At 66.0% G+C, this 57326-nt stretch carries 52 protein-coding genes (1 of these 52 only partly in view); 32 read left to right on the forward strand and 20 right to left on the reverse strand.

The window, feature by feature from the left end:
* Together DBO33_RS21120 and DBO33_RS21125 are read left to right on the forward strand one after the other, a co-directional pair.
* Positions 1 to 164 carry the final stretch of a helix-turn-helix transcriptional regulator gene (locus DBO33_RS21120; protein ID WP_107656582.1) on the forward strand. The gene continues 493 nt to the left of window position 1, outside the view, so the window shows 164 of its 657 coding nt (coding positions 494-657); the start codon falls outside the window, past its left edge; it ends in the stop codon at positions 162 to 164.
* A 15-nt stretch (positions 165 to 179) separates the two neighbouring features.
* Complete coding sequence (locus DBO33_RS21125; protein WP_107656583.1) at positions 180 to 572, forward strand: RidA family protein; 393 nt, start codon at positions 180 to 182, stop codon at positions 570 to 572.
* Positions 573 to 598: 26 nt separating this feature from the next.
* On the opposite strand, the gene DBO33_RS21130 is transcribed toward DBO33_RS21125, so the two are convergent.
* On the reverse strand, positions 599 to 1561 hold the full coding sequence (locus DBO33_RS21130) for a threonine ammonia-lyase (protein WP_107656584.1): 963 nt from the start codon (positions 1559 to 1561) through the stop codon (positions 599 to 601).
* 181 nt (positions 1562 to 1742) lie between these two features.
* On the opposite strand from DBO33_RS21130, the gene DBO33_RS21135 reads away from it, so the two are divergent.
* Entirely contained in the window at positions 1743 to 2576 is an 834-nt protein-coding gene (locus tag DBO33_RS21135; RefSeq protein WP_107656585.1) for an acyl-CoA thioesterase family protein, read from the forward strand.
* On the opposite strand, the gene DBO33_RS21140 is transcribed toward DBO33_RS21135, so the two are convergent.
* From DBO33_RS21140 to DBO33_RS21150, 3 genes are all read right to left on the reverse strand, one after another.
* The gene (locus DBO33_RS21140) at positions 2562 to 3536 is read right to left on the reverse strand and encodes a helix-turn-helix domain-containing protein (RefSeq protein ID WP_107656586.1); all 975 of its coding nucleotides are present in this window, start codon (positions 3534 to 3536) and stop codon (positions 2562 to 2564) included. The genes DBO33_RS21135 and DBO33_RS21140 overlap by 15 nt on opposite strands.
* 106 nt (positions 3537 to 3642) lie before the next feature.
* Entirely contained in the window at positions 3643 to 5196 is a 1554-nt protein-coding gene (locus tag DBO33_RS21145; protein WP_107660470.1) for an acyl-CoA carboxylase subunit beta, read from the reverse strand.
* A gap of 212 nt (positions 5197 to 5408) precedes the next feature.
* Positions 5409 to 6032 (reverse strand): hemerythrin domain-containing protein, encoded by a 624-nt coding sequence (locus DBO33_RS21150; protein WP_107656587.1) that lies wholly within the window; start codon positions 6030 to 6032, stop codon positions 5409 to 5411.
* Between the two features lie 555 nt (positions 6033 to 6587).
* Here DBO33_RS21150 and DBO33_RS21155 point away from each other — a divergent pair.
* The 6 genes from DBO33_RS21155 (at position 6588) to DBO33_RS21180 (ending at position 12107) form a co-directional block, all read left to right on the forward strand.
* On the forward strand, positions 6588 to 7322 hold the full coding sequence (locus DBO33_RS21155; protein WP_107660471.1) for a hypothetical protein: 735 nt from the start codon (positions 6588 to 6590) through the stop codon (positions 7320 to 7322).
* Between the two features lie 271 nt (positions 7323 to 7593).
* Complete coding sequence (locus DBO33_RS21160; protein ID WP_234390957.1) at positions 7594 to 8160, forward strand: ABC transporter permease; 567 nt, start codon at positions 7594 to 7596, stop codon at positions 8158 to 8160.
* Between the two features lie 92 nt (positions 8161 to 8252).
* On the forward strand, positions 8253 to 9140 hold the full coding sequence (locus DBO33_RS21165) for an LLM class flavin-dependent oxidoreductase (RefSeq protein ID WP_234390958.1): 888 nt from the start codon (positions 8253 to 8255) through the stop codon (positions 9138 to 9140).
* A gap of 222 nt (positions 9141 to 9362) precedes the next feature.
* A complete protein-coding gene (locus DBO33_RS21170; RefSeq protein WP_107656589.1) occupies positions 9363 to 10211 on the forward strand; it encodes an NAD-dependent epimerase/dehydratase family protein in 849 nt (282 codons plus the stop codon).
* A gap of 229 nt (positions 10212 to 10440) precedes the next feature.
* The gene (locus DBO33_RS21175; RefSeq protein WP_107656590.1) at positions 10441 to 11289 is read left to right on the forward strand and encodes an alpha/beta fold hydrolase; all 849 of its coding nucleotides are present in this window, start codon (positions 10441 to 10443) and stop codon (positions 11287 to 11289) included.
* Entirely contained in the window at positions 11289 to 12107 is an 819-nt protein-coding gene (locus DBO33_RS21180; RefSeq protein WP_107656591.1) for an LLM class flavin-dependent oxidoreductase, read from the forward strand. The genes DBO33_RS21175 and DBO33_RS21180 overlap by 1 nt, the downstream gene beginning before the upstream one ends.
* 45 nt (positions 12108 to 12152) lie before the next feature.
* On the opposite strand, the gene sigJ is transcribed toward DBO33_RS21180, so the two are convergent.
* The gene (gene sigJ / locus DBO33_RS21185; RefSeq protein ID WP_107656592.1) at positions 12153 to 13079 is read right to left on the reverse strand and encodes an RNA polymerase sigma factor SigJ; all 927 of its coding nucleotides are present in this window, start codon (positions 13077 to 13079) and stop codon (positions 12153 to 12155) included.
* 283 nt (positions 13080 to 13362) lie between these two features.
* Between sigJ and DBO33_RS21190 the strand changes: the two genes are divergently transcribed.
* Positions 13363 to 13803, forward strand: coding sequence for a YybH family protein (locus tag DBO33_RS21190; protein ID WP_107656593.1), 441 nt, complete (start codon positions 13363 to 13365; stop codon positions 13801 to 13803).
* 333 nt (positions 13804 to 14136) lie between these two features.
* Here the strand turns inward: DBO33_RS21190 and DBO33_RS21195 are convergent, their stop codons facing one another.
* The 3 genes from DBO33_RS21195 to DBO33_RS21205 form a co-directional block, all read right to left on the reverse strand.
* Complete coding sequence (locus DBO33_RS21195) at positions 14137 to 14703, reverse strand: isochorismatase family protein (RefSeq protein WP_107656594.1); 567 nt, start codon at positions 14701 to 14703, stop codon at positions 14137 to 14139.
* Positions 14704 to 14941: 238 nt separating this feature from the next.
* Positions 14942 to 15850: an aldo/keto reductase gene (locus tag DBO33_RS21200; protein ID WP_107660473.1), complete on the reverse strand. Its 909-nt coding sequence runs from the start codon at positions 15848 to 15850 to the stop codon at positions 14942 to 14944.
* Between the two features lie 347 nt (positions 15851 to 16197).
* Entirely contained in the window at positions 16198 to 17187 is a 990-nt protein-coding gene (locus DBO33_RS21205; protein ID WP_199856712.1) for a BtrH N-terminal domain-containing protein, read from the reverse strand.
* A gap of 140 nt (positions 17188 to 17327) precedes the next feature.
* Here DBO33_RS21205 and DBO33_RS44445 point away from each other — a divergent pair, with 140 nt between their 5' ends.
* Positions 17328 to 17450 (forward strand): hypothetical protein, encoded by a 123-nt coding sequence (locus DBO33_RS44445; protein WP_267897889.1) that lies wholly within the window; start codon positions 17328 to 17330, stop codon positions 17448 to 17450.
* Here DBO33_RS44445 and DBO33_RS21210 read toward each other — a convergent pair.
* On the reverse strand, positions 17447 to 18187 hold the full coding sequence (locus DBO33_RS21210) for an NAD(P)H-dependent oxidoreductase (RefSeq protein WP_234390959.1): 741 nt from the start codon (positions 18185 to 18187) through the stop codon (positions 17447 to 17449). The two genes, DBO33_RS44445 and DBO33_RS21210, sit on opposite strands and share 4 nt — an antisense overlap.
* A gap of 124 nt (positions 18188 to 18311) precedes the next feature.
* Between DBO33_RS21210 and DBO33_RS21215 the strand changes: the two genes are divergently transcribed.
* A complete protein-coding gene (locus DBO33_RS21215) occupies positions 18312 to 19376 on the forward strand; it encodes an AraC family transcriptional regulator (RefSeq protein ID WP_107656595.1) in 1065 nt (354 codons plus the stop codon).
* Positions 19377 to 19482: 106 nt separating this feature from the next.
* Here the strand turns inward: DBO33_RS21215 and ligD are convergent, their stop codons facing one another.
* Complete coding sequence (gene ligD, locus DBO33_RS21220; protein ID WP_107656596.1) at positions 19483 to 20430, reverse strand: non-homologous end-joining DNA ligase; 948 nt, start codon at positions 20428 to 20430, stop codon at positions 19483 to 19485.
* 73 nt (positions 20431 to 20503) lie between these two features.
* Complete coding sequence (gene helR / locus DBO33_RS21225) at positions 20504 to 22702, reverse strand: RNA polymerase recycling motor ATPase HelR (protein ID WP_199856713.1); 2199 nt, start codon at positions 22700 to 22702, stop codon at positions 20504 to 20506.
* Between the two features lie 607 nt (positions 22703 to 23309).
* On the opposite strand from helR, the gene DBO33_RS21230 reads away from it, so the two are divergent.
* Positions 23310 to 24224 carry an RpnC/YadD family protein gene (locus DBO33_RS21230; RefSeq protein ID WP_234390960.1) on the forward strand — a complete coding sequence of 305 codons (915 nt, stop codon included), beginning with the start codon at positions 23310 to 23312 and terminating at the stop codon, positions 24222 to 24224.
* Positions 24225 to 24603: 379 nt separating this feature from the next.
* Here DBO33_RS21230 and DBO33_RS21240 read toward each other — a convergent pair whose 3' ends face one another.
* Both DBO33_RS21240 and DBO33_RS21245 read right to left on the reverse strand, forming a co-directional pair.
* On the reverse strand, positions 24604 to 25809 hold the full coding sequence (locus DBO33_RS21240; protein WP_107656599.1) for a site-specific integrase: 1206 nt from the start codon (positions 25807 to 25809) through the stop codon (positions 24604 to 24606).
* Between the two features lie 100 nt (positions 25810 to 25909).
* Positions 25910 to 27409 carry a carboxylesterase/lipase family protein gene (locus DBO33_RS21245; RefSeq protein ID WP_107656600.1) on the reverse strand — a complete coding sequence of 500 codons (1500 nt, stop codon included), beginning with the start codon at positions 27407 to 27409 and terminating at the stop codon, positions 25910 to 25912.
* A 260-nt stretch (positions 27410 to 27669) separates the two neighbouring features.
* Between DBO33_RS21245 and DBO33_RS21250 the strand changes: the two genes are divergently transcribed.
* From DBO33_RS21250 to DBO33_RS21295, 11 genes are all read left to right on the forward strand, one after another.
* A complete protein-coding gene (locus tag DBO33_RS21250) occupies positions 27670 to 28110 on the forward strand; it encodes a hypothetical protein (protein WP_159080389.1) in 441 nt (146 codons plus the stop codon).
* A gap of 139 nt (positions 28111 to 28249) precedes the next feature.
* Complete coding sequence (locus tag DBO33_RS21255; protein WP_107656602.1) at positions 28250 to 28705, forward strand: SgcJ/EcaC family oxidoreductase; 456 nt, start codon at positions 28250 to 28252, stop codon at positions 28703 to 28705.
* Between the two features lie 734 nt (positions 28706 to 29439).
* The gene (locus DBO33_RS21260) at positions 29440 to 30393 is read left to right on the forward strand and encodes a coiled-coil domain-containing protein (protein WP_107656603.1); all 954 of its coding nucleotides are present in this window, start codon (positions 29440 to 29442) and stop codon (positions 30391 to 30393) included.
* Positions 30394 to 30723: 330 nt separating this feature from the next.
* Positions 30724 to 31221 carry a pyridoxamine 5'-phosphate oxidase family protein gene (locus DBO33_RS21265; protein ID WP_107656604.1) on the forward strand — a complete coding sequence of 166 codons (498 nt, stop codon included), beginning with the start codon at positions 30724 to 30726 and terminating at the stop codon, positions 31219 to 31221.
* Positions 31222 to 31319: 98 nt separating this feature from the next.
* Complete coding sequence (locus DBO33_RS21270) at positions 31320 to 31724, forward strand: YciI family protein (protein ID WP_107660477.1); 405 nt, start codon at positions 31320 to 31322, stop codon at positions 31722 to 31724.
* A gap of 6 nt (positions 31725 to 31730) precedes the next feature.
* Positions 31731 to 32876, forward strand: a complete 1146-nt coding sequence (locus DBO33_RS21275; RefSeq protein WP_107656605.1) for an RNA polymerase sigma factor — start codon at positions 31731 to 31733, stop codon at positions 32874 to 32876.
* A gap of 126 nt (positions 32877 to 33002) precedes the next feature.
* Complete coding sequence (locus DBO33_RS21280) at positions 33003 to 33674, forward strand: maltokinase N-terminal cap-like domain-containing protein (protein WP_107656606.1); 672 nt, start codon at positions 33003 to 33005, stop codon at positions 33672 to 33674.
* 191 nt (positions 33675 to 33865) lie between these two features.
* Positions 33866 to 35803 carry a M3 family metallopeptidase gene (locus DBO33_RS21285; RefSeq protein WP_107656607.1) on the forward strand — a complete coding sequence of 646 codons (1938 nt, stop codon included), beginning with the start codon at positions 33866 to 33868 and terminating at the stop codon, positions 35801 to 35803.
* Between the two features lie 226 nt (positions 35804 to 36029).
* Complete coding sequence (locus DBO33_RS21290; protein ID WP_107656608.1) at positions 36030 to 36632, forward strand: DUF308 domain-containing protein; 603 nt, start codon at positions 36030 to 36032, stop codon at positions 36630 to 36632.
* 71 nt (positions 36633 to 36703) lie between these two features.
* Positions 36704 to 36937, forward strand: a complete 234-nt coding sequence (locus tag DBO33_RS42895; protein WP_159080390.1) for a hypothetical protein — start codon at positions 36704 to 36706, stop codon at positions 36935 to 36937.
* A gap of 922 nt (positions 36938 to 37859) precedes the next feature.
* The gene (locus DBO33_RS21295) at positions 37860 to 39281 is read left to right on the forward strand and encodes a S8 family serine peptidase (RefSeq protein ID WP_107656609.1); all 1422 of its coding nucleotides are present in this window, start codon (positions 37860 to 37862) and stop codon (positions 39279 to 39281) included.
* 17 nt (positions 39282 to 39298) lie between these two features.
* Here the strand turns inward: DBO33_RS21295 and DBO33_RS21300 are convergent, their stop codons facing one another.
* Positions 39299 to 40204, reverse strand: coding sequence for a TolB family protein (locus DBO33_RS21300; protein WP_159080391.1), 906 nt, complete (start codon positions 40202 to 40204; stop codon positions 39299 to 39301).
* 475 nt (positions 40205 to 40679) lie between these two features.
* Here DBO33_RS21300 and DBO33_RS21305 point away from each other — a divergent pair, with 475 nt between their 5' ends.
* From DBO33_RS21305 to DBO33_RS21330, 6 genes are all read left to right on the forward strand, one after another.
* Positions 40680 to 41444, forward strand: a complete 765-nt coding sequence (locus DBO33_RS21305; protein WP_159080392.1) for a hypothetical protein — start codon at positions 40680 to 40682, stop codon at positions 41442 to 41444.
* Between the two features lie 119 nt (positions 41445 to 41563).
* A complete protein-coding gene (locus DBO33_RS21310; RefSeq protein ID WP_107656612.1) occupies positions 41564 to 42778 on the forward strand; it encodes a DUF418 domain-containing protein in 1215 nt (404 codons plus the stop codon).
* A gap of 190 nt (positions 42779 to 42968) precedes the next feature.
* Positions 42969 to 43298 carry a WXG100 family type VII secretion target gene (locus tag DBO33_RS21315; protein ID WP_107656613.1) on the forward strand — a complete coding sequence of 110 codons (330 nt, stop codon included), beginning with the start codon at positions 42969 to 42971 and terminating at the stop codon, positions 43296 to 43298.
* A gap of 43 nt (positions 43299 to 43341) precedes the next feature.
* The gene (locus DBO33_RS21320) at positions 43342 to 43653 is read left to right on the forward strand and encodes a WXG100 family type VII secretion target (RefSeq protein ID WP_107656614.1); all 312 of its coding nucleotides are present in this window, start codon (positions 43342 to 43344) and stop codon (positions 43651 to 43653) included.
* A complete protein-coding gene (locus DBO33_RS21325; RefSeq protein ID WP_107656615.1) occupies positions 43650 to 45158 on the forward strand; it encodes an ADP-ribosyltransferase in 1509 nt (502 codons plus the stop codon). Before DBO33_RS21320 ends, DBO33_RS21325 begins: the two co-directional genes overlap by 4 nt.
* 8 nt (positions 45159 to 45166) lie before the next feature.
* Positions 45167 to 45418, forward strand: a complete 252-nt coding sequence (locus tag DBO33_RS21330; RefSeq protein ID WP_107656616.1) for a hypothetical protein — start codon at positions 45167 to 45169, stop codon at positions 45416 to 45418.
* Positions 45419 to 45605: 187 nt separating this feature from the next.
* Here the strand turns inward: DBO33_RS21330 and DBO33_RS21335 are convergent, their stop codons facing one another.
* The 3 genes from DBO33_RS21335 to DBO33_RS21345 all read right to left on the reverse strand — a co-directional run bounded on the left by DBO33_RS21335 (position 45606) and on the right by DBO33_RS21345 (position 48052).
* A complete protein-coding gene (locus tag DBO33_RS21335; RefSeq protein ID WP_107656617.1) occupies positions 45606 to 46511 on the reverse strand; it encodes an alpha/beta fold hydrolase in 906 nt (301 codons plus the stop codon).
* A gap of 114 nt (positions 46512 to 46625) precedes the next feature.
* Positions 46626 to 47465, reverse strand: coding sequence for an alpha/beta fold hydrolase (locus DBO33_RS21340; protein ID WP_107656618.1), 840 nt, complete (start codon positions 47463 to 47465; stop codon positions 46626 to 46628).
* The gene (locus tag DBO33_RS21345) at positions 47462 to 48052 is read right to left on the reverse strand and encodes a TetR/AcrR family transcriptional regulator (RefSeq protein ID WP_325050729.1); all 591 of its coding nucleotides are present in this window, start codon (positions 48050 to 48052) and stop codon (positions 47462 to 47464) included. Before DBO33_RS21345 ends, DBO33_RS21340 begins: the two co-directional genes overlap by 4 nt.
* A gap of 400 nt (positions 48053 to 48452) precedes the next feature.
* Here DBO33_RS21345 and DBO33_RS21350 point away from each other — a divergent pair, with 400 nt between their 5' ends.
* Positions 48453 to 49268, forward strand: coding sequence for an alpha/beta fold hydrolase (locus DBO33_RS21350; RefSeq protein ID WP_107656619.1), 816 nt, complete (start codon positions 48453 to 48455; stop codon positions 49266 to 49268).
* A 91-nt stretch (positions 49269 to 49359) separates the two neighbouring features.
* On the opposite strand, the gene DBO33_RS21355 is transcribed toward DBO33_RS21350, so the two are convergent.
* From DBO33_RS21355 to DBO33_RS21365, 3 genes are all read right to left on the reverse strand, one after another.
* Positions 49360 to 51192, reverse strand: a complete 1833-nt coding sequence (locus DBO33_RS21355) for a hypothetical protein (protein ID WP_234390961.1) — start codon at positions 51190 to 51192, stop codon at positions 49360 to 49362.
* A 647-nt stretch (positions 51193 to 51839) separates the two neighbouring features.
* Positions 51840 to 53603 carry an ABC transporter ATP-binding protein gene (locus DBO33_RS21360; protein ID WP_199856714.1) on the reverse strand — a complete coding sequence of 588 codons (1764 nt, stop codon included), beginning with the start codon at positions 53601 to 53603 and terminating at the stop codon, positions 51840 to 51842.
* Positions 53600 to 55306, reverse strand: coding sequence for an ABC transporter ATP-binding protein (locus tag DBO33_RS21365; RefSeq protein WP_107656621.1), 1707 nt, complete (start codon positions 55304 to 55306; stop codon positions 53600 to 53602). The genes DBO33_RS21360 and DBO33_RS21365 overlap by 4 nt, the downstream gene beginning before the upstream one ends.
* A 554-nt stretch (positions 55307 to 55860) precedes the next feature.
* Here DBO33_RS21365 and DBO33_RS21370 point away from each other — a divergent pair.
* On the forward strand, positions 55861 to 57297 hold the full coding sequence (locus DBO33_RS21370) for an alpha-amylase (RefSeq protein WP_107656622.1): 1437 nt from the start codon (positions 55861 to 55863) through the stop codon (positions 57295 to 57297).
* Positions 57298 to 57326 lie beyond the last annotated feature (29 nt).

Consider the following 57326-nt stretch of genomic DNA (forward strand, 5'->3'; position numbering starts at 1 on the left):
CCGCGGCCCGCGCACACACCCCGCGGAGTCTGCCCGCCGACGCCAAACGCGAACTGGCCAAACAACTTCGCCGCGACGGCTACTTCGAATCCAGCGGCTCCGCGCAAACCATCGCCGACCTGCTCGGCGTCTCCCGCGCCAGCGTCTACAACTACTCCAAGTAAAGGACCGCACCGGACATGACCACCGCCGGCATCCAGCTACGCAACAGTCCCGATCTGCGACCACCAGCCGGGCACTACTCGCACATCGCCATACACGGCGGGCTCGCCTACATCTCCGGGCAGCTACCGGTCGATGAAGCCGGAAACAGCTCGGCCGGACAACCTTTCGACGTCCAGGCCCGGCAAGTCCTCGACAACCTCGACCGATGCCTGGCTGCCGCCGGTACCGACCGGACCCGGCTGGTGTCGGTCTCGGTGCACGTCACCGACCTCGCGGCTTGGCCCGCCTTCGACACGATCTATGCCGCGTGGCTCGGGCCGCACCGCCCGGCTCGGATCGTGGTGGGCGCCAGCGCATTGCACTACGACTCGGCCATCGAGATCCACGCCATCGCCGCCCTCCCGTAATGGCAAGGCGAGCAAGGAAATTCGAATCACGCTGATATCCACCCGCGATAAGCATCCAGATCGACATTGCCACCACAGATGACGGTGACGACATGACGCCCGGCGAAACGGCCCGGATCTTCGAGGACGGCGGCGACACCGAGCGCGGCGGAGGGTTCGACCACCAAACCCGTTTGCTCCCACAGCATTCGAACGCCCGCGACGATCGATGACTCCCGAACCAGCACAGCGTCGTCCGCCACCGCGAGGAGGTCGTCCAAGACAGCCGGGATAGGATACCGACCGGCCACCCCGTCGGCGATGGTGGCATACGACTCGGTGGTGATCACCCGCCGCGCATGCCACGAGCGGGTCATCGCCGGTGCACCGGCTGGCTGCACACAAATCACCTCGACACCGGGTGTCAGCGACTTCATGACGTAACCGATGCCGGTGGCCATCGCCCCGCCACCCAGCGCGATCAGCACCGCATCGAACGGGTCCTTCGTACTCGCCAACTCGAGCCCGATCGTCGCGGCGCCCTCACAGGTCTCCAGGTCCAGACTGTCCTCGACCAGCCGAATCCCGCGTGCCTGCGCGATACGCACCGCCTGCTCGCGGGCCATCTCGAAATCGCCGTCCACCACCATCAATTCGGCACCCAGCGCACGGATCCGATCGAGCTTGGCCGCAGGCGCCCGCCGCGACGCCACCACGGTCACCCGCAGTCCACGACTGCGACCGGACCACGCCAGCGCCTGCCCGAGGTTGCCCGCGCTGGCCCACACCACCGCCGTCCGGTCCTGCTCGGTCAACAGACTGGAGACGAGCTCGGTCCCGCGAGCCTTGAAGCTGCGCACCGGATTCGCCGTCTCCAGCTTGATGCTCACCGTGCAGCCGAGCCGACGCCCCAGCGCATCGCATCGGTACATCGGCGTATTCAGAAAGATCGGATCGATCACGCGGCGGGCCGCACGAATCCGGTCCAGATCAAGCCGCGTCTCGAGCACAGCACGACGATACCCAGCGGCATGCACCCACAACGTTTCCAACGGCGGATTGCACGGGAGACAGAGGCGCCTGGCTTGCGGATGGGCCAGTTTGAACGCCCGCGTCAACCCATGGAACATCCACGCCAGAAGCGGGCTTACCAATGTCCCGGTTCGTGCATTCCTCCTAGCGTCCTCGTTCATGAAAACCATCAGTGACTACGCGTTTCCGATCCGATCCGACATCCGAGTGCGGCAAGGCGATCTGGGTCGGGACGGCACCGTGAGCACGGTAGGGATGGCCCGCTGGCTGGAGGACGCCCGGATACGACTGGAACTGCCGCAATTCGAACGGCTCGTCACGGCCGGTGAATTCGGCCCCTACCAAATCATTTTCGTCGGCCAAAGCGTCGAACGGCTCGCCCCCGCCCGCCGCACGGACACCGATATCGAAGTGCACACCGATATCCGTCGCATCGGGCGGTCCTCGTTCACCTACGGACATGCGGTGTTCGCCGGCGGCAACAGGGTGGGCAGCGGTAGCGCTACGGTCGTGCTGTTCGGCACCGCGGGACCACTCGCCCTTCCCGACGAATTGATCGCCGATCTCACCGCTCTGGCCGGCCCGGATTCCAGCGACACGGTCGCAGACCGTCCGAAGTCCGAACGCCGGCAGCGCAACCACTACCCGTATTCCGCTCCGCTGCGTGCCCGGATCAGCGACGTCGACATCAATCAGCACGTCAATTTCATCGCACTGGCCACCTGGTACGACGAGGCGGTCGCGGCATTCACGGCCGCGGCACTCGACCTCGACGGACTGGTGCCCGACCTGTCACCGTCGTCCTATCGCATCGACTACGTCGGCGAGGTCACCTATCCCGGAGAATACGAAATCGGCGTCCTGGTCACCGCTTTCGATGCCGACTCCGTCCATTACGAGCTCGGCATCTTTCTCGGCAGCACCTGTCTGGGCGTAGCCGAGGCGATCGGCCCGCGCGGCGAACTGCGCGCCAAGTCGTTAGGTCCTCGCTGAGCGGGCGTACTCGGCGGGTGTCTGGCCGTAGCGTTTCTTGAACGCTCGGATGAAATGGCTGCTGTCGGCAAATTGCCAGTACGCGGCGAGCTCCGCGACTGTCGGGCGGTGCGACGGGGCGGAAAGGGCGCGCCGCGCCTGTGCCAGCCTGCGGTCGCGGATGTAGCCGGTCACCGGTTCACCCGCCAGGGTGAACGCTCGTTGCAGAGTACGCACGGAGACATGGAGTTCCCGGGCCAGCATCGCCGGAGACAGCTCGGGATCAGCGAGCCGACCATCCGCCAAGACTTTCGCCGCCTGGACGAGCGCGGGCCGCAACCCCGGCTCTTTGTCGTCGAACCGACCCGTCGTCACCGCCCTGGCCAGTTCGAGCATGGCACTGTGCGCGGCGTGCACACCGCTCGGGCCGAGGTCGGCCACGGTGGCGTGCACCATGTTCGTATGCGCCATCAGCAGGCGCATCTCCGCCGAGTCCGCCGCCTCGGTGACGCTCCGGTTCCGCAGTCGCGGCGCGAGCACTGCGGAAGGGAGCGTGAGAATCCTGACCGTGGTCTCCGGCGCCGCCCCGAAATGCAACGGCGGGCCGTGCCGCAGCAGGAACTGCCCGGCCGCGACGGTGTATTCGTCGCGATCGGCCGACGCACCCAAAGTCCAAGTGCCACGGCGCACTATATAAATCCGCACCTGGTCGTCGTAGCCGTACGGTGTACCTGCCGTGCGGATGACGGACGCGCTGTCGAGATCGGTGACAGCCACGTCGCGCAGTTTCGCGACGCGGCTTCTGACCCGGAAATCGCCGGTGGTCACCGGACTGAAAGTCGGCAGCGGAAAGCCGTCACCGACCTGTGTCTGCCACCCGTGCCGGAAGGCCTCGAAACCGTGCGATACGGCACCCGGGCCGGTCGAATCCACGACGAAAACCCCACGCGAGGCGGCGAAGTCCGCTCCAGTACTGTCCATCGCCGGCCGATCCACTCCGCGTTCGTTCTCGGACCCCCGCCGCGCCCATATTTTCCCGCGGCAGGGGCCGAGTCAAACTACCTTTATGGCGCCGCTTCCAGCGCAATCACATCGGATAGACCGAATGCTTACGCGGATTGAACTCCGGCTTGACCGGCGGCTTGTCCCGCAACAAGCGCAACGCGTGCCGGATCTCCAGCCGGGTGCGCGCCGGCTCGATGACGGCGTCGATGTAACCGCGTTCGGCGGCGATCCACGGGGTGGCGATGGTCTCGTTGTAATGGTTGACCATGAAGTCGCGCGCGGCCGCCCGCTGCTCGGCAGGCACCGCCGCCAATTGCCGCTTACCGATGAGGTCGACCGCGCTCTCGGCGCCGATCACCGCGATCCGGGCCGTCGGCCAGGCGAAACTGATATCGGCGCCCACCTGCCGGGCCGCCATCATGCCGTAGGCGCCGCCATAGGACTTGCGCACCACCAGGTTGATGATCGGCACCGTGGCCTCGATGATCGCGCGCGGCACCCGGCCACCGCGAATGATCACGCCGTTGGCTTCCTGATCGAGACCCGGCAGCACGCCCGGGGTATCGACGACGAACACCAGCGGAATGTTGAACGCGTCGCAGAGCCGGATGAAATAGGTCGACTTGTCCGAGCAGGCCGCGTCGATGGAGCCACCGAGCACCAACGGTTGATTGGCGATCACACCGACCGGAAAACCGTCGACCCTGGCGAATCCGGTGATCAGGTTCGGCGCGAATTCCGCACGCACCTCGTGGAATTCACCGTCGTCGAAGATCCGCAGCAGAATCTCGTGCATGTCGTACCCGGTGCGATCGGAATCCGGGATGATCTTGTCGAGTTCCCGATCGGTCGCGGTGATCTCCGGCTCCAGACCGGGATTCACGATCGGCGGCTGCTCGAGGCAGCTCGTCGGGAAATAGCTCAGATACTGACGGGCCCAGTCATAGGCCTCTTGCTCGGTGGCCGCCACGTGATGCAGGGTGCCGCGCTTGGCCTGCACCTCCGCACCACCGAGGTCCTCGGCCGAGATGTCCTCACCGTTGACGGCTTTGATCACCTCGGGCCCGGTCACGAACATGTAGGAATCCTTGGTGCCGATCAGCACGTCGGTATTGATCGGCCCGTACACCGAACCCGCAGCGCACTTGCCGAGAATGATCGACACCTGCGGCACATAGCCGGACAGCTTCTCCAACACTCGGGAAATGTCACCGAACGACGCGATCGAGCCCACCGCGTCCTGGATCCGCGCGCCACCGGAGTCGTTGATCGTCACCACCGGGCAGGCGTTGTCGAACGCGAACTGCAACGCGCGCATGAACTTTCGGGCCGACGTGATACCGACCGACCCGCCGTACACGGTCTGGTCGTGCGCGATCACGACCACCGGACGGCCCCCGATCAACCCACGACCGGTGACCAGTCCATCGCCGTAGAGAGCGTCGGGTTGGTCGGGCTGGCGCGCCAGCGCACTGGTCTCGAGGAACGTCCCGGGGTCGAGCAGCATCTGTATCCGCTGCCGGACGCTCGGAATACCCTTCTTCTCCCGCTTGGCAATACCGCCCTCACCTGCGGGTTCCGCAGCGATCGCCAGGATCTTGACCAGTTCATCTAGCTTCGCCTGGGTATCAACCACGCTCGCCGCCACCTTCCCTACCAACTGTTGTGCCTTGGCGACGTTAAGCGGTGTGGACACAAGAACGCGATAACAGTCCCCATATGCGGGACAGGTCACAGTTCGGGCCCGATTGGTATGGCATTCCGAACAGCTCGAAACCGGGCCCGGAGCGGGTCGACTGTACCGCGTGCGGTATGAGGTGACGTGGTGGTTGGTGAGCGCTGCGGGGGTCAGTTCCGCTTCAGGCTGCCGACACTCAGCGAGCCGTTCGAAGGCGTCGGTTTGTTCTCGATGGCCGGTGGCTGGTCGTCGGTCGGCGGCGCGCTCTCGGTCGGCAGTCTGTTCTCGACCTCGCGGATATAGCCAGCGGGATCCTCGTCGACGGCCTCGACACCGGCGTAGTTTCGCGCCTCGTAGGCGGCGAAGGCGACCGCCAGCCGATGGCGGCGCGACAACCCGGCCAGCCTGCGGAAATCGGTGAGGCCCTCGCGTTCTTCCTCGGCCATGTGATCGCTGTTGGCCAGGTTCGCGGCCGCGACCGCCGCGAACCAGTCGTCGGTGCCCACCTGATGCTGTGCGACCTCGGCGACCGCGTCCCTGATCTCGTTGTGGTCGTGGATCGCGTCGAGCGTCTCGTCCTCCACCCGATCCGCGCGCCGGGCCGCGATACCCACCTGCAGCAGCTCCGGATAGAAGATCTCTTCCTCGGCCTTCGCGTGCAGCTCGAGGAATGCCGCGAGCCGGTTCCAGATCGCGGAGAGCACGTCGGTTTCGGCGCGGTCGATCTGCTCCAGAATCGCGAACAGCCGCCGCTGCTCACGGTGGTCGTCGAGAATCAGCTCGGTAATGTCCACAATTCCTCCCTGACAACGCGTTTCAGGTCAGCACTGGACGCCAGGCGAATTAGCTCTCGGGGCAGCTGGCAGGTCCCTGTGATCGACAATAACGCACCCGGACAGTGATCCTCTGGAACGCCTGGTACGGGGGACGGTCGAGACCAGATCCTGTCCCACCCCTGGCACCGTGCCGTCGAGGCGCTGGGCAGGAGTCGGCGCCGCGTTCGTCAGCGGAAGCGACCCATCGGACATTATTGCGGGCGCCCATCGGACATTGGGGGCGCTCGTCGGACATTGGGGGTGCTCGTCGGACATTGGGGGTGCTCGATCGAGGGGCGGCTGGTCGCGCGCCAGGTGGCCAGCCGCAGGCGGGACCGGCCAGCCGCAGGCGGGGCCGGCCAGGGGCTTCGGTGCGTCGATCTCAGTCTGCTGGTGCAGCGAGGTCGGTGAAATGCTCCGGGCCGGTCAGCGGGAACTGGGCCAGTCCGCCTCGCCCGCACCGGGTGCCGTCGATACGCGATGTCGCACCGGCCGCCTATGCTGGCACCCGAAACGCGGATCAGGAGAACAATTTTGGCGAAGCTACACCGCCCGGGGCGCCCCGACGACCTGCCGGACGCGCGACTGCTGTGGACGCGGTGGGCGGCCGTCGCGGTGGCGACCTACAACCGGGACCAGGAGCGCGAGCCCGCGCAGCATCGCTACGGATACTGGATCGACGACGACGGCCTGCACTGGGACGACTGCGGCTGCACCTGGTGGGTGTTCAAGTGGTTCGGCGACGGCCGCGCGGTACTCGTCGGCGAAGACGAATCGAGCAAGGTCAAAACGCACGAGCCCGCGATCGATCTGCTGGCCGGTGCCCCGGAATGGCTGCCGCGCCAATACCTGCAAGGCCTGATCGATGACTACATGGTCGGCTGTGTCTACTGGTTCGACGAGGGTGCCTGGCAGCGGGCGCCCTACCCGGACGACCTGGCCGACGACGGACTCGACTGCGGCATCTCATCGTTGACCACCCGGGAGGGTGCGGTCGGCGAGATCGCTGAGCGGCTCGAGTTCGACGCCACCGACGCCGGCCTGCCCGAACTGTGCGACCAGCTGCTCGACGCCGCCGAGCGCGGCACTGTCACGGAGAACGTGCTCCGGTCCTTCGCCGAGTCGATGACGCGGTTGATGGAGCAGCACTACCCCGGCGACGATTCCCGGCCACGCACCGACGACGACATCGCCGCCATGTTCGCATTGGCCCGTCGCGCCGGTCTGGACACTGCCGCGTGGACCGGCACCCTCGGCGTCCGAAGCTGAACGGGCGGGATTAGATCCCACCCGTGCGATCTGCGCCGACAAGCGACGCTGAAGCTGCGCATCGGTACCGCGAGACGACCGATATCTGGTCGCGAAAGATTCGCTGGAACACCTGAAGTCCGGCCGACGGTAAGGAACGCCAACTAACGAGACGCTGGGCTATGTGTTCGAGACTCTCGCTCATGGAGTGTCTCGGCGGGGCGGGTTCTACTTTCTATGTCCACATAGGAGGACCGCCATGTCCCATCACAATCCACGCTCAGTGGCCACAATGAGTGCCGTTCCGAACAACAGACCCTCGTATCTGACTTTCGGTCTCGCCTGGCTGCTCGGGTATGCCGCTTTCGCCCTGACCTACGGTGACGATCCCAATCTGCCGATACCTTCCGCCGTCGCGCCCGTTCTGCTACTCGGCGGACTGCTGGCGGGCTTGATCGTGACCGGGGTGTTCGCCGTCCGAGCACAGCGCGGCACCCACGGTCGCGAGGCTGTTGTCGGCATCTTGCTGGCCGCGTCCTGGTTGATCGGCTTCAGCGCGCTGTATCTGATCATCACGGCCCTGGAGACGGCGCTGCACGACGTGCAGGTGCAGACGCTGTTGTGGCCGACCGGGTCCGGCCTCGTCGTCGGAATGATCTATCTCGCAGGCGGAGCCGCATATCGTGATCTCGTCCAGTACACGCTCGGCGCCTGGCTTGCGGTGACGTCGTCGGCCGCGCTACTGCTCGACGGAGCAAGCCTGTACTGGGTCTTGGCTATCGCCGGAGGCGGCGGCTACCTCGTCGCCGCACTGTGCCAGATCCGCGAACCTGACCCGGATCTCCCGGGCCGATCGTGACCCGGTGAGGCACGCGCCACCTCGCCACGATTCCGTGTGACGGGCTGCTACGGCGCAAGACTGACGGCTGAGCGGGCTGGCATGATCGCACTGTGAATTTGCGATTCGGTATTCAGTGGGCGCCGACCGTGACCGAGCTCCCGCAGTTGCGTGCGATGGCGAAGGTGGCGGACCGGGAAGGCCTGGATCTGCTCGGCATCCAGGACCATCCGTACTCGGGCGGACTGGCCGACACGTTCGCGGTGATCGCCACCATCCTGGCGGAAACCGAACGGCTGCGGGTGTTTCCGGATGTGGCGAGCCTGCCGTTGCGCGGGCCCGCGATGCTCGGAAAACAAGCCGCGACTTTGGATCTACTCAGCGGCGGCCGCTTCGAACTGGCCCTGGGCGCGGGCGCGTTCTGGCCCGCGATCGGCGCCATGGGCGGCCCGGTGCGATCGAATCCCGAAGCGCTGCAAGCACTCGAGGAAGCCACCGCGATCATCCGCGCCATGTGGCTGCCGGGGACGAAGGCGAAAGTCCATGGCACGCACTACACCGTGCACGGCGTGCAGTCCGGACCCGCACCCGCACATCCGGTCGGCATCTGGTTCGGCAGCGTCGGCCCGAAGGCCAACGCCCTCACCGGACGGATCGCCGACGGATGGGCCGCACCGATCCCGCACTACCTGCCGTACGAGAAATGGCAAGCGGCACAAGACATCATCTCCGCCACCGCGACCGAGGCCGGACGTAACCCCGCCGACATCACCCGAATGGCCCAACTCGTCGGCACGATCACCGACACCCCAGGACAGGTCACCCTTCGCGGCGAAGCATCGATCCGCACCGACGCCGCAGGCTGGGCCCGCATCCTCGCCGATCTCGCCACTGAAACCGGCTTCGACACTTTCGTCTACTGGCCCGAATCCGCCGACGACACCCAACTCCGCCGCTGGATCGGCGACGTCATCCCCGTCACCCGCGCCTTGTGCGCCTGAACTCCCAGCCGCTGACGGTGCGGGGGCCATCAGCTTCGACAGGGCTCGCTCCGGGTCGATGAGGTACGCATGATCGTCGTGCATTGGCCGACGCAGCGAGGAAAGCGTGACCGTGAATGCGTTCGTGCGTTTCACCGGACGGCGAACATGTCCTCGGCCTAGGACCGCGCACTCGATATGGTGTGGTCAGCAGGTATGACGGGGAGTGCGACCACGCGGGTAATGTCGGGGTCCGTGGAGTCGGCAGTAGTTTTGATAACTGGTTCGTCCGGTGTGGTGGGAGCTGCCGTCGCGCAGGAAATGCACGCGGCGGGTTGGCAGGTGCGGGGCTGGGACGTTCTTCCCGGCAAGTGGACCACCCATCGTGGCGATCTGCGCGACCCGCAACTTCGAGCACGCGCCGTCAACGGGGCCGAGGTTGTCGTGCACACGGCTGCGTTGCACGCTCCGCATGTCGGGCGGGTCGGCGACGACGAGTTCCGCGCCGTCAACGTGGACGCCACCGCCGCCCTGCTCGAGCAGGCGTCCGAATGTGGTGTCCGGCGAATGGTTTACACCAGCAGCACCTCGGTATACGGGCACGCATTGGTGCCCACCGATCGTGCGGTCTGGGTCGACGAAACGCTGGAACCGCGGCCGCGTGACATCTATGACGAAACCAAACTCGGCGCGGAAGCTCTTCTCGCCGAGAGTGATCGAACACTGACCACGGTCGTGCTGCGCATCGCCCGTTGCTTCCCGGAGGAGCCTGCCATCCAGGCTGCCCACCGGCTATACCGCGGCGTCGACGTCCGCGATGTAGCCCGTGCTCACCGACTGGCCGCTGAACACCCTGAGGTAACCGGAGCATTCAACATCGCCGGACCAATGGTGTTCCGCCCCAACGACACCCAGCAGTTGTGGCACGACCCGAGACCAGTGCTCGAACAACGAGCTCCCGACATCGTCACCTTGTTCCAGCGTCGAGGCTGGCCACTGCCGTCCACCATCGACCGCGTCTACGACTCCGCCAAAGCCCGCCGAGAGCTCGGCTACCAGCCGACCTACGACGCCGCAGCGCTCGCCGGCTAGTCGCTGGCGGGTCACGGCTGAACCGTTCGGCCTGCTCGGCAGGCGTGCACGGCTCGCGATCGCCCGACCGAACGAGCCCACGCCGGCCCCGGGGCGGCCGAGCGCGGTGAGAAGCCGCAGTTCCACGTCGGACGTGAAGTCACACTGGCGAGTTGCACTCCTGATCGCGATCGATACGATCGAAAACTGACGCTGTTGGCAACGGACCGTGCGGTCTAGCGTTGCCTCCATGACCGACTCCCTTTCGCACGGCGAGCAACTCGTCGAGCTCAACGAGGCCGAGCTGTGCTTCGAGACCTTCGGCAACCCCGCCGACCCGGCGATCCTGCTCATCGATGGCGCGGCCGCCTCGATGCTGTGGTGGGAAACCGAACTGTGCGAACAGATCTCGCGCGGCGACCGGTTCGTGATCCGCTACGACAACCGGGACACCGGCAGATCGACCAGCTACCCGAAGGGGCAGCCGGGCTACGCGTACACCGACCTGGCCGCGGACGCACTCGGCCTCCTCGACGCCCTGCACATCGAACGCGCACACATCGTCTGCCGATCGATGTCCGGCGGCATCGGACTCATCCTCGGCGTAGACCACCCCGACCGGGTGGCGTCACTGACATTCGTCTCCACTTCCACCGGCGCCGAAGGACTTCCGCCGTCGTCGGAGGAGCTCAGCACCCCCGCCGACCCGGACCCCACTGATTCCCGCGCGGTAGTGGATTATGTTGTCGCCTCGGCGAAGGCGTACTCGGGCGGCTCACCCTACTTCGACGAAACCGCCACCCGCGCACTGGTCGAACGGGACGTAGCCCGCACTCGCGACATCGGCTCCACCCTCGTCAACCACTACGCGATGAGCTTCGACGGCGCGTCCCGCGATTTCGCCGCGATCACAGCGCCGACTCTCGTGGTGCACGGCGACCACGACCCGGCTTTCCCGCTCCCACATGCATATTCGCTCCGCGACACGATTCCCGGCGCGACGCTGCTGATCCTGGAAGGCGCCGGGCACGACCTACCGAAGCCACTATGGGATGTGTTCGTCCCCGCCCTGCTTCAGCACACCAAAGGCGGTCTCTGATGACCACGTTGCAGTCGGCACTCTGGCTGCCGATATTCGATGAGCTCGCCGACCCGATCGCGATCGCACGACTGGCCGCCGAGGCGGAGGAGGCAGGCTGGCACGGCATATTCGTCTGGGACCACGTGCGTTGGCGGGAGCCGGTCCAGCAGGTCGCCGACCCGTGGATCACGCTGGCCGCGATCGCCACCGCCACCGAAAACCTCCGGTTCGGCCCCATGGTCACACCCCTTGCCCGCCGCCGACCCACCAAGGTCGCCAGGGAGACCGCAACACTCGACCGCCTCAGCGGCGGCCGCCTCACCCTCGGCGTCGGCCTCGGCAGCAATCGCTTCGCCGAAGAACTATCGGCCACCGGCGAGGAACTCGACGACCGGCGGCGCGGTCAAATGCTCGACGAATCACTACAGATCCTCACCGCTGCCTGGTCCGGTGAGCCGGTGCACCACCACAGCGAGCACTACACCGTCGACGGAATCTCCTTCCTGCCCACCCCGATTCAACGCCCCGGCGTGCCGGTATGGGCCGCGGGATTCCCCGGCAACCTCCGCCCGCTACGCCGCGCCGCCCGCCACGACGGTTTCTTCCCCGTCAACCTCGAACACCCCGACCAGCTCGCCGAGATCGCCTCCACTCTCACCGCCCTCCGGCAGCACAGCACCACCCCATTCGACATCGCCGTCCCCCTCCCGGCCAACGCCGACCCCGCCCCCTACGTCAAGGCGGGCGCCACCTGGTGGCTGGCAGAGTTCGAGCCGGACACCGTGACGCTGGACCAGGTGCGAGGTGTCCTCCGTGACGGGCCGGTCGAAAGGTGATGGTGCGATTCGGCAGTTCGCGTGTGCGGCAACACCGGGCAGCCATTATCGAATGAGCTGAGCGGTCGTCCATTGGCGGAGCTTGTCGGGATTGCGGACGGCCCAGACATGTCGGATTCGATTGTCCGAGATATCGAAGGCCAGCACCGCCGTGACGGTTCCGTTCATCTGCGTCACCAAACCGGGCTGGCCGTTGACCGTGCACTCCAAGATCGTCACACCGCGTACCCGGCCTGAGACGTCGACGAGGTAGCGGGCGATCTGCTCGCCACCCTCGATCGGCCGCGGCGCGGCGTCGACCTGACCGCCGCCGTCGGCGATCGCCGTGGCAGCAGGGTCGAGGAACCCGATGAGGGCGTTGATATCCCGGGCTTCCCACGCCTGCTTGAACCCTCGCACGACGCGCGCCTGCTCGGCGGTAGGCGCCGCGGCGGGCTGCGCGGCATCGATGCGCCTGCGCGCTGAGGTGGCGAGCTGACGGCACGCCGCCGGACTGCGACCGACGATCTCGGCCACTTCCGCGAACGGGTAGCGGAAGACGTCGTGCAGGATGAACGCCACGCGCTCGGCGGGGGTCATCGATTCGAGCACGACAAGAAATGCCATATTGATCGACTCGTCGAGAGTGACCCGGTCGGCAGGATCGGTGCCTGCGCTCCACTCACCACGGTCCGGCAGCGGTTCAGGAACCCACTCACCGACATAGCGCTCCCGCCTGACGCGCGCCGAGCCGAGCAGATCCAAGCAGATGCGGCCCGCGACCCTCGTCAACCACGCACCCGGGGCGGCGATGTCCTGCTGCTGGCTCCGGGACATGGCATACCAGCGCGCATAGGTCTCCTGCACGACGTCCTCGGCATCGGCAAGAGAACCGAGGAGCCGATACGCGAGATTGATCAGCTGCCGACGCTCGCTCATGATCGCGTCCAGGCTCGGATCGAGCCGGCCGCCCGGCCCGGGTTCGGTGGTCATCGCGTCGCCGATCTTCCGCTGTTGCTTCCACTCACATCGTTACGACGAAACAGCCGTCCGGAATGTGATGTTGCCAGAGCGACCGCGCGGGAGCGGTCGTCGGCACCGGGACATTCGCCGCCCACGACCCGCGGTGTCGGCGACCTCTTTGGATGGGTGTTGCGCCGCCCGGCCCAGCCGCAGCGCGCCTCACATTCCGGACCGCGGCGTCGTCGGAGTAGCGGAACCACCACGACCGCGCCAGGCGAACGGGTGCCGGTCCGAATCTCGAACAGAGGATGCGATGACTACCAACGATTCCGAACTCGAAACGTTCTTCGCCACCCGTGCCGAGGCGCAGCAGTCGAAGAACATCGATCGACTCATGGAGCACTACGACCCCGACATCGTCTACTACGACGTCGTACCCCCACTCCGGTTCGCCGGGCACGACGAAGTACGCCGCAACTTCCTGCGCTGGTTCGACGGCTACGAGGGTCCCATCAGCCTGCAAACCCACGACCGCACCGTGCGGACCAGCGGCGACGTCGCCTTCGCCAACATGCTCCACCTCGACTCGGGAACCCGCAAAGGTGGACTGCAAGCATCCATCTGGGTACGCGAGACCGTGTGCCTGCACCGCTCCAACGGCGGCTGGCTGATCACCCATGAACACATCTCGATCCCGATCAACCCGGAGAACCTGCAAGTCTGGTTCGCCGCAGACAAGGACCAACCTGCCTGACCGAGCCGCTGTGCAGACCGGCTCGGGACACCCGAGCCGGTCGATAACCCGATGCCGTCTGCACCGAACCGGCCGACGACCTGCACGGAATTCGCCACTGCCGCCGAACGATTCGCTGGAAATTCTGCCGTGCGCCCCGACCCTTGGCGTGAACATTTGATCGGAGAGGCGCGCATCTGTTCGTGCGCGCTCCTGGGCGCCTATCGCGTACGACTCCGAAATACACTGCTGGACAGGCGATCAGGGGGAACTGATGTCACTCGCCTCTCGGCCGATGCCAACCTCAGTTCCTCCTGATCATCCGACCAATAGGGCGACACGAGGTGCCGTCGGTCAACCAGCGGTTTTTGCGTCGATTTTTATGCCTGCCGCTTGGAGTTCGTCCAGTGCGCGTTCGATGCTGCCGGGGGATACGCCTGCGGAGAGGTTCACGAGTACTCGGGTGTTGAAACCGGCGGTGTGGGCGTCCATGGCGGTGGCGCGGACGCAGTGGTCGGTGGCGATGCCGCAGACGTCGACGGTGTCGATGTCGTTGGCGCGCAACCAGTCTGCGAGTGCCGTGCCGTCCTTGGTGGCGCCCTGGAATCCGGAGTAGGCAGCGGCGTAGGCGCCTTTGAAGAAGACCTCATCGATCGGCGCGGTGTCCAGATTCGGATGGAAGTCGGCGCCGGGGGTGTCTACCCGGCAGTGCGGCGGCCACGTGTCGACGAAATCGGGAGTGTCGGAGAAATGGGCACCGGGATCGATGTGATAGTCGCGGGTGGCGGTGATCGCGGCATAGTGACTGTCACGCAGATACCGACTGATTCGTTCAGCCAGCGCGGCCCCGCCCGCAACGGCCACCGTCCCGCCCTCGCAGAAGTCGTTCTGTACGTCGACGATGATCAGAGCTTTGCCCATGACGCCTCCACAAGATCGGTCCCGCAACGTTTTTCGACCAGCATTGATTGTAGATTGCTATCACCGGCGCGCATCGATGAACGCACAATCGGCTCATCTGACCCGCATCTCCGCCATGCTTCCGGAGCTGCTTGCATGCTGGGCGGTCGCGCAACTCCGACGAGGCTGTCCTCGCCGACGACCGCGAAACCTTGTGGAACGGAACGCGGATGGTTGTTCGATGAATGATCGTGTTGAGTTATTGCTCGGCTCGATGAACGGCGTCGAGCCGGGTCAAATCGTCTGGCGTGAGCGACAGTCCGGCCGCGGCTACGTTGTCCACCAGGTGGTCCGGGTCGCCTGTGCCGGGGATGACCAGCACATGCGGACCGCGGTGCAATGCCCATGCCAGGCGTATCTGCGCTGGTGTGACGCCGTGCGCGCGGGCGATGGCACCGACTTCCGGATGTTCGCCGGCCGTAGCGCCCGCTTCCCGACCCGCACCGGCGATGGTAAAGAACGGCACGAACGCGACTCCCTGCGCACCGCAGGCGTCGACGAACTCGTCCTGGTTGCCGCGGTGGCCGAGCCCGTAGGGATTCTGTACGCACACCACCGGGGCGATCGCCTGGGCTTCGGCCAGATCCGCGGGCGTGGCATTCGAGACCTCGAGGTGGCGGATCAGCCCGGCCTCGCGCAACTCGGCCAGTACACCGAAATGCTCGGCAATCGAGTCCCGGCCGGATCGCCGCAGATACACCAGATCGAGATGATCGCGGCCGAGTTGGCGCAGATTTTCCTCGACCTCGCCGCGGAGTTGCCCCGGGGTGGCCGGCTCCAGCCAATTCCCGGACCGATCGCGGCGTGGCCCGACTTTCGCGGCGATGACCAGCTCATCCGGGTACGGAGCGAGTGCGAAATTGATCAGCTCGTTCGCCGAACGCAACCGGGAAAAATAGAACGCGGCAGTATCAATGTGATTCACCCCGAGTTCGACCGCTCGACGGAGCACCTGAACAGCCTCACCTCGATCGCGCGGCACCGCGTCCGCTGCGAACGCCTGACCGTACTGCGGAAGCCGCATCGCGCCCAACCCGATCCGATTGACCGTCAAGTCGCCGAGCTTCCAGGATCCTCCGGCCGCCGCGTCCACCCTCACTGAAACCATGAAAGGCATTCTGTCACAAGGCAAAATCAGAACTTCGCAGCTACCGAGCCATCCCTGGAAGTATCAGCTCCTCCTATTCGGCCCAACCGTCCGCACAGCGGCGTGCGCGGTGTAACTGGTGTGCTGGCCGTCCGCTAAGCGATCAAGGCTTGATATGGCGCTATTCGCTCCACGTGTCCCGCCGGGCATCCGAATTGCAGATACGCATGCTGCCAGCCACTGAAGTTCACGCCATCGATTCGGTGGGGAGCGGCGTTGCCCGGTGACGCCCCGCCGCCGCTCTGGCTGCGGCCGCGGTTTGGCAGGTGTCGCTGGACCACAAAACTCTCCGGGGGCCACATCAGCTACTACTGCTCACTTCCCAGCCGACTCAGCCCCTGCATGGCTTCGCGCTCGATCCGGGAAAGGTCGCTGAGGATGCTGCCTGCCTGATCGAGGCATTGAGCATCTCCTGACGCACCGGCTTGCGCGATCAGCGCGGCGACTTGCGTCCAACCGGTCGCTGCCTCGGTATACAGCCGGTGGCCGGTGCGCAGATGGGGGCTGTCGAGGGTCTGGGCGCATTCGGCGAGGAAGTCGCGGTAGAAGTTGCGGAATAGGGCGCCGCCGGTGCCGGCCTGCTCCATCAATCGGGCAGCCTGCGGTAGGTCGCGCTGCGGGTCGTCGGTCCGCTCGAACCAGGTGGGTACCAGCTTGCTGGCCTTTTCGATGCCTCGGTGTCCGAGGTTGGCGATGGGCGGGTTGAGGAAGGCGTCGGCGCAGGCGGTGATGGCGGGCACGATCTGGCTCGGCGGGGCGGGCAGGTCCTGTGCAGCAGTGAAGGCGAAGGATCGGTGTTTGGCGGTCATCGGACCGCGCGCGGCCCTGGCCTGAGCGAGGCTGGTCAGCGTGGTCGATACCGTGCCACCTTGCTGGTCGGTGTCCACCAGGTAGGCGTTGTGGTCGTCGTAGCCATACATGGCGACCACGTGACCGCCGAAGTGCACCTTCGACGTGAAGTAGTCCAGGTAGAAGCTGTCGAGCTGCAGTCCGACAGGGTGGCCGGCACCGAGGAGGTCGACCACGTTCTCCCACGCCTTGCGAGAGGAGGCGGTCTCCTGGACCAGAAGCTCCAGCCCGAGCCTGGTGGCCAGGTTTCTGGTGAGCTCGAACGGCTTGACCCGTCCACCGAGGAAGGGAAAGCCCATGCTCTTACTGTCCCAGTAGATGAACGACAGTCCCGAACCGAGACCGAACATCATCGGCTCGGACAGCTCGAGCCCATGCTGCCGCAGCAGCACACCCAAAGCTGTTGTCTCGCAGTGCCGCATACCGCGGGCCTCAATGTCGATCAGCATGGCTATGCGGACACCTTCCTGGGCGGCGATCATCACTGTTATCGGCGCTTCCGCTTGCCCAAGCCAGACAGGCCTCACGTACAGCCCGCACTCTTGGACGGCAAAGAAACCGCGCTGCCATCATGTTGGACTCTCCCGTGATGGGAGAGTCCAACGCTATCCCGGCCGGACTTCTGGCCCGCCTCGAGCAGATCGGGCACTACCCGGCGAAATCGGTCCGGCCGCCGCTCGGATCGATGCGCGGGATGTTCCTCAACCCCTAGGCAGCGACGTGACTCGCGGCGAGCAATGCGTCGACGAAGCCCTCGGCCTTCGCGTCGAAGGCGGCGTAGTGGGCGGTCCGCGCGTCTCCGCCGATCGCCTCGCCGATCACGAGATTGCCTTCGGCGTCGATACTTTGGGGCGACTCCTCGGCATCGGGAAGCAGGCCGACCCGCGAGTCCGCGAAACCGCTGTAGTAGGCCAAGCCGTCGTTGAGCTGGGCTTCCAGTAGCTGCTGCATGCCGGGGATGATCGCGTCATCGGCTGTCGCTCCGGCCAATCCGAGCCACAGGATGCGCTTGCCTGCCAGGCGCGGCTTGCTGCGGCCGTAGGCGAAACCGTAGTTCCACACGGTATCGATCCAGCCTTTGAGCAGGGCGGGAACGCTCTGCCAGTAGACCGGGAACACCACGACCACGACCTCAGCGGCCAGCACGCGCCGCATGTGCGCCTCGGCGGTGGGGGAGTAGACCTTGTCGCGATTGCCCCACTCGGGCTGGTCCGCGACGGACATCCGCGGGTCGAAGTTCTCGGCCTGCAGATCGAGGAAGTCGACCGTGTACCCGGCGGCGGCGAGGCGGCCGACGGCGAGGTCGGCGATATGAGCGGAGAGCGAGTCGGAGCGGTGGTGGCCGAGGACCACGAGCGCGTTGGCACCCGGTGTGGAGGTATCGGTGGTGCTCGATCCGGCGGCGGTCAGTTCGGCGGTGGGAGTGATGGTGGCGGCGGACTGGGTCACGGTGAGTTCTCCTGTTCGATCGGGTGCGGGCTGGTCGGCCCGGTCGCCTCAGTCAACCGCGGATCGTGTGGACGATCTATGGGAGATCATCTCCAGTCGATAGGAATTCGTCTACGCTGACGGGGTGGACCCGTTGAGTTCGTTGTTGAGCGGCATTCGTGCCGAAGGATCGGTCGTGGCCCATGCCGTGCTGCGCCCGCCGTGGACGATTCGCTTCGCCGACCGTGCGCCCCTGATCATGGTGACGGTGCTGCGTGGCGACGGCACGCTGGTGCTCGCTGATGGATCACGCACGAGTCTGGTCGCCGGCGACACTGCGCTCGTGCAGGCGGGTGAACCCTTTCACCTTGCCGACACGCCCGACGCGCTCGACCGTCCGCACGAGCGCTATGAGCTGTCCTGTTTCGTGCCGGACGGATTCGGTCCGGCCGATATCAGTTGCGCGACACCGGAATTGATCGTCACGCCATCCACAACCGGTGTGCCAGGCGAGACTTCGCTGCTCGTCGGCGCCTACCGGGCATCGGGGCGACGCCACGAACGGCTGTTGCGAGCGCTACCGCAGGTGATGGTGATCCACGAAGACCCTGAAATGTGCTTGTGGCTGGAACAATCCGCCGCCGACGCAGTCCGGTTCAGCGCGGGCTCGCAGGCGCTGATGGACCGGCTGCTGGACTGGGCACTGGTCTGCACACTGCGCTCCTGGCTCGCCGAACAGCAGCATTGCGCCCCCGCCTGGTACCGGGGGATGGCCGACCCGATCGTCGGCCCGGCGCTCACCGCCATCCACGACCGGCCGTTCCACCGCTGGACCGTGGCGAGCCTGGCCGCCGAGGCGGCGGTCTCGCGCGCACTGTTCGCTCGGCGCTTCACCGAAGTGATGGGCGAACCGCCACTGGCCTACCTCACCGAATGGCGCATGGCCGAAGCCGAAGAACTGCTCGCCGACCCCGCTCGCAGCGTCGCCCAGGTGGCGACCACGGTCGGCTATTCCGACACCTTCGGCTTCAGTGCGGCCTTCAAACGGCTCCGCGGGACGAGTCCCACCGAGTTCCGGGCAGCGCTGGTGCGGGCCGCACCCCGCGACGAGTCGTCCGGGTGGATCTCGCGGATCACGACAGCATCGAACCACTCCACGCGCTCACGCCGCACGAGTGCGTCGAGGACCGAGGGCTCGGTCTCGCGCTGACAAAACCCGCAGCGAAAGGTCGACGGCCCCCGGTGCTTCCGGCCGCCTGGGCACCGACCGCCAGCTTCACCGCCTACCTGCGCCGCTACCCCGCGCTGGGTGGATATCAGCCGAGATCCGGCGTTTTGGCTTCGTGCGGCGCCTTATCCGTCCGCAGCCCGCGCCAACTCGGGTGGCGGAGCCCTTCGGCACTGGCCTCGCGGTATTCGATGTCGGCCACGAGTTCGGGTTCGACCCAATGCGCCGAGGAGGAGACGGAGCGTGGGGGTGGGATGTCGAAGGGGGTGTCCGGGCGGGTGATTTCGTTGAGGCGGAACTGGAGGACCTTGCGGTCGCGCATCGTCCAGCCGGTGCCGACGTTGCCGATGTGCACCAGGCGGTTCGCGTCGTCGTAGGCCCCCATCACGATGGAGCCGAAGATGCCGGAGTAGCGCCCGTTGCCGGGGAGCCAACCAGCGATGACGACCTCGGTGGTCTTGCGTAGCGGGGTTTTGATCCAGGCGGGGGAGCGGCGGCCGGGCTGATAACTGGAGTCGAGGCGTTTGGAGATGATGCCCTCCAGTCCGTGGTCCCTGGCGACCTCGAGCATGGTGGCCGAACTGACGTCGACGTAGTAGGGCGGGGTGCGAGTGAGCGGTAGGTCGATCGCCAAATCGTCTAGTCGGGCGCGTCTTTCGGCATAGGGGAGCGCCATGATGGACTCTCCGTTGACGCCGAGCAAATCGAAAACGAGGTATTGCACGGGCACTTCACGCAAGAGTTCGGCGGTGGGTCGCACCACGTGCATGCGGCGCTGTAGCCGACGGAAAGAGGGCACGCCGGTGCCCGGCTCGGGTGCCACGATCTCTCCGTCGACCAGCACGTCCACGCCATCGAGCAGACCAGCAAAAGCAGTGGTCAACTCGGGAAAAGAACCACTGATATCGCGGTTGTTCCGACTGTAGAGCCGGCACTGCCCGCCGTCCCATCGGCCGAGGGCGCGAATGCCGTCCCACTTCATCTCGATCGCCCACAGGCCGGTGTCTGCCGGCGGCCGCCCGGAGACGGCCAGCATCGGCGCCGGCGCTGATCGCACAAGATCAGCATATATCCAGCAATCAATATGTATGGGACGGTCGCGCCAATAACTACTGTGGTCGGCTCCCGACCTGGGCGGGTGCCCCGGTTTCGGCGAGTCCGGTCAGGGCCTGCGGCAACGGTCCCTGATGTAGCACCCCGAGGCGCTGGGTGGCCCGGGTCAATGCGACGTAGAGCTCCGCCGCGCCGCGTGGTCCGTCGGCGAGGATCCGCTCCGGTTCCACGACCAGGACGGCATCGAACTCCAACCCCTTCGTCTCCGACGCCGCCACCGCGCCGGGCACATCCGGCGGCCCGATCACCACGCTGGTACCTTCGCGGCCGGCCTCCTCGCGGACGAATTCCTCGATGGCAGTCGACAATTCGTCAGCACTCACCCGCTTCGCCCACGGCTGGACTCCGCACGCGCGCACCGACTCCGGCGGCTGCACATCGGGTGCGAACTCGGCGAGTACCGCGGCAGCAACGGCCATGATCTCCGCAGGGGTGCGGTAGTTCACGGTCATCGACCGGTAGATCCACCGGCCGGGCACATACGGCTGCAACATCGCGTCCCACGAGGTGGCGCCGGCCGCCGACCGGCGTTGAGCCAGATCGCCGACCACCGTGAAGGACTTGCCGGGACAGCGCCGCATCAGCACCCGCCAATCCATTTCGGACAATTCCTGCGCCTCGTCGACAACGACATGCCGATAGGTCCAATCCCGGTCCGCCGCAGCGCGTTCGGCGAGTTCCCTGGTGTCGCGTTCGAGGAAACGATCCGCCAGGTCCTCGGCGTAGAGCAGGTCCTGGGCGAACAGGTGGTCCTCGTCGTCCATCATGTCCTCGCGGCCGACCATCAGGTCCAGCACGCCCGCGGCATACTGCGCCTGCTCCTTGCGTTCCCGCTCGGCGGACTGGTCGACGGGCTTGTCGCGGCCGAGCAGATCGACCAGTTCGTCGAGCAGCGGCACGTCCGAGACCGTCCAGGCGGTGCCGTCGGTACGTAAGAGGGCTTCGTTACCGCCCGCCGCGCGTAGTCGTTCGGCGGATGTATAGAGCTCGGCCAGTAACGTTTCCGGTGTCAGAATCGGCCACAATTCGTCGAGGGCGGCGGTGAACGCGTCGTTTTCGGCGAGCTCCGCGATCAGGTCTTCGCGCAGTTGCTCCCACGCTTCGGTGTCCGAGCGGGTCAGCCAGCCCTTGCCGATCCGGGCGATCGCTCGTTCGGTGAGCGCCCAGGTGAGGATCTCCTGGAACACCTCGCGTGCCTCGTTGTGTGGCCGCCCGCTCGTGCGCGCTTCTTCTCTGGCCCACCCCGCGAGCTCGGCGTCGATCCGCACCGTGGTGTCTGTCAGTTCGATGGTCCGCGGCTCACCGGGTAGTCGCTGGCGATCGGCGACCGCCGCGGCGAGCACGTCCAGGATCTTCAGTGAACCCTTGAGGAGAGCCGCCTGCGGAGTGTCCTCAGCGGTGACACGCAGGCCGGGCACGAGGTCGCCGGTGGTTGTGAACACGACGTTGGTTTCGCCCAGCGACGGCAGTACGCGGCTGATGTGGTTCAGGAACGCCGGATTGGGGCCGACCACCAGCACACCCTGACGTTCCATCCGCTCACGCTGGGTGTAGAGCAGATACGCGACACGGTGCAGCGCGACCACGGTTTTTCCGGTGCCCGGCCCGCCCTCGATCACCAGCACACCGGGATGGTCGAGCCGGATGATCTCGTCCTGTTCGGCCTGAATCGTCGCCACGATGTCGTTCATCCCGTCACCGCGCGGCGCGTTGACCGCCGCGAGCAAAGCCGCGTCCCCCCGCTCCGCACCGTCCGGACGGCCGAGCACCTCGTCGGTGAAATCGACCAGCCGACGCCCACGGGTGTGGAACTGCCGGCGGCGACGCATGTTCTCCGGCGTCGCGGCGGTAGCCACATAGAACGGACGCGCCGCCGGCGCCCGCCAATCGAGCAGCAGCGGTTCGAACTCGTTCGCTTCATCGAACAGACCGATCCGGCCGATATAGGACCGCTCGCCGGTGAGCGTGTCCAATCGACCGAAACACAGCCCGTTGTCGGCCACATCCAGCCGCATCGCCTCCTTGGCCAGCGCGCGCACCTCGAAATCCCGTTCCATCGGGGTGCCGTCGTTCCCGCGCAACGCCGCCGCGTACCTGCCCTTCACCCGGGCGCGCTCGGCATCGAGCCGCGTGTACAGCCCGGCCACATACTCGCGCTCGGACCGCAATTCGTCTTCGTACCCCTCGGTTGGCATGTGCCCCTTCACTGTTTGTTCTGTTACGACCGTCTGGCGTGCGCTCATGCGGACACCGGTGACCCTTGCCGGACCGGCCACAGCAGCCTCGCGGCTGCCGCCTCGGTGCGAAGCGCGACCGACACAGCCGTCACTCGGGCGTGACCTCGCAGCTTCACCCCCGCCCCGCCGTCGCCCCGCGACCCATACGTCGCCCACCACACATGCACCCAACATCTCCATTTCCACAGGGGGTCTGACCTAGGCGAGCAATTGTGCGGCATCACCCCGGTCTTGCCGCAAGCCCCCCTGTGCGCTATACATTGAGAGTGGGAAGGAGTAGATCCTTTCCATTTTTCTTGTCCGGAGTAGACGGACCTCCTCGCGACGCCGCATGGACGGTTCCTCCTGCCGCAACTGGCTGCGCACTGTAGCGCGGTTCCGATGTACACCCTCGAATCGGACGTTCTAAAGTCACGCTTTATAGCGCGGTTCCGGCATGCACCCTCGAAACGGACGTTCCAAAGTCACGTTTTATAACGGCTGCAGCGACGCTCGTCGTGGACACGGTCAGCCCGACCGACGAATGCGTTTGTGAACACTGAAAATTGCGCGAATTATGTCGAAAGTGTCGGTGGCGCAGCGTAATCTCGCGAGCATGCCGCCGAAATACATCCACGAGGGGTTGGTGGAACTGTTCCGCTGTCGGCCCGAGCTGGCAGCGGGTTTTCTGCATGAGGTATTCGGATTACCCCTACCCGATTTCCAACAGACCCGTACCGAGGCTTGTGATTTCACCGACATCGGACCCAAGGAATTCCGCGGGGACATGGCCTTCTCGCTGACCAATGGGGCCGGTACCCCGGTGGCGGGGATCGCGGTCGAGGTGCAGCTACGCCGAGACGGCACCCGACAATGGAGTTGGCCAGTTTATGTCGTTACCCTCCGGGCGCGATTGAAATGCCCGGTGTTCCTGCTCGTGGTAGCACCGGACGTCGGTGTTGCGGAATGGGCGGCGCGACCGATCGACCTCGGGCATCCCGGCATGACCCTGCGTCCGCTGGTGCTGGGCCCTAACCAAGTGCCCGCGGTGACTGATCCGGCTGAAGCTGTCGCGGTGCCGGAGCGTGCGGTGCTGTCGGCAATCGCGCACGCCGAAGGCCCGCAGGCCCGTGAAGTTCTCTCTGCCCTGCTCGCAGGCCTCGTTAAGACCGAGGACGAGCGAGCGAAAATGTATTATGACATCGTGCACAAGGCTCTGTCTGAGTCGGCGCAACACCACCTGGAGGAGCTGATGACTACGGGATACGAGTACCAGAGCGACTTCGCCCGGAAGTATGTCGACGAAGGTCGGGCTGAGGGACGGGCAGAAGGGCGGGCGAGCGAGGCGGCCCGCATGGTCCTGACAGTGCTGGATGCTCGCGGCATTTCCGTCAGCGACGAAATTCGTACACGGGTGTCGAGGTGCGCTGACGTGGATCAGCTCGAGACGTGGGTTCGGCGCGCCGTGTCGGTCGGTACTGCGGACGAACTGTTCGACTGAGTTCGCGGTATTGCGTCGGAATGCTCGGATGACTACGGGATATGAGTACCAGAGCGACTTCGCCCGGAAGTATGTCGACGAAGGTCGGGCCGAAGGTCGGGCGAGCGAGGCGGCCCGAATAGTTTTGACGGTGCTGGATGCTCGCGGCATTTCCGTCAGCGACGAAATTCGTACACGGGTGTCGAGGTGCGCTGACGTGGATCAGCTCGAGACGTGGGTTCGGCGCGCCGTGTCGGTCGGTACTGCGGACGAACTGTTCGACTGAGTTCGCGGTACTGCCTCGGAATGCTCGCTAGATCGGTGATGCGTGCTCAGAAGTAGAACGCACTGGTCGGTGCGGTGCTTTCTTGACGGCAGTTGAATGGTGCCTTCCGCACGTTCACAGGCCGAGTTTGGTGACTGCGTTGTCTTCCAACGGATTTGCCGTGCGGATATAGCCGTGCACGGTGCGGGGGTTGGACCAGCGGCCTTGGCGCATGATTTCGCGATCGCTGGCACCGCCGAGCGCGGCTTGGGTGGCGAAGCCCGCGCGTAGGGAGTGGCCGGAGAAGAGGTCGGGGTCCAGTCCGGCGCGGGCGGCGTAGCGTTTGACCAGTTCGGCGACGGCTCGGCCGGACATGGGGGTGTCGCCTACCGTACCGTGACGATTTATGGTGGGGCACAAGGGCAGGTCGGGTTGCTCGGCGAGGGCGGTTCCGGTGAAGCCGTGACAGCGGTGAATGTCCGGATCGGTGGTGTCGGTGGTGAGGTGGGCGCGCAAGCCGGATGTGCCTGCGGCGGTGTGAATTTCGAGCAGGCGCACCCAGTCGGCGAACGCGCAGACGGGACAGGTGCGCGGGCGTTGGCCGCGGGGCAGCGCGACGCGCTGTTCGGCGACACCGGTCGGGTCGGTTTTCGTCGACGGCAGTCGCACCAGCAGCACCGGCTCACCGGTGGCGTGATCGAGTTGCACCTCCACATCGGCGACGCGTAGCCCGGCGAGCTCACTGCGTCGCAGCGCGCCGGCGAACCCGATCAACAACACGAGCGCATCGCGGCGCCGAGCGGGTTCGGTGGGCCAGCCGGGTTCGGGCAGCCCGGCGAGCAACTGGTCAAGGGTGTGCAACAGCACGGGGCGTTTGCGTTTCGGCTGCGTGCGCCGAGTCTTGCGGATGCCGCGCAGGGTGAGGCGGACAACGTCGGAGCGAGTAGGGGAGGGCAGCCCATTGGCGGCGTGCACGGCGGCAATCGCCGCAGACTTGCGTTCCAGCGTCGCCGCGCTGAACGCCCACTCCCCGGTGTCGCGGCGCGCGTCGGCCGCGGCGGCCAGGTAGACGGCGACGTCGAGCGGGTCCGCGGGCATCGCCTGCCGACCCTCGTCCAGACACCACGCCGACCAAGCGATCCAGTCGGTTCGGTAGGCGCGCAACGTATTTGCGGACTGTGAGGCTTCGAGATAACGGCGCAGCGAACCCGCCTGATCGTCATCGAACCGCTCCCGCACCAACCGCAGCGCGGCCGCATCCACGAGCACACTGCGCACCCCGCGGCGCAACTCGGTGCGCACCGAGTCCGGCATCGCTATGACAGCGGCGCGCTCTTCCATCGATCAGCTCCTGTTTCTAGACCGATGTCATTGTCCTGCCGCCGCAGTCGAATTCACGGGATCAAGCGTCCTCCGCGCGTCGTGCTGCCGACTGGGCGTATCACTCGGCGCGCAGGTCCTGGACGTCGAATTGGTGGGTGCGCCAGATACGACGCGAGCGTTCTTCAGGGTAAGGCTGGACGCTCGGCTCGGCGGTGTAGACGCGGGTAGATCGGGTGACCGGATCGTACGGGGCCCAGCCGGGGTTGCCGGTGCTCGCGAAGTTCAGCCAGTCGGTGCGCATCTCGTGGCCGACGTGGCGGACCTCGTCCACGGCAGTTGGTCCACCGTAGCTGCGCACTTCGTCGAGGCTGAGCGTGCCGAACACCAATAAGTTGTCGAGGCTGTGTGAGGCGCCCTGCGCGGGGTTGAAACTCCAGCAGAGTTCATAGGTCCAGGCCTGCCCGCCTCCGGTGTAGTGAGCGTTCGCGAGATGAAGGCTCGGCATCCGAAAAAGCCAGTCGGCGTTGACGAGTTCATCCAGCTGCCCGGGACTCGCTTCGGGGTAAGCGGTCCGGTAGTCCTCGTTCGAGGCGGGCGCGAGAAGCTCGAGTGTGGCATTCACCTGCTCATCGGTCACCTCGCTACCGAGCCGGGCATTGAACAATCGGTATTCGTCGCGGGTATGTCCCACGAGCACATCGATGCCCCGCGCGGCACCGGCGGCGAGCGCACGCCATGGTGCTGCCGGCAGGACATCACCATCGACGACGGGTGAAAACGGTGTAGGCGTCAGCGCCGTAGGCCCCCACGATTCGACGTACTCCGGCATCTTCTGAATGACCGCGTCGGTCGCGTCGATCAATGCGCGCGGTGAAATACGAGCCAGCTCGTCCACGGTGGCTTGCACACCGACTTCCGCGGCGATCGTTGCCGAGATCGCGGCGGCGAGCCTCGGCGTGAAGTAAGTGCCGGGGACACTCTGGGCGATGGCACGTCGAAACAGCCCCGCAGCCATCGGCATAGCCAGCAGCGCCGCAATGCAACCCGCGCCAGCGGACTGGCCGAACACAGTGACGTTCCCCGGGTCACCCCCGAACGCAGCGACGTTCGCCTGCACCCATTGCAGCGCAGCGACCTGATCGAGAATGCCGCGGTTGTCCGGAGCACCACCGATACGGGCGAAGCCTTCCGCTCCGACGCGATAGTTCATGTTGATCACGACCACACCGGACCGGGCCAGCGTCGTACCGTCGTGGTGCGGATTGCCGGAGGTGCCCTCCAGGTACTTACCGCCATGGATCCACACCATCACCGGCAGTCCGGCGGCACCGAGGTCAGGTGACCAGACATTGAGGGTCAAGCAGTCACCGCCGGATACCCAATTCGGCTGCGGCACCGGCGGTCCGAACTCCAGCGCATCGCGAACACCGTCCCACGCCTGCGCTGCAACAGGAGCCGCAAACCGCCGCACTCCAACCGGCGGCTGGGCGTAGGGGATGCCCCGGAAGACCGCCACAGCGTTCTCCCACCTGCCACGCACAACTCCTGCAGCCGTACGGACTTCAGATTCGTCGTTCACGTCGAAGTGCTCACTTCCGTCGGATGGGTACCGATTCATGGCCTGCGTGGAGCCGCGTCAATCGTCTACTGCGGCTGTGATGAAGTGCCCCGCGCGACGCCGGCCTGCGCGCAGGCCGGCTCGACCGAAGCTCTCCGTCGTTGTCGCTCAACCAGTTCATCGCAATCTTGACAATGTGATTGCCGTTGGTAAGGGTAATGGCGACTGCAGCAGGGGCTGCATGTGTGCGTTGGGGGCATCTTGATGTTTGGGGCAGCGTTGTCTGCATGGGTCACTAGCGGCTGTGACGAGGTGGCGTGATGGCTGGCGAGGATTCGACATCCGAGCTGGATCCGCATCGTTCGGCGATCCTCGAACGTCGGGTGGCACGGATCCGAATATTCGCGAGTTGTCTGATCGCGGTGCTGATGTTCGCTGTCTCCGTTGCGATTGTGGTCTTGTTTCATGCTTCTGACCCCCTGGCGGAGGGATTCGCTGCGGCGGATGTCAGCGTCTTGATGATTGCCACGCTATCTGCGGTTACATTCGTGGCCGTCGGAACATTGCTGTTTTGGCGTCGTGCAGATCTGGTCGCTGCTCGTATCGCAGAAGCAGTGCTATGGGTCGACCTGGTCGTGCTGGGCGGAGCTGTCATTGTGCTGTTGTCGATGGGATCGCCGGCGGTGATCGTTTGGATAGCTGCTCTCGGATGTGGGATAGACCTTGCGAACCAGGCCCGGCACTATCGACCACCGAGTTAGCTGAAGCTCTCCGGCGCGGTTTGGACGGACCGGGGCCAGCAGAGCGGACACCCGCCTGCCCGAGATTGAAGGCGGGTGCGTCCTACGAGTTCAGCTGCTACTTGACCTCAACTATGGTTGATATTCCACACTTCGATGCATGCACGATGACACCGAGGCGATTCGAGAACTCTTCGGCCGCTATACCGAGCTCTGGGTCCAGCATGAGATGCGGGAATGGGGCGAGCTGTTCACCGAGGACTGCGACTTCATCACGCACCGGGGCGTGTGGTGGCGGTCGCGGGAGGAGAATGTGCGCGGACATGAGGATGTACCCGAATCTGTGCTGGCGCAGAAAAAGAACTACAGTCAGACGATCATCGACATCCAGCCGCTCACGCCTGGAGTGATGCTGGTGCATACCGAATGGGTGTGGCCCGATCATGTCTTGCCGGGCGCTGCTGTGTCTGAGGACCGCCGCGGTCTCATCACTGCGGTTCTCGTCCAACGCTCGGGGCGCTGGTTGATCCGGGCGGTACAGAACACACGACTCAACGGGCTCGATGACTTTGCACCGATCGCGTCGGAAAGTCCAGCGCCGGTTGATGAGGACTGATAGCCGCCCACGGATCGACGGCCGGTACTTGCTCAGTCGAATCTCGCAGCCCGGCGCCGGCGCGCCGCCAACTCCAGGGTGCGGCGCCCGCCCGCCACAACCCCCGGTGGCGGCCACGGCACCACATTGCTCACCGTGGACCGGTTGGCTACTCGGCGGCAGTATCGGGAAGTGTCCGGCGGCCCTCCGGCGACCGCCATCCTTGCGACTTCCATCCGCCAGGAGTTGTGCCCGGCCGCGCATGCGGCCTTCTCCGGATCGTTGACTGCGCCCTCCGGATCAGAGTTGACGCTTCAGAACCGAGAAGTGGTACGTCCGTGCAGGGGTGCACAGTTTTCAGCAGGTTTCGTAGCCGTTCCGTTTCGTTGGGTGTGACCAAACGTAAACGTATTAGAACCAGCCGTTTTGGGGGAGTCTGCGGAATGCCGCTCAAGTCTGACCGCCGATAATGTTTACTTATCGGCGGTCAGGGGGGCGAGGGCAGGGAATGATTCTTCCTGCGACACGGCACATTTCGTTTCGTGTGAATACGTCAATAGTGACGAAAACAACGCTACGATTCTCCGGTGTCCAACGTCTGCAACTACCCGGGCTGTTCCCGACCGATCACGCGCGGCGGGGGACCTGGCCGCCCTTCGGAATACTGTGACCATCCAGACCACACGCGATGGCGCGCGTGGCGGGAACGTCAACGGCTACAAGAGGAGTCGGAGACACCGGCAGGTTCCGTCACTGTGACGCAGCAGGGCCCGGTTACTGCTGCCCGGCTCCGCGCGGACGAGCTGCTCACTCAATTCCGTGGGCTCGCTGACCAACTGGGCAACACCCTGAATGCCGCTGTCGCCGAACTGTCCACCCTGGGCGACCCGTCCGTGGCCGAAGCTCAGGTCCAGGCGGTGCAAGCCGATGCGGCCCGGCGTATCGCCGAGGCCGAAATGGCCACTGTCGCCGCAGAACAGGCGCGACGCGAGGCGGAGGAGGCGCGTGCGCTCGCCGAGGCTGCCGCCGACGACGCGGCCGGAGCGGCCGAACGCGCTGAAGCCTTGGTCGCCGACGCCAACAGCACCCGCGACGACGCGCTGCGCGAGGTCGAGCGCGCCACCAGGCAGGCCGCCGACGACGTATTCGCCGCACGTAGCGAAGCGGAGGCCGAGGTGCGCACCGCGCGGCGTGAGGCTGCTGAGGAAATCGATCGGATTCGCAAGGAAGCCGCCGAACAGGTGGAACGGGCCGAACGACGAGCAACCACGGAAATCGCGCACGCGCAACGTGAATCAGCGGCACAGGTCAGTGCCGCGCAGTCCGAACGCGATCTTGCCGTCCAGCGCGCCGCCGACGCCGAACGCGCCACCGAGCGTGCGGAGCAAGCCGCGATGGAACGCATCGAAGCGGCCAACGAGGCTCGCGAGGAATGGCGCAGGGTCCGCGCCGAACTCGACACCGCCCGCACCGAGCTGGGGGAGATCCGCCGCACCGCCGCCGCCGATCTCGCCACGGTCCGCGCCGAAGCAGCGGCCACCATCGAAAAGGCGCGCACCGAGGCGGCGCATCGCATCGAGGCGCTGGACGAAGCACGCACCCAAACATTGGCCCGTGCCGAGCGCGCCGAAGCTCAGCTCGATGAACTCCTCGCCGAAACCCGCCGCAAGCCAGGAACGGTCACCGCGCTGGACAGTAAGGAGGCGTAGGCCTGGGTACATGATCAACGGGACATAGCGGCGGCAAAGTGCGAGAAGGGCTGGCCGCTGTGTCCCGTTGATCATGAAGCAGCGCTGTTGGCGGGACACCATGGCGGGTTCCGGTTACAGGCCCAGTCGGTCGGGGGCGTGAGTTCGTACTCGGCGATCCGGAGCAGTTCACGGCCCGGATCGAACGGCTACAACGCCAGTCGACATCGGTCCGGAACCCTGCGGCAAAATTCCCGAAAATTGGCATGCACGATGATGTCGAGAACCGGTCACCTGCTCCGTCCTAGGGATACATCGGCCAGAACGGCCGACCACACCGAGAGGACGACCATGCAACCGAACGAGATCACCGAGGTGCTGAACCGACCGATCAGCCGAGAGCTGCTGGATCGCGACTTCACCCGGCTGGCGTACGTGGCCAAGGACGGCACGCCCCGCAATATCCCGATCGGGTTCACCTGGAACGGTTCGGAGATCGTCATGTGCACCTCGACGAACGCCCCGAAACTGGCGGCCCTGCGCCAGAACCCGATGGTGGCGTTGACGATCGACACCGAGGTGCATCCACCGAAACTGTTGCTCATCCGCGGTCGAGTCGAGTTGGACGTCGTCGACGGTATCCCGGAGGAGTACATCCAGATGAACGGCAGCTACCAGATGACACCCGAGCAGCGCGTCGAGTGGGAGGCGGGGGTTCGGGCGCTGTACGACAGCATGGTCCGGATCGTGGTGACCCCGACGTGGGCGAAGCTGATCGACTTCGAGACGAACCTGCCGAGCCCGATCGAGGAGCTGATCCAGCAGCGGGCTGAGCGTCAGCAAGCTTGAGTCGAAAAATATTGCGGCGCGATGTCGAGAACCCGCCCGCTGCTTCGTCCCTGAACCAGACCGGCCACAATGGGCCGAGCCACATCAAGGAGAACCTCATGAAGTACCTGTTCCTCAAGCACTATCGGGGCGCACCCGCATCGGTCAACGGCGTTCCGATGGACCAGTGGACACCGGACGAGATCACGGCCCACGTGCAGTACATGGAGGACTTCGCCGCTCGACTGCAGAGCTCCGGCGAGTACGTCGACTCGCAGGCTATCGCCCCGGAGGGCACGTTCGTGCGCTACGACGGCGAGGGGCGGCCGCCGGTCACCGACGGCCCGTTCGCGGAGACCAAGGATCTGGTCGCCGGCTGGATGGTGGTCGACGTGGACAGCTACGAGCGGGCGATCGAGCTCGCCGGTCAGTTGTCCGCGGCGCCGGGTGCGGGTGGTAAGCCGGTCCAGGAGTGGCTCGAGGTGCGCCCGTTCTGGAGCCCGCCGCCGACCATCACGGAGTGACGCGCTGTGGATGACGCTCTGCTGCGGGCACTTACGCCCGCGGTGATCGGCATTCTCGGCCGCCGCGGCGCGGACTTCGCGGCGGCCGAGGATGCGGTGCAGGAAGCATTGCTCGAAGCGGTGCGCGTGTGGCCGGACGATCCGCCGCGCGACCCCAAGGGCTGGTTGGTCACCGTGGCCTGGCGCAAGTTCCTCGACGCCGCTCGCACCGACACCTCCCGGCGGCGGCGTGAGGAACTGCTCGAGGAGGAGCCCGCGCCCGGCCCGGCGGAAACAGCGGACGACACGCTGAAGCTGTATTTCCTGTGCGCGCACCCGTCTTTGACGCCCGCGTCGGCCGTCGCGCTGACCCTGCGCGCGGTCGGCGGGCTGACCACGAAACAGATCGCGCAGGCCTACCTCGTGCCGGAATCGACCATGGCCCAGCGCATCAGCCGGGCCAAGCGGACCGTGTCGGGGGTCCGGCTGAACCGCGCGGGCGACGTCGGCACGGTGCTGCGCGTGCTCTATCTCGTCTTCAACGAGGGCTACTCCGGCGATGTCGACCTTGCCGCCGAGGCGATCCGGCTCACCCGCCAGTTGGCGGTCATGACCAAGCACGAGGAGGTGGCGGGACTGCTCGCGCTCATGCTGCTGCACCACGCTCGTCGCCCGGCCCGGACTCGCGCCGACGGGAATCTCGTGCCACTCGCGGAACAGGACCGAAGCCTGTGGGACACCCGCATGATCGCCGAGGGTGTCGACGTCCTGCAAGCCGCACTTAACCGAGATCGACTGGGGGAGTTCCAAGCCCAGGCCGCGATCGCGGCGCTGCACGCCGACGCGCAAACCGCCGAAGAGACCGACTGGGTGCAGATCGTCGAGTGGTACGACGAACTGCTGCGCCTCACCGACAACCCGGTGGCCCGCCTCAATCGGGCCGTCGCGGTGGGCGAGGCCGACGGACCGCGGGCCGGACTGGCCGCGTTGGCGGAGCTGGACCCCGGCCTGCCCCGCCATACGGCGGTCGCGGCGTACCTGCACGAACGCGACGGCGACTTGGTGACCGCGGCACGGCTGTACACCGAAGCCGCCGGGTCGGCCACCAGCCTTCCCGAACGCGTTCATCTCACGCGTCAGGCCGCGCGACTCAACACGGAGTTACGCGAGTGAGCGGAGCCCGATCAGGTCGCTCTGAAATCGTCGCAGCGTCAACGGAATAGGCAACGATCGAGACGGTTCGGTCCCATAAACTCGAGACACAACAGCGCCGCGAGGCGGAGCAGGAGGACTCGAAGCATGGCCGTGATCCACGAGACCACGATGGTGCCCACCAAAGTCGAGTTGTTGGCCTCGTGGTTGCCGACGAGGTCGTGGTATCGCGGCAGCGCTCGCCCGGTGCTGCAGCGGACCGGGGGTTTCCGGCTCGACGATCCGGCCGGGGAGGTCGGGATCGAATTCATGGTCGTAACCGACACTTCGGTCGAAGAGCCGGTCACCTACCAGGTGCCGTTCGCCTATCGCGGCGCACCGCGCGACGGCGCCGAGGACGCGCTGATCGGCACGTCGATGCACGGTGTGCTCGGGAAACGCTGGCTCTACGACGGGACGCGTGACCCGGTGGTGGTGGCGCAGATTCTGGCCCTGCTCGGCGGATCGGCACAGCCGCAGGCGCAGCATGCCAGCGCGACGGTGGATGAATCGGTCGCGGTGAGCACACCCGACATCGCCGTTCCCACACTGGAATCGGAGCCGGTGGTGGCGGAAGACGGATCGTCGCGCACGGACATCATGGTCGGTGCCCAGGTGCCTGGCAGCACCGCGATCGTGCGGGTGAACCGGGTTCTGCAACCCGGTGACGAGTCCTCCGACCGGGCCGGTGCCGGTCACGTCACCGCATCATGGCAGTCGCCGGACGGTACTTCGGTGCGTGGCGTGTTCCTGTCCTTCGAAGGTCACGTGGAGAGTTAACGAGACCTGTGAAAGAGGATGGGCCGCAAGGCTGTCCGCCGACCCAGTGGGGTGTTTGCCGAAGTAGCGACACCGTAATGGTCGGGCTTCTCGCCGGTTGCGACGCACCGACTGGTTGTCGTGACTGCCGACTATGACCCGGCGTCTGCCACCTCTGTCCCGACCGTGACGACGGCTATTACTGTCGAGGAATGAACCCGCAGCCGCTTGCCCTGCCATCCGCTGACTGGTCCGCCTGGCTCGCCGATTACGTCGGCGACCGATTGCAGTCGGCGTCGGACACGCTGAAGCAGCTGAAAGACGGCACTTCCCGCGACACCAGCACGGTGCTCGGCCGCTGGAACGACGCGGACATCGCGCTGCGCGGTGCCGAGTCGGCCGCCGGATTGTTCGTCGAGGTCCACCCCGAGTCCGATGTGCGGACGCTGGCCGAGGAGCTGGTCCAGCAGATCGATCGGAGCAAGACCGATCGCAACCTCGACCGTGCGCTCTACGACATCGTCGCCGCCACCGACCCAGCAGGGCTGGACGAGGTAGCCCTGCGCATGCGCGACCACGTGCTGCGCGACTTCCGCCGCAGCGGTGTGGACCGCGACGAGAAGACCCGCACCAGGCTTCGGGAGATCTCCGAGCGGCTCACCGTGCTGGACCAGGACTTCGGCCGGACCATCCGGGACGACGTGCGATCTGTGCGGCTCACCGCAGCGCAACTCGAAGGTTTGCCCGCCGATTTCCTCGCCGCGCATCCGCCCGCCGAGGACGGACTCGTCACGGTCACCACCGACTATCCGGACTACCGCCCGTTCCGTACCTACGCGCGCGACGCCGAGGCCCGCCGCAACCTCACGATCGAGTTCGAGAGCCGCGGTTGGCCGACCAATGACGCTGTCCTGCACGAGATGTTCGAGCTGCGGGACGAGAAGGCCCGGCTCCTCGGTTACCAGAGCTGGCCCGATTTCGACGCCGACGTCAAGATGATCGGCACCGGAAACGCCATCGCCGAATTCATCGAGCGGATCTCGACCGCCGCTGATACTGCGGGCCGACGAGACCTCGACGCACTGCTCGCGCGCCGACGGGAGGACGGCCCCGCCGATACGATCGACCGTTCCGAGATCGGTTACTACTCCGAGCTGATCAAACGCGAACAATTCGATGTCGATGCCAGGGAGGTACGCCGATACTTCGATTTCAGCCGGGTACGCGCCGGCCTGCTCGAGGTGACCGGTCGACTGTTCGGCCTGGAGTATCGGCCGGTCGACGTCCCGCGCTGGCATGACGACGTCACCGCTTATGACGTCTACGCCGACGGTGAACGGCGCGGCCGGATCTACCTCGACCTGCATCCACGCGCGGGCAAATACAAGCATGCGGCGCAGTTCGATCTCGTCGGTGGCATCACCGACCGGCTGCTGCCCGAGGGAGTACTGGTGTGCAACTTCCCTCGTGGGCTGATGGAACACCAAGACGTCGTCACGCTGTTCCACGAATTCGGGCACCTGATTCACCATGTGCTCGGTGGGCGGCAGGAGTGGGCGCGGTTCTCCGGCGTGGCCACCGAGTGGGACTTCGTCGAGGCGCCGTCACAGATGCTCGAGGAATGGGCATGGGACGCGGCCATTCTGGGCACCTTCGCCGTCGATGAGAACGGCACTCGCATCCCCGCCGACCTGGTCGAACGGATGCGAGCGGCGAAAGACTTCGGTAAGGGAATCAACATAAAGACCCAGGTCGGCTACGCCGCAGTGTCGTATCTGTTGCATCGGGACCGGCCCGCCGATCAGACCGCAGCGGTCATGCAGGCCATGGAACGGTACGGCATGATTCCCGGGTTGCCGGGCACGCATTTTCAGGCTTCGTTCGGACACCTCGCCGGATATTCGTCTGCGTACTACACGTATTTGTGGAGTCTGGTGATCGCGAAGGATCTGTTCTCCGCCTTCGACGCCGATGACCTGTTCGATCCCGCAGTGGCGCACCGATATCGCGATCGAATTCTTGCTCCAGGTGGGTCTCGGGACGCTGCGGATCTGGTGGCGGACTTCCTCGGTCGGCCGTCCGGATTCGATGCTTTCACAGCGTGGTTGGATACCGCGCCGGTGGCGAATGCTGCTCGGTCGGCCCCATAATTGTCGGGGTCGGAACGCCGGAATGCTCAAGCCTTGAATCATCAGGGACGCTTCACGTGAGCATCTGGCAACGGTCTAGCAACTCGCACGGGTGGTCGTTGGCGTGACCGCCCGAGCAGTCCAGCGGTCCCGCGAGAGTGCCGACTACGCCCGATGATCGAGACTCGGCGCACCGAGTGAAAGCAAACACGCGGCTAACCGAACGGCTCGGCCATATCATGTAGCTATGCCCGAAAACGAGCTCGGAGGGCGTACGGAACCACTGGCCGGCGGTGTCCGGCAGGCGATAGTGGTCGCCGGTGCCTGCTCGATGATCGTGGGTGTGGTCATAGCGATATGGCCGCACAAATCGCTGCCGACCGCGGAGCTGCTTTTCGGCCTCTACCTGCTGCTCAACGGCGGACTGCAGATAGTCGTCGCATTCGGCGCCAAAATCGCGCCCGCCCTGCGCGTGCTCGTCTTTGCCAGCGGAGTGGTGTCGTTGTTGCTCGCCATGCTGTGCTTCAACGGCGGCAATTCGGCACTGCTGCTGTCGTTCTGGATCGCCCTGGCGTGGTCGATCCGCGGCATCTGCCACGCGACAGTCGCCGTCTGGGCAACCAACCTGGCCGGCGGCGGCAGGCAGGAAGTGTTCGGCCTGGCCACCATGCTGCTCGGCATTGTCGTCGGCGTACTGCCCTTCGACTCGGTGGACGTGCTCGGCCTGGTGGTAGGGCTGTTCCTCATCCTGATCGGAACCATGGAGGTGCTCAGCGTCGCTGCGGTACGCCACGGTGTGGTGGACCTGACCGGAGTGTCGCGGATGCGCGCGGTTCGCCTGGATCCCTGAACGCGACTTTCCGGGCACGCGAAGCTGAATCTGGTCTCGTGCAAACGAAGCTGTAGGGGAACTGTCGGAATATGGCCGTTGCATACAGTCCGACCCGATTCCTCGAGCGGCAGTTCCGCATGCACCGCCACGATGCCGACGTAAGGGTCTACCTGCGTGATGAGACAGCACGCGGCACTCTGCAAATGTGGCTGCGCGGCCCGATTCTTGAGCGGCAATTCCGCAGGCACCGCCACGATGCTGACGTGTGCGTCTGCCTGCGTGGTGTGACAGTGCGCGGCACCAAATGGCTGCGCGTTTCATGATCAACGCAAGGCCCGCAGCACCGCTCAAGTAACTCCGCCATCGTGCCCCGCACGACGCGAAGTCCGACGGCGAACGGAACACGCACGATGCTGACGTGAGCGTCTGCCTGCGTGGTGTGACAGTGCGCGGCACCAAATGGCTGCGCGTTTCATGATCAACGCGGCAAGGCCCGCAGCACCGCTCGAGTAACTCCGCCATCGTGCCTCACACGACGCGAAGTCCGACGGCGAGCGGGACACGGTGGCAGAGAAGTACGAGTGGGGGCGCCGTCATGTCCCGTTCGACGCGAAGCCGGACGGCGAACGGGACACGGTGGCAGTAAACCCGTCGAGACAGGACGCCACTGTGTCCAGTTGGCACAGCCGGTGCAGTGGCTGCGCATCTTATGTTCAACGGCGCAAAGTTCTCGGCATCGCCCGAGTAGCTCCGCCCCCGTGCCCCGCACGGCATGGAGCCGGACCTCGAGCGGGACGCGGGGGCGGAGAAGTACGAGTGGTGAGGCCGTCGAGTCCCGTTCGACGCGGAGTCTGCGGCGAGCGGGACACGGTGGCTGTAAACGTCGAGACAGGCCGCCACGGTGTCTGGTCGTGGCACAGCTAATGCGGCGTCTGCTAATGCGGCGTCTGCGCATTTCATGTTCAACGGCGCAAGGGTCTCGGCATCGCTCGAGTAGCTCCGCCATCATGCCCCGCACGGCATTGAGCCGGACGGCGAGTGGGACATGGTGGTGGAGAAGTGCGAGTGGGGGCTCGATTATGTCCCGTTCGGCACGGAGTCCGGCGGCGAGCGGGACATCGCGGTGGCGGTTCGCCTCGACACGTGGTCACACAACCTCGTGCACACCGTGCCGACATGCGCTCGGGGAAGATGCGTAGCGCATTACGGTGGTGCCGGTCCCGTGCACGGGGTTGACTGAATAGCATGGCATTCCAGCAACGTCCGCTTCGATCGCCGGCCGAGCTGATCGTGGTCACCAACGGTGCGGACACCGCGCTCACGTCGGCTGTCTTGCGCGAAAGTGAGAGCACCGAGGCGCGGTTGGCCGCGCTGCTGCCTGAGGGGGGTCGGCTTGCGCGGATCTTCGGTCCGGCCAACCGTCTGCCTGCTCGCGTGGCGGGCACTTCGCATGAGCCTGTTGCCGCGGTGTATCTGCAGTACTTCGCCGTGCACGGCGTCACCGAGGATCTCGACGCGGTCGCCGCCCGGCTGCGTGAAGACGACGCGGTCGACGGCGCCTACGTCAAACCGCCCGCCGAACCGCCGATCGCGCCGGACGGTGCGCCGGCTGCGCGGGTCGACGACGCGCCGCCGGTGACCCCGAATTTCCAAGCGCGCCAGGGCTACATCGAACCCGCACCGCAGGGTGTCGACGCTCGGTGGGCGTGGACCATGCCGGGCGGACGCGGTCAGGGTGTGCGCGTGATCGATATCGAAGGTGCGTGGCAATTCACTCACGAAGACCTGATGATCGGCCAGGGCGGAGTGATCGGCGGCAACCCTTCACCGGATCGAGGCTGGCGTGACCACGGCACCGCGGTCGCGGGCGAGATCAGCGGGGACGTGAACGCCTACGGCATCACCGGTATCGCACCCGACGCCCTCATTCGCGCGGTATCGATCTTCGGACCTGGCTCGGCCGCCGCGATCCGCACCGCCGCCGACGCGCTCGGTGCAGGCGATGTCATCTTGCTCGAACTGCACCGTCCCGGACCGCGATTCGACTATGCGGGCCGCCCGGACCAAGCGGGCTACATCGCGATCGAATGGTGGCCCGACGATCTCGCGGCGATTCGCTACGCCGGCGCCCGCGGCGTCATCGTGGTGGAAGCGGCCGGAAACGGTGCCGAAGACCTCGACGCCGCCCTCTACGACCGGCGCCCCGCCGAGTTTCCGGCCTCGTGGCGCAACCCGTTTCGCGGTGGCCCGGCCGACTCGGGTGCGATCGTCGTCGGAGCGGGTGCGCCACCGCAGGGCTTCCACGGCCGCGACCACGGTCCCGGTCGGTCCCGGCTGGCCTTCTCCAACTTCGGTTCCCGCGCCGACGCCCAGGGCTGGGGCAGGGAAGTGACCACCACCGGCTACGGCGATTTGCAGGGCGGTTCCGACGAAGACCTCTGGTACACCGACGTCTTCAGCGGAACCTCCAGCGCCTCACCGATCGTCACCGGCGCGATCGCGAGTTATCAAGGCATCAGCGCGGTCGCCGATTCCCGCAAAACGCCCGCCGAGATACGTGCGCTGCTGCGGGCCACCGGATCAGCGCAGACCAGCGCGCCAGGTCGTCCGGCGAGTCAGCGGATCGGCAACCTGCCCGATCTGAAAGCCATGGCCGCGCCCTACTGACTGACCCCCAGCGGGGATCATCGATCGGTGCCCGCACCCCAACTCGGAAGCTGAGCAGTCTGTTTCTGATCGGTGAGCTGGCGGGCGTTGCTGCCGTCGCTGTTCATCACCCAGATCTGGGCGCCCGGCTCGGGTGCCGGGTTGCGGGTGTAGACGATCTTCGAGCCGTCTGGCGAAAACGCCGGGTGCACCGTCGCGTCATCGGTGAGCGGACGAACATCGGCGCCATTGGCATTCATCACGTAGATCTCGGAGCGGTTCTTCCCACCCCGGTTACTGGTGAAGACGATCTTCGTGGCGTCGGGCGTGAAGATCGGGTCGGAGTTCCAGAACGGATCCGCCAGCAGCTGCCGCGCGTGTGTTCCATCGGCTGCCATCACCCAGATGGCGCCGGTCCTGGTGAACAGAATTTTCGAACCGTCGGGGGAGAACGCGGGATTCTGTGACGAGGCTTGGCCGGGGCCGGGTGGGGCCGTCGGATCCGGCGGTGCGGTGAGCTGCTTCAGGTCGCTGCCGTCGGTATTGATCGCATAGATGGCACCGCCGCGGGCGAAGGCGATCCGGGAGCCATCGGGGGAGAATTTGGGGCCGTAGCCACCGTCGGTGAGTCGCCGCACGTCACTGCCGTCCGGATCCATCGTGGAAATGGCGGTGCCACCGACCACGATCCTCGATCCGTCGGGGGAGAAGCTCGGATGGTTGCCCTCGCCGATCCGAACAACATCGGTGCCATCGGGATTCATGACGAAGATCGATTGCCAGCCGTCCTGGAACACCACCTTCTCCGTGCGTCGCGGCTGCTCGGACCGGGGTGACTGGTCCGGGTTCGACGGTGGCTCCGAGTTCGAACCGCACCCGACGATCAGTCCGGACAGCGCAACGCCGACAACCACCTGCCGTAGCGCGACTTTCACTTTCCGCATGCCGACCAACCTAGCCACGCGAACCTCCGCGCAGCGAACAATTCCGGGACCGTGCCAAGCTGTTCGGCGCGTTCCGAGTAGATCGAGCATGCGACGGCGGGTCGAGACGACCAGGCCGACGATCGCGTCTGGCGACGGCCTGCCTGTGGGCCACGCTGGCTCAGCGGCGCGACCGAACGAGACGCGATGGCCGGGCACCATCAGCGCGTCGAAGCCTTCTGCCTCGGGCGGCGACTGCCCCGGATGGCGCAGCATGCGAACTGGCGCCGCATGCCACGGCATGATCGGCCACCCATAGCGGAGTGTGCCCCTACCCCCTATCGAGTAGCCCCTACCTGCGGATTCGAGTAGTCGAGCACTCGTGGCAGCGGCCCCCGATGTCGGCACTCTGAGGGTGCGGAGAAAGGAGCGAAATCATGAGCGAGCGAATCGACAACGCAGTCGCTGATGCGATGAGCGAGAGCGAGGCGGGGTCATGAGCGCCATTCATATTCGTACGTCCGGACATCATCAGCCCGGACTCGCAGGCGGCGCGGGCACGCACGGCATGGTCGCCTTCGGCACCGGCCTCGACTGCTACCTCTCGTACCGTCCGACGTTCCAGTCGCCCTACAACTACCAGGTGCTGCTCGAGGTCGCACTCGACGAACGCGGCAGCCGGGCGCTCGGCGCGGACCGGCGGTCCGGCTACACCGGCATTCACACGTTCGATCCCGAGGATTTCCCGATCGCGGAGCTCGACCCGGGGCGTGCGCGCCCGCGCAAGTCGTTCCGCGGCACCCTGATCCGGGGCAGGCGCGAACGCGACGGCATCGCGATCGCCGGCGACGTACTCGCCACCGTGCGGCGCGTCGTCCACTTCGCCGAACTCGATCCGGATCGCGAACGTGGTCGCGGACTGCTCACGCATCTGTGCTTCGGTCGGCCGAGCCGGATGTATCTGGCACATCACATCGCCCGTCAGCCGAGCTTCGACCAGATCGTTTCGGCCTGGATCGTGCCGGGAACGGTGACCGACCTGCTCGGCGAGCCACTCGCGGACGAGGTCGTCCGGAAGACCTTCGAGCAGGCACAGCCGATCATCCTCGGGCAGCGCGAGTTCACCGGCATGCGGTTGCGCGCCGGGGAGCTGGCCGTCGCGGCGTTCCCGGCGACTGCGGCATCCGGTGGCGCACAAGGATTTCTGGCCGAGATCGCGGTCGAACGGCAGATCTACCTGGAGGTCGCCGATCTGGCGTGACCGCCGGGTGGCTATTGTCAATACGCCGCAGGTCGCAGTCGCGGCACCCTGGAGGTCGGCGCGTTTGTCAGCCCGTTGACGGACGCGCGGTTCCGGTTCGGAAGGATAACTTCACTGGTATGTCCGAATCGGTTCTCCCCGCTGCGGTCTCGGGTCGGCGGATCGCGGAGGTCGACATTCTCCGGGGATTCGCGCTGTTCGGCATCCTCATCACCAATGTGCTCGTCGCAAGCGCTCTGTGGTCGTACGCCGGGACGAGCAACAATCCGCAACCGCGCTTCGACAGTCGCCTCGACCACACGGTGCACGCGGTGGTCGAAGCCTTGTTCTCCGGCCGGTTCTATCTGCTGTTCGCGTTCTTGTTCGGCTACTCGTTCACCCTGCAGATCGCGGCGGCCCAGCGCGCGGGAGTTTCCGCCAATGCGCGACTGTTGCGCCGCTGCCTCGCGTTGATGGTGATCGGGCTGGTGCACGCGTTCTTGCTGTGGATCGGTGAGATCCTCACCTTGTACGCGTTCCTGTGCCTGATCCTGATCCCGCTGAAGAAACTGAAGCCGCGCACCGCCGTGATCACCGGGGCGGTGCTGTATGTGGTGTGGTGCGGGTGGAGTTTCCTGCCGGCCGAGGACGACAAAATGGCGGCGCTGTCCGGGTTGTTCGACCTCCAGCGGATCCACGACGGATATACCGGCACCCTCGAAGAAACCCTCGGCACCCAGATATGGCTCGCGCCGATATTCATCGGCCTGATCTGGTTCACCCAGGGCCTCACCAGCCTCGGCATGTTCCTGATCGGTATGGCGGCAGGGAAACGGCAGCTGTTCAGCGACCGGGAAACGTTGCGGCGGTGGGCACCTTGGTTCCTGGTCGTCGGCCTAGGGGTCGGTTTGCCGGTGTCGCTGGGCAGCTTCGCCGGGTCGATGAACTGGATGCTGATGCCGAGCGTGTGGCCTGGTATTCAGCAGCTGGTCAATCCGCTGATGACGTTCGCCTACATCGCGGGCATCATCTGCCTCACCCAGTCTCCGCGCACCGCGACCATGATCGGGCACCTTGCGCCTGCTGGGCGGATGGCGGCTTCCAACTACATCGGGCAATCCATCGTGCTCATGCTGATCTACACCGGTTATGGGCTGGCGTTGGTCGACGAGATTCCCCCGCTCGGCGTCGTCGCCATTGCTTTGGTCACCTACGCCGCGCAGCTGGCGTTGAGTACCTGGTGGTTGCGTGATCACCAGTACGGGCCGGTGGAGTGGGTGCTGCGGGCCGCTACCTATCTGTCGCGTCCGCAGTGGTGGCGGAATCCGGAACAGGTTCCGGCACAGGCGGATTGACGCCGAACTAGGCGTGGCACCGGCTATCGACAGAAGCGCGGCCCGCGCCCATGCTGACCAGCAGCGCGAGGGGTGCGCAACGGTGGCCCGCGATGCGGTTTCCCGAACCGATAGATTCAGATGGAACCGTCGGCGACCCGGGCACGTCCAACCTTGCATAGAGTGCCCCGACCCCCCTTAGGAGCATCCGTTGACCGAGAGCGCCGCCAACGCGGCACCGAACACCTTCAACCTGGTGCCTGACCACGTCAGCGACGCCGGCCGCTGCGTGCAGACCACCGCCCAGAACCTCATCAACGGTTTGCGCTCGGCCTCGGCCGACGTCACCGCGCTCGAGTCGAGCTGGCGCGGCACCGCGGCGACCGCGTACTCCACCGCGTGGGACGAGGTCCACCGCGGCGCCCTGGACGTCTTCGAAGCTCTCGCCGACATGGCCGACCTGCTCGGCGTCGTCGTCGACCGCAGCGCCGCCACCGACGCGGCCAATGCCGCCGCGGTCAGTTCGCTGAACCTGCCCTGACAGTCGTCGATCCGCACCGAGACCCGTTGGGGGACCACGTTCTATGACCGACCAATACCGTGTCGACCTCGCACACCTGGACGCCGTCACCGCCAAGGTGGCCGCACTGAACTCCTTCGTCACCGACTCCCTGGCCGAACTGGACCAGCGCATCGCCACCGTGCAATCGACCTGGAACGGTGCCGCCGCCGACGCGCACGCCACCGCCCACGCCGAATGGGTCGCCGCCGCGGCCCGCATGACCGAAGGACTCGACAAGATGCGCGCCGCCGCAGCGGCCGCCCACGCCTCCTACGAGAGCGGAACCGCCGCCAACCTCGCGATGCTGGGCCGCAGCGGTCAGGTCGCGCAGTGACCGGAACTGTTCTCGACGTCGACACCACGGTCTACTACGACACCGCCGCCAAGGTGGCTGCGGGTGCGTCGGCCTGGTGGGCCGCCGTCGACGCGAGGTGGGCGGAGCTCGAGAAAGCTACCGACATGGCGGGCAGCTACGCGGATGCCCGTGAGTGGGCCGCCTCCTACGACCGGCGTGCGACCGAGATTCTCAAAATGGTCGAGAAGGTCGCGACCGCGGCGCACTCCTACGCCATAGTCCTCAACGAGATGGGTTACCAGCGCGCCCTCGACGAGCACGGTGCGACCATCGACGCCGGGCCCGCCCCGGTCAAGCCGCCGAAGCCGATGTACCCGGTGCTGAGCTGTCGAATACCGCTGCCCAGCGCCGGCGGTCCTGGTCAGGGATTGGTCGACGAGGGGCTCGGTCTGGTCGAAAAGATCGGCCTCACCATCCCCGATGGCAACGCGACCACCATCTCGAATGCTGGACTGACTTGGGACAGTGCCCGCACTTCCGAAGGGGCAGCCGCATTCCCCGGGATTCTCGAAGCAGGCGCCGTCGCATTCCAGGACATCATCGCCCCCGAAGCGGCGTTCATCGATGAGGATCTCCGAGCTCTGAAAGTTGCTGCGGAGCAGGTGCTCACAGCTATGGGCGATCTGGCCCAGTCGTGCCGCGATCACCGCGCGGCACTCGACGAACTGCGCGACCAACTCAAGCAGCAACTGGAGATGGTCCGTGACGCGCTCATTCAAGAGCTCGCGATCACCGCCGCAATCTCGGTCGCATCCTCCTTCATCACCTTTGGTGCCGGTGCCGCAATCGGCTTGGCCGGAGCCGCAGCCATCTGCGCCCGCTACGCGCGCCCCATGCGTACCCTCATTGAGAACTGGCAGAAAGCCCGCAATATCCGGGCCGGCGTGAAATTCGACCAAGACCTCGCCCGCCATTCCCAAGAGCTCGATCGAATTAGCGCGCTCAAACCCAAACCGGACCCGCCCACTCTGCCGAAAAAGGACCCGATCGAGCTGCCGCCGACGCGGCATCCACCCGGCACCGCAAAAGTCGATCTCTCGCCGACCGAGCAGGCAGCGTTGAACCGCTACGTCAGCGACGGATCGATCATCAATAAGGCGATTCGTGAGGGCCGCGAACTCACCGTCGATGAAAAGGCGTGGCTCGACAACGTCAATTCCGCACTCGATAAGATGCCGCCCTACGAGGGGATGGTAACTCGTAGAGTCGAGCTGACCCCCGACGAGATTGCCCGATACAAGGAAGGCGGCAACATCACCGAGCAGCCGTTCACCTCGTCATCGGCCCTGCCCGACGCGGCGAAATCGGAAGCGACGCGAAATGTGGAGTTCCAGATTATGTCCCAGAATGGTAAATATATCGGCCACAACGGCGGACTTCCCGACGAGCTGGAAGTGCTGTTCAAGTCACCTACCCGGTTTGAGGTAATTTCTAACCAAACAATCGACGGCCGAACCGTCATCGTCATGGGCGAAAAGATTTAGGAGCGACAATGGCAAAGGAAATCGACGGCAAGATATTCGAGGACCCGGAGGAGAACACAGACCCGCTGAGCGAAGAAGAAAAGGCTCGGATACTGGCGGCGGCCGCCGAATTCAACCGCATCCGCGATGCCATACCTCCCGAACGGCAAAGACACCTGCCCGAGAAGTTTGGAGGCGAAGACAGGCTAGGTACACCTAAAGAAGCCGAATACCTAACCCAACTGGAAGAACGCAAAAAGCGCGGCGAGTACTGGGGATGACCGCACCGGGCACGGTCGAGGATCCGCGCCCGGCAGCTCTGGCATGAGTCGGATACACCGAGACTTGGCTGTGTTGAATTTTGTCGGCGGCCGAACCGTAGAACCACCCATTGTCAACGATCAGGCGCCACGCCGTGACCCGGCGGGCACCGCTAATTCAGTTGTGTCACACACGAACACGAAGTGTTCACGCGGTGGTCGCCCCTTGTCCCGCACCTTCATCGGTCACGGATTTCGGCTGGAGTGCCAGCATCGCGGTGAGCAGTTGATCCCAGGTGGTGGGTGGGAGTTCGTGGCCGATGCCGTGCAGGGGGAGGAGGGTGGCGCCGGGGATTTCGCGGACCATGGCCTCGCCGTTGCCGTACGGGAAGAATGGGTCGTCGGTGCCGTGGGCGACGAGGGTTGGCACGGTGAGGGTTCCGAGGCGTTCGCGCCAGCGGTCGCCTGCTTCGACGTATGCCAGGTTGAGCAGGCTGGAGGTTAAGTTGGTGGTGCGGTCGACCATTCGGGTTGCTTGGTGACGGGCCTCCTGGCTGTCGAATCCGTTTGTGCCCGCGCGTATCCGAGCCTGTTCGACGCAGTAGTCGATCACTGCCGTTCGGTCGGACCAGTCCGGAGCGGGGGTTTTGGTCAAGAATTCTTTGATCCGGTCCGAGTGGTCGGGTAGGTCTGGGTCTGCCGGGCCGGGGGATGTTGGGCGGGTATTGATGAGGGTCAGGGCTGAGACGCGGTCGGGGTGGTCGAGGGCGGCGAGTTGACAGATCCATCCGGCGACGGAGAAACCGACCAGGTGGGCTTGCGGAAGTTCGAAGACATCCAGTAGTCCGATGATGTCCGAGGCCAAGTCGCGGAGGGCGTAGCCGGGCGAGCCGGTGGGATAGGCGGTCGAACGGCCGGTGTCGCGGATGTCGTAGCGCAGGACGAAACGGCTGGCGTGGGCCAGCCGCTCGCAGAACTCGTTTTCCCAGAACAGTCGCGAGGTGCTCGGCAGCAGCAGCGCCGGCTGCCGCCACGACCCGAAGGTGGTCACACACAGGTCGGCGTCGCCGACGGTGACCAGGTGCTCGGGTGATCGTTGGATATCAAGCGGCATGGGGACTCCTCTACGGTTGCGTCTCGCAAGGAGAGACCATTTCCGCCGCGGTAACTCATCGGTCCCTGGTGTTCTTCATGACGCCACATCACGGTCCGGAGTCCGGCTGGAGTACTACGGCACCCGGGCGGCGAGGAGTAGGTCTAGGAGTTGGTGCGCGAATTCGGCGGGGGCGTCGGTGAAACCGCTGTGCCCGCCAGGGAATTCGCTGAGAGGGAGGGTGAGACGGGCCGCCAGAGTGGCGGCTGGGCGGTGGGGGAGCTGGCCTCGGGTTTCTCGGCCTGCGGCGAGGATGAGGCGGTCGGTGTGAGCGGCGAGGCCGGTCTCGTCGGGTTCGTAGGAGGTGATGGGGCGGAGTTCGTCGGCCATCATGGGCGCGGCATTGGCGTGCAGGCGGTGGAGCATTTCGGCGACGCGGGGCGGGAGGTCGGCGGGGTCGGGCATGGGCTTCATGGTGCCGCCGATGCCCTGGAGGAAGCGGGCACCCGCGGCCGCGACACCTTCGGTGCGAAACAGGGTGTAGACCTCGTCGATGAACGCCTTCTGTTCGGCGGCGTCGGGAAGTACCGCGAAGCACGGGGGTTCGTGGGCGATGACGAGACGCAGCCGTTCGGGGTGGTGGACGAGCAGGTCCAGGGCGATGACCGCACCGCCGCTTCCGCCGAAGACGAAGGCGTCTTCCCCTGCGGGAGTAAGGGTTTCGAGCAGTCGGTAGGCGTCGTCGCGTTGCGTCGCGACCAGCTCGCTGACAGGCTCGGCGGTGTCGAGGGTGCTGCGCGAGTAACCGCGCGGGTCGAGGGTGGCGACCGTGAAATGTTCGGCCAGGGTGTCGGCGATCGGGTCGAACACGGCCGCGTCACCTCCGCTGCCGGGCAGCAGCAGGAGCAGGGGGCCGTCGCCGCGTACCTCGTAGTAGAGGGTGGCGCCGGGGACTTTCAGGGTGCCGGTTCTCATTTCTCGTCCTTCGCGTTGCTGGACGGCCACTGCTCGAGCGTGACGTGCAGTGCGTCGATGATGCGTTCCCAGGAGGCGGCGGTATCGCGGGAGTGGCTGAAACCGCCGGTCGCCTCCAGTGCGGCGTAGCCGTGAAAAGTGCTGCGCAGCAACCGGACCGCGTCGGTGAGGTCGGGTTCGGTAAGGCCGTAGGCGCGCAGCATGCCGTAGGTGAGCTCGATGCCACGCACCGCGCCGGGGGCCGGCTCGACCAGTCCGGGCGGCACCGGCGCTTGGGTCGCGGCGTAGCGGCCCGGATAGCGCAGCGCGTACTCGCGCCAGGTGTGTGCGAAAGCGGCGAGTGCGTCACGGCCCGCGCGTCCCGCGACGGCGGTCGCGATCAGGTCGGTCTTTTCGGCGGCGGCGAGCATGGCGACCCGCGCTCGCAGCTCCTGCAGGTTCTTCACGTGGGAGTAGAGGCTGGCGTCCTTGACGCCGAACTTCTTGGCCAACGCCGACATCGTGACCTTCTCGAACCCGATCTCATCGGCGAGGTCGGCGGCCGCGCGTGTGACCCGTTCGGCGGTCAACCCGGCTCGTGCCATCATGTGGACACCTCCTTCAAGCTAGTATGCCTAGTTTATAACCTAGGCGTATTAGGTTTGGCAAGCGCCCGGCCGAGACGCTGACCGAGTCGGTCACGACTGGACCGCGCACCTATGTGACGGCTTGCGGCAGCGATATCCAGGCGGTTCTCGGCGAATCAGGGCGATCCCGTCCCCACATGCGGCGATCCCGCCAGCCTCGATCGGCGGTTACGCCCAATGGCGCTCACGTCGGCTGCGGACGGTGATCACGCCGCTCACGCGTGACCGATCCCCTCGATCGCGGTGGGCGAGTCCATCGGTGTGCCGCGGCGATTTCGACTGTCCCCGCAGCGAGTCGATGAGTTTCGCGCCCACGCACCGTCGTCAGTCGTGAGCACGTAGCACCCGCAGAGGAGAACTCATGACCCAGACCTCGTCCGTCGCCACCAACACCCTCGATGTCCCAGGCGCCCGCCTGCATTACGAGGTGCGCGGCAGCGGACCGCTGATCGCACTGGTCGGCGCTCCGATGGATGCCGCCGCCTTCGCCCCGCTCGCCGACCTGCTGGCCACCGACCACACCGTGCTCACCATGGACCCGCGCGGGCACAAGAGCAGCGTGCTCGACGACCCGGAACAGGACTCGACCCCCGCACTGCGCGCCGACGACCTGGCCAGGATCCTCGCCCACCTCGACGCGGGACCCGCCGTGGTCTTCGGTTCCAGCGGTGGCGCGGTCACCACATTGGCGCTGGTGCAGGCACGCCCGGAACTCGTCAGCACCGCGATCGCGCACGAGCCGCCGCTCAACGTCGTGCTCGATAATGAAATGCGCACGAGCACAGCTGATCTCGCCGCCACCTACGCCAGCGGTGACGTACTGGGCGCCTGGCGCAAGTTCTTCGCCGACGCCAACATGGAGATGCCGGAGCCGGTACTCGAGCAGATGTTCGGTGGCGACCGCGATCCGGCGCAGGTGGCCAGCGAGCGCTTCTGGTTCCTGCACGAGATCGACGGAACCGTCTGGTGGAAGCCGGATCTCGAAGTCCTGCGCGCGACGCCGGTCCGGCTGGTTGCCGGGATCGGCGCCGACTCGACGGACCAGTTCTGTGATCACACCACGCGGGCGCTGGCCGCACGGCTCGGTGTCGAGCCCACCCTGTTCCCGGGCGGGCACATCGGATTCGTCGACGACCCAGCGACTTTCGTCGTCCGACTGCGCGAAGTGCTCGGCTGACGCTGGTGTCCTGGACGACGGTTCTGCCCGCACCGCCGTCCAGGACGTGCACCGGGCGACCTGATGAGGGTCGAGGCCGCCCGGAGTCTGGCTAGGTGAGGCCCCGGATGAATTCGGCCAGGTACTGACCGCTGTAGTCGGGCTTCCCGTTGTTCTGCACCGCGGCCGCGCCGATCGTATCGATGTGGGTGTAACCCGGCAGGGTCTCCACCTGGGCGGTGGCTCCGGTCGGAATCCAGGTCCCCACGCCGTACTGGACGACGCTGTCGCCCGCATAAGCGATGAAGTTCGGTTTGGTGCGACTCATGTTGTGGTAGCGCAGGTTCACCATGTTGCCGCTGCGGGCGCCGGTGAAGCCCGCGCCGAGATCGATGACCATGCGAGCCGGAAAGTACGTCTCCCAGTACGCGGTTGGCGCGCCGGTACCCAATTGCCTTGCCACGGCGTGGATGTCGGAGGTCTCCCGGCTGGGCGCCGTCCACGGCACGCCGACGACGTCGTTGTAGTTGCGCCATGTGTAGAGCACGTTCCGGTCGGTCGGCGCGACCCGCGTCTGCGGGCCCGCGCTCATCCGCAAGTAGTTGCCCAGCACCGGAACCTGGGTCGCCCCACCGCCATTGGGGAAGGTCTTCTCCTGCACCGGACCACCCGCAAGGGCGCCGACACCCTGTTGCAGCAGTGCGAAGTTGCCGGAGTTGTTGTCGATGAACGTGCCGAGCAGCGCCGTATTGGTGAACCGATAGTCGCGGATGGTGCCCTCACCGTTCGAGCCGCCGGACGCGACCGCCGCCCAGCTCTGGCCGAACATGGTGGTGAGCGTGGTCTCCACCTCCGGATCGTGCAGGTGGGCCAGCAGTTGGCTCTCCTCGTCCGGCGCGAGATGCGCGGCGAGTCCGGCGAGGCGGTAGAGCATCATCGCCTTGGTGCCGATCACCGGAACGGGGCCGAGGGTGCGCATCGGCAGCAACCCGCTGTCGAATCCGGCCTTGAGCACGGTGTTGGTCGGGCCCATGAGCGCATTGGTGACATCGCTGAAGAACGGCGTGTTCTGGATGGCGGCCGGGTCCGAGGAGACCATCGAGTCCTGGGCGGCGAACGCGGCGCACTGGTTGTAGCCTGCGTCGGCCTGGGTGGCCGGGTTGCCGTCGAAATCCCAGTCCGAGAAGAACCCGGTGACCATCCCGCCCATCGAGATGCCGGTGCAGATGTATTTCCGTTGCCGCTCAGCCTGATCCGGCACCTCGTGCAGCATGATCTCGTACTGGTCCCTGATCACCCGCTCCACGCCGATCGCGTCGAGGATGGCCAGGTCCTGCGATTGCTTGAAGCCGGGGAAGGTGCGCCCGTCGATCGGTTTGCCGTTGAAGTAGTAGTCGACCGCGTCCAAGTAGTTCCCGGTCTGCAAGGCGTAGTCGAAGCCCGCTGTCTCATCCAAGCAGGCGCCACGCCGCGCCAGCGACCAGAACTCGATACTGCGGCCGAGGGATTTCGCCGAGCGCACCGTATTGCCCGCGACACCCTCGGAATTGACTGCGCCACCGCCCAATCCCTGCTGCTGCACGACCACCGCGTCGGCGTCGCGCGAATTCTCCGGACCGCCGACGGGCCGATAACGCAGGTACCCGGTGCGATCGCAGGCGTCCGGGTGCGGGGGCACCCCGGCAGGCAACGGCAGCCGGAAGCTCACGTAGGACACCGCGATTCCGTCGCGCGTCGCGACCTGCTGTTCCTGGCGGTCCGTCGCCACCGACGCCGGCGGTTCCTCGGCCGCCGCCGCCAGTCCCGGCGGGACCAAACCGGCGGCCACCACCGTCATCACCACCGTTGCCGCCCAACCATTTCGGCGCTCGCCGCGCCGCCCACCCTGCTGTACCGACCGTCCGAGACGCCGCGCCGCATTTGCCACGGTCAGTGACGTTGCCACGGACCGAGACCTACGTCACTGGGAGATTTGTCAGGAGTTTGCCCGATGGTTCATGCAGTTCGCCAAGATCAACGGGGAGTGGTTTCGGCGGATATGGTCCGGCCCAGACGGTCACGAAACGTGACCGTGATGCGATTGATCAATCCGCTTCCTGCCCCTTCTTCGGGCAAACCTCCCTCTTGTAGACACAAAAGGGTGCTCCATCTCCCTTACAGCACTTTTCATATGACCGGCAACGAGTCGGCCCGCACTTCGTGAATTTGTCTTCCGGCGTGGAGACCGTCGTACACGCCGCAGGCCGATCGGCCGAATCGGTCAGCGAAGCATCTGCCGCGCTGGATGCACCGAATTCCAGGACCAGGACCGACAGCACGGTGGTGAGTCCGGATCGAAGTAACCGAGAGCGGACTGTAGCCATAACGCCCCTTCCGAGTTGACCCTGACAGGACTGTTCGAGCTGGCCGGCCGACCACACCACGAACGACCGGCCTCAGAACCTATTCGGAATCGCACTCACTCCGGATGGGACCACAATCGTCCGCTTGATAAGCGGGGTTGGGTACTGGTGTAGGGAACAGCACCCGCGGTAGAGGCTGGCCGAGGCACTGCCGGACGTGCGGTGAGCTGGTTTCGGACCGCGCCACCATTCAGTCGCCGTGCCAGGACCGCCACAAACCGGCGTAAATGCCTGCCTCCGCGACGAGTTCGTCGTGCGTGCCGAGCTCGATGATCGACCCCTCGGTCAGCACGACGATGCGGTCGGCGTCGTGTGCGGTGTGCAGGCGGTGGGCGATGGCGATCACGGTGCGGCCTGCCAGGACCGCGGCTAGGGCGCGCTCGGTGGCGCGGGCGGAGGCGGGATCGAGTAGGGCCGTTGCTTCGTCGAGGATCAGTGTGTGCGGGTCGGCCAGCGCTACCCGGGCCAAGGCGAGCTGTTGTGCCTGGGCGCCGTTGAGTGTGTTTGCTGCGCCGCCGATTTCGGTGTCGAGGCCGTCGGGAAGTTCGAGTGCCCAGTGGGCGTCGACGGTGGTGAGTGCGTCACGCATCCGTTCGTCGGTTGCGGTGGGGTCCGCGACGCGCAGGTTGCCGCGCAGCGTGTCCTGGAAGACGTGGTGCTCCTGCGTGACGAGAACGACCTGGCGCCGCAACAACTCTGGGGCGAGGTCGGCGATCGGTACGCCACCGACGGACACGGTTCCCGACCGTGGCTCCTCCAGTCCGGCGAGGAGCCGGCCGAGGGTGGTTTTGCCAGCGCCCGACGGTCCGACGATCGCGAGTTTCTCCCCGGCCGCGATGTCGAGGGTGACGCCGTGCAGCACGTCCCGGTCGTCGGTGTAGGCGAAATGGCAGTCGGCGACCTCGATTCGGTCGTCGGCGGGCTCGGCGGTGCTGCGGGGTTTGTCGCTGGGCGCCTGCGCGAGTCCTTCGACACGGGCGTAGGACGCACTGCTCTGCTGGAGCTGTTCGATCCACATCATGATGGTGTCCAGCGGCCCGGACAGTTGCCGCAGATAGAGCACGGCCGCGATGACGGTGCCGAGACTCACCACGCCGGTCCGCTCCAGCATGCCGCCGAGGACCAGCACGCCGGCCAGCGCGACCACCTGCGAGACATCGACCGACGGCATCAGCACCGAACGCAGCCACAGGGTGCGCAACCGGGTCCGGCGTGCATGTGCGATCGCGGTATCGGTTTGTGTGCGGAAGCGCTCGTGCAACCCGAACGCCTCGATGGTGCGGGCACCGTGGGCGGTCGTCGTGAGGATGTCGGCCAGTGCTGCCGTGGCGGCACCCTCGGTGAGGTAGTCGGTGCGGGCCCGGCGCAGATACCAGCGCAACGCTACGGCGATGCCGATGAGGCTGGTCAACGCGCACACGCCGAGCAGCGGATGCAACACCATGACCGCTGCGATGATGAACACGGCCTGCACCGTGGCCACCAAAACCTCTGGGGCGGCGTCGCGTAGCGCGGTGGCGGCGCTGCCGACGTCGCTGGTTCCGCGGGTGACCAGATCACCGGTCGGCACATGTTCGACGGTCGAGGCGGGCAGCGCGAGCGTGCGGTCGAGGTAGCGTTCGCGGATGCGGGCGGCGGCCCCCTCACCGAAACGTGCGCCCGCGTACAGCGCGAACCTCGTCAGCACCAGCTGGATGAGGGTGAAGGCGAGGATCGCCAGCGCGAGTTCGTCGATTCTGGAGACCGCGTCCGGTCCGGTCGATTCCTTGACCGTGTCCACGATCGCACCGAGCAGACGCGGTGCCGCGAGTCCGGCTGCGGCGGCGAGGGCGTTGAGGAGCAGCATTATGGCGAAACCTGTTCGGTCCGCTCGGATATCGAGCCAGGCGGCGCGGCGTACGGCGGCCCGGTCCGCGACGGGCAGAGTCGCGGCGTCCTTACTCACGGGGCTCATCGCAGCGCCTTCTCGTCCGCGTCGCGGGATACCAGGGCGCGATAGCCCGGCTCGGTGGCGAGCAACTCGTGATGTGTGCCGCGAGCAGCCACCCGCCCGCCGACGAGGTAGTCGACGACGTCGGCCTGCTCGAGCACGAGCGGGGACGTCGTCGTAACGACGGTGGTCCGGCCGGTGCGAGCGAGCCGCAGCCTGGTCGCGATGACCGCCTCGGTATGCGTGTCGACGGCCGAGGTGGGTTCCACTGCCAGCAGGATCTGCGGTTCGGCGTACAACGCACGAGCCAGCCGAAGACGTTGCCGCTGACCGCCGGAGAGGTTGCGTCCCTGCGCGGTGATCACCGAGTCCAATCCGCCGGGCAGTGCTTCCAGCACGTCGGTGGCCGCGGCAGCGTGGATGGCCGCTTCGATTTTCCCGTCGTCCGGTTCGCGTCGTCCCGCGACGACCTCCCGGACCGTGCCGGTGAACAGCGCGGCATCGTTGTCTGCCAAGGCAATTCGTGCACGAACCTGATCCAGCACGATGTCGTCCAGCCTGCGTCCGCCCCACTCCACCGTCGACTCCGCGAATCGGCCGAGCCGGTCCACGACGGCGACGGCATCACCATGGCGGCCACCCGCGAGCGCGGTGAGGACGCCGGGCCGGACCTCGACTCCCGAGGCCGGGTCCCGCAGGGTTTCCGGGTGGTCCGGTGCGTCGGCCACGGTCGCCGTATCCAGGTGATCCGGTGTCACCGCGAGCAGCCGGATCACCCGGCGGGCCGCGATGATGCCGTGGGTCAGCATGTTGGCGGCTTCGATGAAGAACGACACCGGGACCGCCAGCATCGCGACATAGCCGTACACGGCGACCAGGTCGCCGATCGAGATCGTGCCGTCGACGGCCATCCGTGCGGCCAGCCAGGTGACGGCGGCGAGGAACAGCGCGGGCAACCCGGTGCCGAGCGCGCCCAGCCAGCTCATCACCGCGCCGACCCGATAACCCTTGTGCCGCAAGGATTGCGAGTCCTGCCGATAGCGGTCGATGTAGTGTTGCTTGCCGCCGAGACCGTTGAGGATGCGCAGACCCGTCAGGATGTCGACCAGCCGTGCGGTCGAAACACCCTGGAGCTCACGGTAATCCGCGCCGACCCGATACAGTCTGCCGAGCAGCGGGCCGACCGCGACCACGAGCAGCGGAACGCCGGTCAGGATCACCAGCGCGAGCAGCGGCGACAGTGAGAACAGCAGTACGGCCACGGTCACGTAGGCGATCACCGCGCCGACGCCCGGGCCGGTGATCGTCAGCGACGTGGAGATCGCGCGCACGTCGCCCATGCCGATCGCCGCGACCTCACCCGCCGTGGTGCGCCGTGCCAGTGTGGCGCCCAGGTGCGCGGCGTGGTTGGCGGTGGTGCGGGCGATCCGGAACGAGGCGTCCATCCTGACCTTGGTCATCGTGCGGTGCCGGGCGACGGCCAGTCCCGCGGTCGCGATCCCGGCGCCGAGGATCGCGAGTGTCCACCACGCCAGTGCTTGCATGTCGTGCGCGCGTAGTCCGTCATCGATCGCGCGAGACAGGAGATAGGGCGGGAGTGCGAGGCCGACCATCCACAGGGTGCCCAGCACCGCGCCGGTTGCGACACGGGTGCGCTGGCAGACGACCAGCCACCACAGCAGTCGCAGGGGACCGGATTGATAGTCGGTCGGTTCACGCTCGCTCATGGCCCACACCCCTGCCTGTCGATATCGACGGTCCCTTACGAATCGTATGGGGCCGGGGGGCAGCGGGGTGCCGATCTTGAGCCGCCTCCGGCGTCGCCGAGCTCACGAAGGGGCGCAGTGCAGCGTGATCTCGGGCGGCACGGTGATCGAAAAGCTTCGGCCGCAGCCTTTTTCGTTCCCGGCCTGGCGGCGAGCCGCCCAGAGCGACCGGGATGGCACGGCCGTATTCCGTTGGGCCGCAGACACACTGGAGAAGGTTTGCCGCGACGCCATCGACCGCAGCCGGGCGGGGCGTCGTCATCCTTGGCATGGTGGTCGACGGTATGCGGAGCGTGTGGTCCACCGATGCCGCGTACCGGGTCGCATCGCCTGCCCGCATCGAAGTGCTGCCGGAGTTGGAAGCCCGGGTGCGCGTAGGTCTGCACCGTCGAACTGCCGTCCACACTGCCAACCTCCCGTAGCAACGCCGTCGCGTGCAGCGCGGCAGACGCCGGTCCGGCGCGTCGGGCCGTAGGAGGGACTGGTCGGATGTGCCCCTCGGATACAGTCGGCCCATGGGCCGCGTATGGATATATGCGCTGATCACTGCGGTGGCAACGACGTGGGTCACGGTTCCCGCCCGGTCGTCGGCCGAGGAGCTCAGTGGGCGTGATGTGATCGCGCAGATGTTCGGCTGGAACTGGCGGTCCATCGGCCACGAATGTCAGGCAACGCTCGGCAAACTGGGGTACAGCGCCGTGCAGACCTCGCCACCGGAGGAGCATTCCCTCTGGCCGGACAAGGGGTTCCCCTGGTGGCAGAGCTACTCCGCCGTGTCCTACAAGCTGGACAGTCGCTTCGGCACGCGGGACGAGCTGGCGGCCATGGTGCGCAGTTGCCACGACGCGGGTGTGCAGGTGTACATCGACGCGGTCATCAACAACATGTCCGCGACGACCGATTGCAGCATCGGCAGCGCGATCACCCCGTACTGCCATTACTGGTATCCGGCGGTGCCCTACAGCGAGCGCGACTTCCACCATTGCGGCACACCGAATGATGCCGTTGAGAACCTCGCGGACCGTTTCCAGGTGTTCAACTGCCAATCGTTCAACGGGGCAGACCTGGCGACCGGTGACGACGCCGTCCGGGATCGCATCGCCGGTTACCTCAACGATCTGCTCTCCCTCGGAGTCGACGGGTTCCGCATCGACTCGGCCAAATATATTCCGCCCGAAGACATTGCGGCGATCGAGCAGCGACTGAACCGACCGGCCTACGTCTACCAGGAGGTCATCTACGGCTGGGGTGAAGGCGTGCAGCCCGAGGAGTACCTCGCCACCGGTGCCGTGATGGACCTGCGTTACGCAGGCACCCTGAGCCAGATCTTCCGGCACGGGCGGCTCGCCTGGTTGCGCACCTTCAGCTCGGCGCTGCCCTCCGACAACACCGTGGTCTTCGTGGCCAACCACGACACCGAGCACAACGGTTCCACGTTGACCTACGCCGACGGCGAGCGGTACACGATGGCGAATGCGTTCATGCTCGCCTGGCCGTACGGGCGGCCGAAGGTGCTCAGCGGGTACTCGTTCAACAGTTATGACGAGCCGCCGCCGTCCGATCCGCTCGGGCGTGCGATGGATTCGCGGTGCGGAGATGGGCATTGGTTGTGTGAGCATGCGTGGACGGGTATCGGCGGCATGGTCGGGTTCCATGAGCAGGTTCATGGGCAGCCGGTGGTGGGTTGGGCCGACAACGGTGGCGACAGGATTGCGTTCGGGCGGGGTAGCGAGGGGTATCTCGTGCTCAACGGTGAGGACTTTCCTGCTGACGCAGGTGTTTACCAGACCTCGCTGCCTGCGGGCAGTTACTGCGATGTGCTGCATGGTGTCGTGCAGGGGGGATCCTGCACGGGTCCGAGTTATCAGATCGACGGCGCCGGTTTGCTGCACGCCGGCGTTGCCGCGCAGTCCGGGATCGCGCTGCACACCGGGGCGATGATCGCCGAGTAGTACTGGGCGCCACATGGTTTGGCTGCCGG

The organism is Nocardia suismassiliense, from assembly GCF_900269665.1.
Lineage (GTDB): Bacteria > Actinomycetota > Actinomycetes > Mycobacteriales > Mycobacteriaceae > Nocardia > Nocardia suismassiliense.

What these genes read in the sequence shown, in the direction of transcription:
- DBO33_RS21190 (WP_107656593.1), top strand. Translation starts at nt 13,363, where the DNA reads ATGACTACCAACGATTCCGAACTCGAAACGTTCTTCGCCACCCGTGCC.
- DBO33_RS21200 (WP_107660473.1), bottom strand. Translation starts at nt 15,850, where the DNA reads ATGGTTTCAGTGAGGGTGGACGCGGCGGCCGGAGGATCCTGGAAGCTC.
- DBO33_RS21320 (WP_107656614.1), top strand. Translation starts at nt 43,342, where the DNA reads ATGACCGACCAATACCGTGTCGACCTCGCACACCTGGACGCCGTCACC.
- DBO33_RS42895 (WP_159080390.1), top strand. Translation starts at nt 36,704, where the DNA reads ATGGCCGTTGCATACAGTCCGACCCGATTCCTCGAGCGGCAGTTCCGC.
- DBO33_RS21335 (WP_107656617.1), bottom strand. Translation starts at nt 46,511, where the DNA reads ATGCCGCTTGATATCCAACGATCACCCGAGCACCTGGTCACCGTCGGC.
- DBO33_RS21270 (WP_107660477.1), top strand. Translation starts at nt 31,320, where the DNA reads ATGAAGTACCTGTTCCTCAAGCACTATCGGGGCGCACCCGCATCGGTC.
- DBO33_RS21300 (WP_159080391.1), bottom strand. Translation starts at nt 40,204, where the DNA reads ATGCGGAAAGTGAAAGTCGCGCTACGGCAGGTGGTTGTCGGCGTTGCG.
- DBO33_RS21350 (WP_107656619.1), top strand. Translation starts at nt 48,453, where the DNA reads ATGACCCAGACCTCGTCCGTCGCCACCAACACCCTCGATGTCCCAGGC.
- DBO33_RS21125 (WP_107656583.1), top strand. Translation starts at nt 180, where the DNA reads ATGACCACCGCCGGCATCCAGCTACGCAACAGTCCCGATCTGCGACCA.
- DBO33_RS21340 (WP_107656618.1), bottom strand. Translation starts at nt 47,465, where the DNA reads ATGAGAACCGGCACCCTGAAAGTCCCCGGCGCCACCCTCTACTACGAG.
- sigJ (WP_107656592.1), bottom strand. Translation starts at nt 13,079, where the DNA reads ATGACCACCGAACCCGGGCCGGGCGGCCGGCTCGATCCGAGCCTGGAC.
- DBO33_RS21245 (WP_107656600.1), bottom strand. Translation starts at nt 27,409, where the DNA reads ATGAATCGGTACCCATCCGACGGAAGTGAGCACTTCGACGTGAACGAC.
- DBO33_RS21305 (WP_159080392.1), top strand. Translation starts at nt 40,680, where the DNA reads ATGAGCGCCATTCATATTCGTACGTCCGGACATCATCAGCCCGGACTC.
- DBO33_RS21290 (WP_107656608.1), top strand. Translation starts at nt 36,030, where the DNA reads ATGCCCGAAAACGAGCTCGGAGGGCGTACGGAACCACTGGCCGGCGGT.
- DBO33_RS21330 (WP_107656616.1), top strand. Translation starts at nt 45,167, where the DNA reads ATGGCAAAGGAAATCGACGGCAAGATATTCGAGGACCCGGAGGAGAAC.
- DBO33_RS21370 (WP_107656622.1), top strand. Translation starts at nt 55,861, where the DNA reads ATGGGCCGCGTATGGATATATGCGCTGATCACTGCGGTGGCAACGACG.
- DBO33_RS21265 (WP_107656604.1), top strand. Translation starts at nt 30,724, where the DNA reads ATGCAACCGAACGAGATCACCGAGGTGCTGAACCGACCGATCAGCCGA.
- DBO33_RS21345 (WP_325050729.1), bottom strand. Translation starts at nt 48,052, where the DNA reads ATGATGGCACGAGCCGGGTTGACCGCCGAACGGGTCACACGCGCGGCC.
- DBO33_RS21240 (WP_107656599.1), bottom strand. Translation starts at nt 25,809, where the DNA reads ATGGAAGAGCGCGCCGCTGTCATAGCGATGCCGGACTCGGTGCGCACC.
- ligD (WP_107656596.1), bottom strand. Translation starts at nt 20,430, where the DNA reads ATGCTGGCCGTCTCCGGGCGGCCGCCGGCAGACACCGGCCTGTGGGCG.
- DBO33_RS21180 (WP_107656591.1), top strand. Translation starts at nt 11,289, where the DNA reads ATGACCACGTTGCAGTCGGCACTCTGGCTGCCGATATTCGATGAGCTC.
- DBO33_RS21140 (WP_107656586.1), bottom strand. Translation starts at nt 3,536, where the DNA reads ATGGACAGTACTGGAGCGGACTTCGCCGCCTCGCGTGGGGTTTTCGTC.
- DBO33_RS21285 (WP_107656607.1), top strand. Translation starts at nt 33,866, where the DNA reads ATGAACCCGCAGCCGCTTGCCCTGCCATCCGCTGACTGGTCCGCCTGG.
- DBO33_RS21365 (WP_107656621.1), bottom strand. Translation starts at nt 55,306, where the DNA reads ATGAGCGAGCGTGAACCGACCGACTATCAATCCGGTCCCCTGCGACTG.
- helR (WP_199856713.1), bottom strand. Translation starts at nt 22,702, where the DNA reads ATGCCAACCGAGGGGTACGAAGACGAATTGCGGTCCGAGCGCGAGTAT.
- DBO33_RS21255 (WP_107656602.1), top strand. Translation starts at nt 28,250, where the DNA reads ATGCACGATGACACCGAGGCGATTCGAGAACTCTTCGGCCGCTATACC.
- DBO33_RS21195 (WP_107656594.1), bottom strand. Translation starts at nt 14,703, where the DNA reads ATGGGCAAAGCTCTGATCATCGTCGACGTACAGAACGACTTCTGCGAG.
- DBO33_RS21170 (WP_107656589.1), top strand. Translation starts at nt 9,363, where the DNA reads ATGTCGGGGTCCGTGGAGTCGGCAGTAGTTTTGATAACTGGTTCGTCC.
- DBO33_RS21280 (WP_107656606.1), top strand. Translation starts at nt 33,003, where the DNA reads ATGGCCGTGATCCACGAGACCACGATGGTGCCCACCAAAGTCGAGTTG.
- DBO33_RS21135 (WP_107656585.1), top strand. Translation starts at nt 1,743, where the DNA reads ATGAAAACCATCAGTGACTACGCGTTTCCGATCCGATCCGACATCCGA.
- DBO33_RS44445 (WP_267897889.1), top strand. Translation starts at nt 17,328, where the DNA reads ATGGGAGAGTCCAACGCTATCCCGGCCGGACTTCTGGCCCGCCTCGAG.
- DBO33_RS21175 (WP_107656590.1), top strand. Translation starts at nt 10,441, where the DNA reads ATGACCGACTCCCTTTCGCACGGCGAGCAACTCGTCGAGCTCAACGAG.
- DBO33_RS21360 (WP_199856714.1), bottom strand. Translation starts at nt 53,603, where the DNA reads ATGAGCCCCGTGAGTAAGGACGCCGCGACTCTGCCCGTCGCGGACCGG.
- DBO33_RS21160 (WP_234390957.1), top strand. Translation starts at nt 7,594, where the DNA reads ATGAGTGCCGTTCCGAACAACAGACCCTCGTATCTGACTTTCGGTCTC.
- DBO33_RS21310 (WP_107656612.1), top strand. Translation starts at nt 41,564, where the DNA reads ATGTCCGAATCGGTTCTCCCCGCTGCGGTCTCGGGTCGGCGGATCGCG.
- DBO33_RS21205 (WP_199856712.1), bottom strand. Translation starts at nt 17,187, where the DNA reads ATGCTGATCGACATTGAGGCCCGCGGTATGCGGCACTGCGAGACAACA.
- DBO33_RS21250 (WP_159080389.1), top strand. Translation starts at nt 27,670, where the DNA reads ATGGCTGGCGAGGATTCGACATCCGAGCTGGATCCGCATCGTTCGGCG.
- DBO33_RS21295 (WP_107656609.1), top strand. Translation starts at nt 37,860, where the DNA reads ATGGCATTCCAGCAACGTCCGCTTCGATCGCCGGCCGAGCTGATCGTG.